At 73.1% G+C, this 52,514-nt stretch carries 45 protein-coding genes; 23 read left to right on the forward strand and 22 right to left on the reverse strand.

The genetic code is table 11. From position 1 onward, the window contains the following. Window positions 1–15 precede the first annotated feature (15 nt). From AB9M23_RS16805 to AB9M23_RS16815, 3 genes are all read left to right on the forward strand, one after another. Complete coding sequence (locus AB9M23_RS16805) at window positions 16–1,992, forward strand: methylmalonyl-CoA mutase family protein (protein WP_372425770.1); 1,977 nt, start codon at window positions 16–18, stop codon at window positions 1,990–1,992. A gap of 282 nt (window positions 1,993–2,274) precedes the next feature. After that, window positions 2,275–4,476: a methylmalonyl-CoA mutase gene (scpA, locus tag AB9M23_RS16810; RefSeq protein WP_372425723.1), complete on the forward strand. Its 2,202-nt coding sequence runs from the start codon at window positions 2,275–2,277 to the stop codon at window positions 4,474–4,476. 75 nt (window positions 4,477–4,551) lie between these two features. Further along, the gene (locus AB9M23_RS16815; protein ID WP_372425724.1) at window positions 4,552–4,998 is read left to right on the forward strand and encodes a YaiI/YqxD family protein; all 447 of its coding nucleotides are present in this window, start codon (window positions 4,552–4,554) and stop codon (window positions 4,996–4,998) included. Here AB9M23_RS16815 and AB9M23_RS16820 read toward each other — a convergent pair whose 3' ends face one another. The 3 genes from AB9M23_RS16820 to AB9M23_RS16830 all read right to left on the reverse strand — a co-directional run bounded on the left by AB9M23_RS16820 (window position 4,999) and on the right by AB9M23_RS16830 (window position 7,146). Then, window positions 4,999–5,904 (reverse strand): sugar phosphate isomerase/epimerase family protein, encoded by a 906-nt coding sequence (locus AB9M23_RS16820; protein ID WP_372425725.1) that lies wholly within the window; start codon window positions 5,902–5,904, stop codon window positions 4,999–5,001. Between the two features lie 127 nt (window positions 5,905–6,031). Next, window positions 6,032–6,622, reverse strand: a complete 591-nt coding sequence (locus AB9M23_RS16825; RefSeq protein ID WP_372425726.1) for a Uma2 family endonuclease — start codon at window positions 6,620–6,622, stop codon at window positions 6,032–6,034. 62 nt (window positions 6,623–6,684) lie between these two features. Beyond that, complete coding sequence (locus AB9M23_RS16830; protein ID WP_372425727.1) at window positions 6,685–7,146, reverse strand: GatB/YqeY domain-containing protein; 462 nt, start codon at window positions 7,144–7,146, stop codon at window positions 6,685–6,687. Between the two features lie 174 nt (window positions 7,147–7,320). Here AB9M23_RS16830 and carA point away from each other — a divergent pair, with 174 nt between their 5' ends. Continuing rightward, on the forward strand, window positions 7,321–8,517 hold the full coding sequence (gene carA, locus AB9M23_RS16835) for a glutamine-hydrolyzing carbamoyl-phosphate synthase small subunit (RefSeq protein ID WP_372425728.1): 1,197 nt from the start codon (window positions 7,321–7,323) through the stop codon (window positions 8,515–8,517). A gap of 89 nt (window positions 8,518–8,606) precedes the next feature. Further along, window positions 8,607–8,957, forward strand: a complete 351-nt coding sequence (locus AB9M23_RS16840) for a c-type cytochrome (RefSeq protein WP_372425729.1) — start codon at window positions 8,607–8,609, stop codon at window positions 8,955–8,957. A 337-nt stretch (window positions 8,958–9,294) separates the two neighbouring features. Here AB9M23_RS16840 and AB9M23_RS16845 read toward each other — a convergent pair whose 3' ends face one another. The 4 genes from AB9M23_RS16845 to fliG all read right to left on the reverse strand — a co-directional run bounded on the left by AB9M23_RS16845 (window position 9,295) and on the right by fliG (window position 13,638). Beyond that, window positions 9,295–10,290: a patatin-like phospholipase family protein gene (locus AB9M23_RS16845; protein WP_372425730.1), complete on the reverse strand. Its 996-nt coding sequence runs from the start codon at window positions 10,288–10,290 to the stop codon at window positions 9,295–9,297. Next, window positions 10,287–11,195, reverse strand: coding sequence for an alpha/beta fold hydrolase (locus tag AB9M23_RS16850; protein WP_372425731.1), 909 nt, complete (start codon window positions 11,193–11,195; stop codon window positions 10,287–10,289). The genes AB9M23_RS16845 and AB9M23_RS16850 overlap by 4 nt, the downstream gene beginning before the upstream one ends. A gap of 37 nt (window positions 11,196–11,232) precedes the next feature. Continuing rightward, window positions 11,233–12,489 carry a phosphoribosylamine--glycine ligase gene (gene purD / locus AB9M23_RS16855; RefSeq protein WP_372425732.1) on the reverse strand — a complete coding sequence of 419 codons (1,257 nt, stop codon included), beginning with the start codon at window positions 12,487–12,489 and terminating at the stop codon, window positions 11,233–11,235. A 96-nt stretch (window positions 12,490–12,585) separates the two neighbouring features. Then, window positions 12,586–13,638, reverse strand: coding sequence for a flagellar motor switch protein FliG (gene fliG, locus AB9M23_RS16860; protein WP_372425733.1), 1,053 nt, complete (start codon window positions 13,636–13,638; stop codon window positions 12,586–12,588). Window positions 13,639–13,918: 280 nt separating this feature from the next. On the opposite strand from fliG, the gene AB9M23_RS16865 reads away from it, so the two are divergent. Beyond that, window positions 13,919–15,268, forward strand: coding sequence for a flagellar hook protein FlgE (locus AB9M23_RS16865; RefSeq protein WP_372425734.1), 1,350 nt, complete (start codon window positions 13,919–13,921; stop codon window positions 15,266–15,268). A 47-nt stretch (window positions 15,269–15,315) separates the two neighbouring features. Here the strand turns inward: AB9M23_RS16865 and AB9M23_RS16870 are convergent, their stop codons facing one another. Next, complete coding sequence (locus tag AB9M23_RS16870; RefSeq protein WP_372425735.1) at window positions 15,316–16,293, reverse strand: glycerophosphodiester phosphodiesterase; 978 nt, start codon at window positions 16,291–16,293, stop codon at window positions 15,316–15,318. A 200-nt stretch (window positions 16,294–16,493) separates the two neighbouring features. Here AB9M23_RS16870 and AB9M23_RS16875 point away from each other — a divergent pair, with 200 nt between their 5' ends. The 3 genes from AB9M23_RS16875 (at window position 16,494) to AB9M23_RS16885 (ending at window position 20,282) form a co-directional block, all read left to right on the forward strand. After that, on the forward strand, window positions 16,494–18,413 hold the full coding sequence (locus AB9M23_RS16875; RefSeq protein ID WP_372425736.1) for a propionyl-CoA synthetase: 1,920 nt from the start codon (window positions 16,494–16,496) through the stop codon (window positions 18,411–18,413). Window positions 18,414–18,498: 85 nt separating this feature from the next. After that, window positions 18,499–18,822: a hypothetical protein gene (locus AB9M23_RS16880; RefSeq protein WP_372425737.1), complete on the forward strand. Its 324-nt coding sequence runs from the start codon at window positions 18,499–18,501 to the stop codon at window positions 18,820–18,822. Between the two features lie 5 nt (window positions 18,823–18,827). Further along, window positions 18,828–20,282 carry a methyl-accepting chemotaxis protein gene (locus AB9M23_RS16885; protein ID WP_372425738.1) on the forward strand — a complete coding sequence of 485 codons (1,455 nt, stop codon included), beginning with the start codon at window positions 18,828–18,830 and terminating at the stop codon, window positions 20,280–20,282. 15 nt (window positions 20,283–20,297) lie between these two features. Here the strand turns inward: AB9M23_RS16885 and AB9M23_RS16890 are convergent, their stop codons facing one another. From AB9M23_RS16890 to AB9M23_RS16910, 5 genes are all read right to left on the reverse strand, one after another. Further along, complete coding sequence (locus AB9M23_RS16890; protein WP_372425739.1) at window positions 20,298–21,962, reverse strand: copper resistance CopC/CopD family protein; 1,665 nt, start codon at window positions 21,960–21,962, stop codon at window positions 20,298–20,300. Beyond that, entirely contained in the window at window positions 21,959–22,483 is a 525-nt protein-coding gene (locus AB9M23_RS16895; RefSeq protein WP_372425741.1) for a YcnI family copper-binding membrane protein, read from the reverse strand. Before AB9M23_RS16895 ends, AB9M23_RS16890 begins: the two co-directional genes overlap by 4 nt. 527 nt (window positions 22,484–23,010) lie before the next feature. Next, entirely contained in the window at window positions 23,011–24,639 is a 1,629-nt protein-coding gene (pyrG, locus tag AB9M23_RS16900; protein ID WP_372425742.1) for a CTP synthase, read from the reverse strand. A gap of 115 nt (window positions 24,640–24,754) precedes the next feature. Continuing rightward, window positions 24,755–25,147 (reverse strand): preprotein translocase subunit SecG, encoded by a 393-nt coding sequence (gene secG / locus AB9M23_RS16905; protein ID WP_372425743.1) that lies wholly within the window; start codon window positions 25,145–25,147, stop codon window positions 24,755–24,757. 182 nt (window positions 25,148–25,329) lie between these two features. Further along, a complete protein-coding gene (locus AB9M23_RS16910; protein ID WP_372425744.1) occupies window positions 25,330–25,935 on the reverse strand; it encodes a peroxidase-related enzyme in 606 nt (201 codons plus the stop codon). A gap of 127 nt (window positions 25,936–26,062) precedes the next feature. Between AB9M23_RS16910 and AB9M23_RS16915 the strand changes: the two genes are divergently transcribed. Both AB9M23_RS16915 and AB9M23_RS16920 read left to right on the forward strand, forming a co-directional pair. Then, window positions 26,063–30,916: an NAD-glutamate dehydrogenase gene (locus AB9M23_RS16915; RefSeq protein ID WP_372425745.1), complete on the forward strand. Its 4,854-nt coding sequence runs from the start codon at window positions 26,063–26,065 to the stop codon at window positions 30,914–30,916. Window positions 30,917–30,971: 55 nt separating this feature from the next. Beyond that, window positions 30,972–31,487 carry a hypothetical protein gene (locus AB9M23_RS16920; RefSeq protein WP_372425746.1) on the forward strand — a complete coding sequence of 172 codons (516 nt, stop codon included), beginning with the start codon at window positions 30,972–30,974 and terminating at the stop codon, window positions 31,485–31,487. Here AB9M23_RS16920 and AB9M23_RS16925 read toward each other — a convergent pair whose 3' ends face one another. Further along, window positions 31,488–32,120 (reverse strand): MarC family protein, encoded by a 633-nt coding sequence (locus AB9M23_RS16925; protein ID WP_372425747.1) that lies wholly within the window; start codon window positions 32,118–32,120, stop codon window positions 31,488–31,490. It lies immediately after the preceding gene. Between the two features lie 145 nt (window positions 32,121–32,265). On the opposite strand from AB9M23_RS16925, the gene AB9M23_RS16930 reads away from it, so the two are divergent. Beyond that, entirely contained in the window at window positions 32,266–33,132 is an 867-nt protein-coding gene (locus tag AB9M23_RS16930) for a hypothetical protein (RefSeq protein WP_372425749.1), read from the forward strand. Here AB9M23_RS16930 and AB9M23_RS16935 read toward each other — a convergent pair. The 3 genes from AB9M23_RS16935 to AB9M23_RS16945 all read right to left on the reverse strand — a co-directional run bounded on the left by AB9M23_RS16935 (window position 33,072) and on the right by AB9M23_RS16945 (window position 36,634). Continuing rightward, entirely contained in the window at window positions 33,072–34,526 is a 1,455-nt protein-coding gene (locus AB9M23_RS16935) for a HAMP domain-containing sensor histidine kinase (RefSeq protein ID WP_372425750.1), read from the reverse strand. The two genes, AB9M23_RS16930 and AB9M23_RS16935, sit on opposite strands and share 61 nt — an antisense overlap. Then, the gene (locus AB9M23_RS16940) at window positions 34,523–35,209 is read right to left on the reverse strand and encodes a winged helix-turn-helix domain-containing protein (RefSeq protein WP_372425751.1); all 687 of its coding nucleotides are present in this window, start codon (window positions 35,207–35,209) and stop codon (window positions 34,523–34,525) included. Before AB9M23_RS16940 ends, AB9M23_RS16935 begins: the two co-directional genes overlap by 4 nt. A 210-nt stretch (window positions 35,210–35,419) precedes the next feature. Next, complete coding sequence (locus tag AB9M23_RS16945) at window positions 35,420–36,634, reverse strand: trypsin-like peptidase domain-containing protein (protein ID WP_372425752.1); 1,215 nt, start codon at window positions 36,632–36,634, stop codon at window positions 35,420–35,422. A gap of 200 nt (window positions 36,635–36,834) precedes the next feature. Here AB9M23_RS16945 and AB9M23_RS16950 point away from each other — a divergent pair, with 200 nt between their 5' ends. The 5 genes from AB9M23_RS16950 to AB9M23_RS16970 all read left to right on the forward strand — a co-directional run bounded on the left by AB9M23_RS16950 (window position 36,835) and on the right by AB9M23_RS16970 (window position 41,728). After that, window positions 36,835–37,302 carry an RT0821/Lpp0805 family surface protein gene (locus AB9M23_RS16950; protein WP_372425753.1) on the forward strand — a complete coding sequence of 156 codons (468 nt, stop codon included), beginning with the start codon at window positions 36,835–36,837 and terminating at the stop codon, window positions 37,300–37,302. 142 nt (window positions 37,303–37,444) lie between these two features. Further along, a complete protein-coding gene (ccmI, locus tag AB9M23_RS16955) occupies window positions 37,445–38,608 on the forward strand; it encodes a c-type cytochrome biogenesis protein CcmI (protein ID WP_372425754.1) in 1,164 nt (387 codons plus the stop codon). Window positions 38,609–38,642: 34 nt separating this feature from the next. Then, window positions 38,643–39,134: a cytochrome c maturation protein CcmE gene (gene ccmE, locus AB9M23_RS16960; protein WP_372425755.1), complete on the forward strand. Its 492-nt coding sequence runs from the start codon at window positions 38,643–38,645 to the stop codon at window positions 39,132–39,134. Between the two features lie 54 nt (window positions 39,135–39,188). Further along, window positions 39,189–41,234, forward strand: coding sequence for a heme lyase CcmF/NrfE family subunit (locus tag AB9M23_RS16965; RefSeq protein ID WP_372425756.1), 2,046 nt, complete (start codon window positions 39,189–39,191; stop codon window positions 41,232–41,234). 5 nt (window positions 41,235–41,239) lie between these two features. Then, window positions 41,240–41,728 (forward strand): cytochrome c-type biogenesis protein, encoded by a 489-nt coding sequence (locus AB9M23_RS16970; RefSeq protein ID WP_372425757.1) that lies wholly within the window; start codon window positions 41,240–41,242, stop codon window positions 41,726–41,728. 7 nt (window positions 41,729–41,735) lie between these two features. Here the strand turns inward: AB9M23_RS16970 and AB9M23_RS16975 are convergent, their stop codons facing one another. Genes AB9M23_RS16975 through AB9M23_RS16990 form a run of 4 tightly spaced genes read right to left on the reverse strand, consistent with a single transcriptional unit; the run spans window position 41,736 to window position 45,109 of the window. Continuing rightward, window positions 41,736–43,112: an ATP-binding protein gene (locus AB9M23_RS16975; protein ID WP_372425758.1), complete on the reverse strand. Its 1,377-nt coding sequence runs from the start codon at window positions 43,110–43,112 to the stop codon at window positions 41,736–41,738. Window positions 43,113–43,126: 14 nt separating this feature from the next. Further along, a complete protein-coding gene (locus AB9M23_RS16980) occupies window positions 43,127–43,789 on the reverse strand; it encodes a response regulator transcription factor (protein ID WP_029030132.1) in 663 nt (220 codons plus the stop codon). 12 nt (window positions 43,790–43,801) lie between these two features. After that, complete coding sequence (locus AB9M23_RS16985) at window positions 43,802–44,113, reverse strand: PepSY domain-containing protein (RefSeq protein ID WP_372425759.1); 312 nt, start codon at window positions 44,111–44,113, stop codon at window positions 43,802–43,804. Between the two features lie 51 nt (window positions 44,114–44,164). Next, window positions 44,165–45,109 carry a glycine--tRNA ligase subunit alpha gene (locus AB9M23_RS16990; protein ID WP_372425760.1) on the reverse strand — a complete coding sequence of 315 codons (945 nt, stop codon included), beginning with the start codon at window positions 45,107–45,109 and terminating at the stop codon, window positions 44,165–44,167. A gap of 240 nt (window positions 45,110–45,349) precedes the next feature. Between AB9M23_RS16990 and AB9M23_RS16995 the strand changes: the two genes are divergently transcribed. From AB9M23_RS16995 to AB9M23_RS17005, 3 genes are read left to right on the forward strand one after another with little or no spacing between them, the layout of a single operon-like run. Continuing rightward, window positions 45,350–46,591, forward strand: a complete 1,242-nt coding sequence (locus tag AB9M23_RS16995) for a glutamate-5-semialdehyde dehydrogenase (protein ID WP_372425771.1) — start codon at window positions 45,350–45,352, stop codon at window positions 46,589–46,591. Further along, window positions 46,588–47,214 (forward strand): nicotinate-nucleotide adenylyltransferase, encoded by a 627-nt coding sequence (locus tag AB9M23_RS17000; RefSeq protein ID WP_372425761.1) that lies wholly within the window; start codon window positions 46,588–46,590, stop codon window positions 47,212–47,214. Before AB9M23_RS16995 ends, AB9M23_RS17000 begins: the two co-directional genes overlap by 4 nt. 25 nt (window positions 47,215–47,239) lie before the next feature. Beyond that, entirely contained in the window at window positions 47,240–47,854 is a 615-nt protein-coding gene (locus tag AB9M23_RS17005) for a LysE family translocator (protein ID WP_372425762.1), read from the forward strand. On the opposite strand, the gene AB9M23_RS17010 is transcribed toward AB9M23_RS17005, so the two are convergent. Beyond that, a complete protein-coding gene (locus tag AB9M23_RS17010) occupies window positions 47,851–48,327 on the reverse strand; it encodes a nucleoside deaminase (RefSeq protein ID WP_372425763.1) in 477 nt (158 codons plus the stop codon). The two genes, AB9M23_RS17005 and AB9M23_RS17010, sit on opposite strands and share 4 nt — an antisense overlap. Window positions 48,328–48,369: 42 nt before the next feature. On the opposite strand from AB9M23_RS17010, the gene AB9M23_RS17015 reads away from it, so the two are divergent. The 3 genes from AB9M23_RS17015 to AB9M23_RS17025 all read left to right on the forward strand — a co-directional run. Further along, window positions 48,370–50,379, forward strand: a complete 2,010-nt coding sequence (locus AB9M23_RS17015; RefSeq protein ID WP_372425764.1) for a pseudouridine synthase — start codon at window positions 48,370–48,372, stop codon at window positions 50,377–50,379. Between the two features lie 4 nt (window positions 50,380–50,383). Continuing rightward, window positions 50,384–50,944 (forward strand): 16S rRNA (guanine(966)-N(2))-methyltransferase RsmD, encoded by a 561-nt coding sequence (gene rsmD / locus AB9M23_RS17020; protein WP_372425765.1) that lies wholly within the window; start codon window positions 50,384–50,386, stop codon window positions 50,942–50,944. Between the two features lie 265 nt (window positions 50,945–51,209). Beyond that, window positions 51,210–52,514, forward strand: a 1,305-nt coding sequence (locus AB9M23_RS17025) for a DEAD/DEAH box helicase (protein ID WP_372425766.1), incomplete at its 3' end; no start/stop codon positions are given.

Raw genomic sequence — 52,514 nt, forward strand, 5'->3', positions numbered from 1 at the left:
GGAGCGAACGCCATGATCGACGACGACGCCCTCTCGGCCGATTTCCCGACGCCCTCGCGCGCGGACTGGCTCGCGCTGGTCGAGGGCGTGCTGAAGGGCGCCGACTTCGAGAAGCGGCTCGTCTCGCGCACCTGGGACGGGCTCGCGATCCAGCCGCTCTACGAGAAAGCGGACGTCGCCGCCCGCCCCGGCCGCGACGCCCACGGCCCCTGGCGCGTCGCCCAGCGCGTCGACGACCCGCGCCGCGAGACCGCGAACGCGCAAGCGCTGGAGGATCTCGAGGGCGGCGCCGACGCGCTGACGCTGGTCTTCCCGCAGGCGCCGGCCGCCCGCGGCTTCGGCCTCGCCGCGCAGACCGTCGACGACCTCGACGCCACGCTCGCCGGCGTCATGCTCGACCTCGTTCACGTCCGGCTCGACGCCGGCGGCGCCGGGCGGCAGGCGGCGGCGATGCTGATCGCGCTCGCCGAGCGCCGCGGCCACCCGCTCGCGGACCTCTCGATCGATCTCGCGCTCGACCCGATCGGCGCCGCCGCCGCGGCGGGCCGGATGTCGGCGCCGTGGGCGATCGTGGCGGAGCGCTCGGCGCAGACGCTCGCCGATCTCTCCGCGCGCGGGTTCACGGGTCGTACCTTCCTCGCCGACGCGCGCCCGGTCCACGAGGCGGGCGCGAGCGAGGCGCAGGAGCTCGCCTTCGTGCTCGCGTCCGGCATCGCCTATCTGCGCGCGCTCGAGGCCGGCGGGCACGGGCTCGACGCCGCGCGCGACGCGCTCTCCTTCCTGCTCGTCGCCGACGCCGACGAGTTCCTCGGCATCGCCAAGGTGCGGGCGCTGCGCGCGCTCTGGGCGCGGATCGAGAAGGCCTCGGGCCTGACGCCCAAGCCCATCCGTCTCCACGCCGAGACCGCGTGGCGCATGACCACGCGGCGCGACCCGTGGGTGAACCTCCTGCGCGCCACGGTCGCGACCTTCTCGGCGGGCGTGGGCGGGGCGGATTCCCTCGTCGTGACGCCGTTCACGGCGGCGCTGGGGCTGCCCGACGCCTTCGCCCGGCGCGTGGCGCGCAACACGCAGCTCGTGCTCCTGCACGAATCGAACCTCTGGCGCGTCGCCGACCCGGCCGCCGGCTCGGGCGCGCTCGAGGGGCTCACGGATGCGCTCTGCGAGAAGGCCTGGGCACTGTTCCAGGAGATCGAGGGCGAGGGCGGGATCGTGGAGAGCCTGCACGCGGGGGCCGTGCAGGACCGCATCCGCGAGACGCGCGCGGCGCGCGACGCCGCCATCGCCAGGCGCAGGGACGCCATCACCGGCGTCTCCGAGTTCCCCTTCCTCGACGAGAAGCCGGTCGCGGTGGCGATGGTTGCCGACGAGGCGCCGCACGCGCCGCCGCCCTCCGCCACCGATGCCGAGGCGAAGCCCGTCGCGGCCTTCGCCGACCTCGTCGCCGCGGCCGCGGAGGGCGCGAGCCTCGCGCGCCTCATGGCCGCGCCGGCCGGCGTCGAGCCCGTCACGCTCGGCCCCCTCCCCCGCCGCCGCGACGCCGAACCCTGGGAGCGCCTGCGCGACCGCTCGGACGCGCTCTTCGCCGCGCACGGCAAGCGCCCGGCCGTGTTCCTGGCCAATATCGGCCCCCTCGCCGCCTTCAACGCCCGCGCCGGCTTCGCGGCGAACGCCTTCGAGGCGGGCGGCATCGCGGCCCTGTCGAACGACGGCTTCCCCGATCATGGCGCCATGGCGGAGGCCTTCGCCGGGTCCGGCGCCGCCATCGCCTGCCTGTGCTCGTCGGACGCGCTCTACGAGGAACAGGCCGCCGACGCCGCCCGCGCGATGAAGGCCGCGGGCTGCAGGCACCTTTACCTCGCCGGCCGCCCCGGCACGCGCGAGGCCCCCTGGCGCGAAGCGGGCATCGACGCCTTCGTCTTCATGGGCGTCGACCTGCTCGGCCTGCTCGAGGGCGCGCTGTCGCACGCCGAGGAGGCCACCCGTGCTTGATCGGATCGGCGAGCACCCACATGATCCATCGAGCCGAGCGAGCGCGCTCTCGCTGTCATCCCGGGCCGCGAAGCGGACCCGGGACCCAGAACACGAGAGGCCAGGGTCAGGACGCGCGAGAGCGCGTCCGTCCACCGGGAGCCGATGCAGGCGTTGGGTGGTCGCGCGCGCTTTCGCGCACGCTATGGCAGGCACCCGTGGTTCTGGGTCCCGGACCGCCTTCGGCGTCCGGGATGACAGGGATGGGGAGCCGCCGAGCAGCCGCCGCGTGGAGGTGAGACGATGAGCACGGAAACTCCGAGCACGACATCCGAGAGCACCCTGCCCGATTTCACGAGCGTCCCCTTCGCCCGCGCCGCGCGCGGCGAGGCCGCCGCCGGCGCCGAAGCCGGCGCGCCGTGGGAGACGCCGGAAGGCATCCCGGTGAAGGGCGCCTATGGCCCGCAGGACCGCGCGGGCCTCGCCTTCGTCGACGGGATGCCCGGCATCGCGCCCTATCTGCGCGGGCCCTACCCGACGATGTACGTGAACCAGCCCTGGACGGTGCGCCAATACGCGGGCTTCTCCACGGCGGAGGATTCGAACGCCTTCTACCGCCGCAACCTCGCCGCCGGGCAGAAGGGCCTCTCGGTCGCCTTCGACCTCGCCACCCACCGCGGCTACGACAGCGACCATCCGCGGGTGGCGGGCGACGTCGGCATGGCGGGCGTCGCGATCGACTCGATCTACGACATGCGCACGCTGTTCTCCGGCATCCCGCTCGACCAGATGAGCGTGTCGATGACGATGAACGGCGCGGTGCTGCCGGTGATGGCGCTCTACATCGTCGCCGCGGAGGAGCAGGGCGTGTCCGCCGACAAGCTCGCCGGCACGATCCAGAACGACATCCTCAAGGAGTTCATGGTCCGCAACACCTACATCTACCCGCCGCTCGCGAGCATGCGGATCATCTCGGACATCTTCGCCTACACCTCGAAGACCATGCCGAAGTTCAACTCCATTTCGATCTCCGGCTACCACATGCAGGAGGCCGGGGCGACACAGGACCTCGAGCTCGCCTACACGCTGGCCGACGGCGTCGAGTACATCCGCGCCGGGCTGGCGGCGGGGCTGACCATCGACCAGTTCGCCCCGCGCCTGTCGTTCTTCTGGGCGATCGGCATGAACTTCTTCATGGAGGTGGCGAAGCTGCGCGCCGCGCGCCTGATCTGGGCGAAGCTGGTCCGGCAGTTCGAGCCCAAGAGCCCGAAGTCGCTCGCGCTGCGTACGCATTCGCAGACGTCGGGCTGGTCGCTCACCGCGCAGGACGTGTTCAACAACGTGACGCGCACCTGCATCGAGGCCATGGCGGCGACGCAGGGGCACACCCAGTCGCTGCACACCAACGCGCTCGACGAGGCGCTGGCGCTGCCCACCGACTTCTCCGCGCGGATCGCCCGCAACACCCAGCTCTTCCTCCAGCAGGAGAGCGGTACGACGCGCGTCATCGACCCCTGGGGCGGCTCGCATTTCGTCGAGCGGCTCACCGCCGAGCTGGCGAAGAAAGCCATGGCGCACATCGAGGAGGTCGAGGCGCTCGGAGGCATGGCCAAGGCCATCGAGGCGGGCGTGCCCAAGCTCAAGATCGAGGAGGCGGCGGCGCGCACCCAGGCGCGGATCGACAGCGGCAATCAGGCCGTCATCGGCGTCAACATGTTCAAGCCGCTCGACGAGCGGCCGGTCGACGTGCTCAAGGTCGACAACGCCAACGTCCGTCAGCTCCAGCTCGACAAGCTGAAGCGGCTTCGCGCGGAGCGCGACCAGGGCGCGGTCGAGGCGGCCTGCGCGGCGCTGACCAAGGCGGCCGAGACCGGGGAGGGCAATCTCCTCGCGCTCGCCGTCGAGGCCGGGCGCGCGAAGGCGACGGTGGGCGAGATCTCGGCGGCGCTCGAGACGGTGTGGGGGCGTCACCGCGCCGAGATCCGCTCGATCTCGGGCGTGTACAAGCGGGAGGTGGGCGCCATGTCGCCGGCGGTGGAGCGCGTGCGCGAGCTGGTCGAGGCCTTCGAGGAGGAGGACGGGCGGCGCCCGCGCATCCTCGTCGCCAAGATGGGCCAGGACGGCCACGACCGCGGCCAGAAGGTGATCGCCTCCGCCTTCGCCGATCTGGGCTTCGACGTCGACATCGGCCCGCTCTTCGCCACGCCCGAGGAGGCGGCGCGGCAGGCGATCGAGAACGACGTCCACATCGTCGGCGTGTCCTCGCTGGCTGCGGGGCACCTCACGCTCGTCCCCGAGCTGAGGAAGGCGCTGGAGAGCTACGACCGCGGCGACGTGATGATCGTGGTCGGCGGCGTGATCCCGCCCGACGACGTGCCCACGCTGCTCGAGATGGGAGCCTCCGCCGTCTTCCCGCCGGGCACGGTGATCGCGGACGCGGCCGAGAAGCTGCTGCACGAGCTCGCCCGGCGCCTGGGCTACGAGCCGCGACAGGCCGCCGAGTAGCGGAGCGCGCACGGGGCACGCCCCCGGCGCCCCTCCGGCTCGCAGCGACCACCGCCCGCTCCCGCGAAGGCAGCCATGACGATCCTCTACATCGACGCCGACGCCTGCCCCGTGAAGGACGAGGCCTACGCGGTGGCCGCGCGCTTCGGCGTGGCGGTGAAGGTGGTCTCGAACGCCTTCCTGCGCGTGCCGCCCGATGCCGCCATCGAGCGGGTGATCGTGCCGGGCGGGCTCGACGTCGCCGACGACTGGATCGCCGAGCGGGTCGCGCCGGGGGACGTCGTCGTCACCGCCGACGTGCCGCTGGCGGATCGCTGCGTGAAGGCCGGCGCCGTCGCGCTCGCGCCGACGGGCAAGGTCTTCGACGCGCAGTCGATCGGCATGGCGCGCGCCGTGCGCGACCTGATGAGCGACCTGCGCGAGGCGGGCGCCGTCACCGGCGGGCCCAAGCCCTTCTCGCCCAGGGACCGTTCCGCCTTCCGCGCGGCGCTCGACCGGGAGCTGCGGCGCGCGACGCGCTGATCACCCATCGCGCGGCGCCTCGCGAGCGAGCTTCGCCAGGCGGCGCGCGTCGGCGAGCGTCTGCGCCGCCTCGGCAACGAAGCGCTCGGGCAGCTCGACCACGAACGTGCAGCCCTCGGGGAAGCGCGCGGCGCGCATCAGCCGCTCGAGCGGCAGGTCGCCCCAGCCGAGCGGCAGGTGCAGGTCGCCGAGCCCGAAGTGCATCTTCTCGGCCTGGGTGTAGGCCCAGAACGTCTCCTCGGGCACGCCGAAAGAATCGTGCAGGTGCACGTGCGCGGCGACATCGGAGAGCGCCACCGCCTCCGCGAGGCCGTCGCCGCCCCGCGCGCCGGCGTGGAGGAAGCCGTGGCTGACGTCGAGGGTGGCGCGCACGTGCGGGTCGCCGACGGCGGCGATCTCGCGGGCGAGGCGCGCGGGGGAGGCCGTGTGCACGCCCGCGCCGAAGGGGAAGATGTTCTCCACGCAGATCACGAGATCGCGCGCCGCCGCCTCGACGCCGGCGCGGGAGAGCCACTCGCGCTGGCGGGCGTAGCGGCCCTCGAGGTCGGACACGTCTCCCGCGCAGAAGCCGGAATGCATGACCACCCGCCGCGCCCGGAGCCGCGCCGCGACGTCGAGGCTCGCGCGCAGGACGTCGAAATGCAGCGGCAGGTGCTCCGCGTCGTTGAGGAAGTTGAGCCCGATCGCGGCGTGGACGCTGTAGCCCGGCGCGCGCCCGGCGCAGGCCTCGACGAGGCGCGCGAGCGGCCCAGGCAGGATGCGCGCCCGCGCCATCACGTCGAGGGAGAGGAGCGGGATCTCCACGAGGTCGACGCCCAGCCGCTCCAGCCGGTCGAACTCCTGCCCCAGCGTCGCCCCATCCGGGCGCGCCACGTGCGCCGACATGCCCACAATGATGTCCGTCATCGATCGCCTCCTCGCGCCGCCGCCCGCCCGCGCGGCGCGCAGAGACCACGCGGCGATGACGGCCTGATGAAGGCACGAGGCGGCGTTGCGGGCGCGGAAGGACGACCTCGAACGCTCCGCCGTCGCGTCACCCCTCCCCGACCACGCGCAGGCGCCGCGTCGGCTCCAGCGTGTCGTAGACGTCGGCGAGCCCCAGCTCCGCTCCGATCTCGGGGAGCGGGACGCGGGCGTCGAGGTCGTCGTACCGTTCCACGGTCCAGTCATCCGGCTCGACGCGACGCCAGAGCTTCGCCGCGACGGCATCCGGCTCGACGAGGAGAATGAGGCGGATCGACGCGATGCGCCGGTACTCGTCGAGCTTGTCCGTGAGATCGACGACGAGCGTCCCGGGCGAGGCGACCTCCACGACGAGGACGGGACGGATCGCCTCTCGCGCGCCGGAATCGGGCGGGCCGCAATCGACGACCACGTCCGGAAAGCGCACGTTGATCGGGCCGGTGCGAACGGCAGTATCGCTCGCCGTGGTGCGGCAGCCACCGCGCTTCGCCGCGGGCACGAGCGCCACCAGGATGTTGCTGGCGACCACGTCGTGGCTCTGCTTGGCACCGGCCATCATGCGCACCGGCACGCCGTCGGCGAGCTCCCAGCGCTCGCTGCGGCCGGCGATCCAGGCGAGGAACGCGTCGGCGGACATCGGTCCCGGCTCGGCGACGGCCATCGGGCGCTCCTCCAGAGATCACGGCACGCGTGCACGATAGCACAGCCACGCCCGCGTCGTCCTCACCCCTTCGGCAGCATCTCCTTCACGAGCGCGCTCGCCTTCGCGAAGTCCATGCGGCCGGCATACTCGCCGCGGAGCTTGCCGATCACCTTGCCCATGTCCTTCATCGAGGTCGCACCGGTCTCGGCGATGGCGGCCGCGATCGCCGCGCGGGTCTCCGCCTCGTCGAGCTGGCGGGGGAGGAAGTCCTGGATGATCTCCGCCTCCTCGCGCTCCTGGGCGGCGAGTTCCTCGCGCCCGTTCTCGGCGTAGACCTGCGCGCTCTCCTGGCGCTGCTTGATCATCTTCTGGAGGAGCGCGAGGATCTCCTCCTCCGTCGCCTCGCCGCGGTTCGCGCCGCGGGCCTCGATGTCCTTGTCCTTCACCGCCGCCTGGATCATGCGCACGGTGCCGAGCTTGCGCTTGTCGCCGGCCTTCATGGCGTCCTTGAGGTCCTGGGTGAAGCGCGCGCGCAAGCTCATCGTCGTTCTCCTGGGTGGCCCGTCGCCGGGATGCGATCGGGGTCGCGATTGACGGGGCGGGGCACCGTGCTTAAGTCGAGGCCTCAGTGACACGTCACCGGAAGCGTGCCGGATGCCGCGGGGCCGCCCGGTCGACCCCCGATCTCGGCCCCGTATCTACGAGAGAACCCGCCGATGCCGCAAGACACGTCTCCCCCGCAGGGCTGGGAAGAGCCGAAGGCGACCGCCGTGCTCGTGCTCGAGGACGGGACCGTGCTCGAGGGCCACGGCATCGGCGCCGTCGGCGAGGCCGCCGGCGAGGTGTGCTTCAACACGGCGATGACCGGCTACCAGGAGATCCTGACGGACCCCTCCTACGCCGGGCAGATCATCACCTTCACCTTCCCCCACATCGGCAACGTCGGCGTCAACGACGAGGACACCGAGACGATCAACGCCGCCGCCTCCTCGGGCGTGCGCGGCGTCGTCATGGCCGCGCCGATCACCGATCCGTCGAGCTGGCGCGCGACCCGCGACCTCGACGCCTGGCTGAAGGCGCGCGGCATCGCCGGCATCACCGGCGTCGACACCCGCGCGCTCACCGCGCTGATCCGCGATCGGGGCATGCCCAACGCCATCATCGCGCACGACCCGGCGGGCGCCTTCGACCTCGACGCCCTGAAGGCGCGCGCAGGCGCCCTGCCCTCCATGGCGGGGCTCGACCTCGTGCCGCTCGTCGCCGCCACGCAGCGCTACGAGTGGGACGAGACGACCTGGGAGCTCGGCCGCGGCTACGGTCGGCGCGGGGAGGCGCTCCACCATGTCGTCGCGATCGACTACGGCGTGAAGCGCAACATCCTGCGCCTCCTCGCGGACGCCGGCTGCCGGGTCACCGTCGTGCCCTCGACGGCGACCGCCGAGGACATCCTGGCCCTCGCGCCGGACGGCGTCTTCCTCTCGAACGGCCCCGGCGACCCGGCGGCGACGGGGGAATACGCCGTGCCGACGATCCGCGCGATCCTGGAGAAGAAGATCCCCACCTTCGGCATCTGCCTCGGCCACCAGATGCTCGGGCTCGCCGTCGGCGCCAAGACCAGGAAGATGATGCAGGGCCATCACGGGGCGAATCACCCGGTGAAGGACAGGACCACCGGCAAGGTCGAGATCGTGTCGATGAACCACGGCTTCGCGGTCGACACGGACACGCTGCCGGCGGGCGTCGAGGAGACGCACGTCTCGCTCTTCGACGGCTCGAACTGCGGCATCGCGCTCACCGACGCCCCGGCGTTCTCGGTCCAATACCACCCGGAAGCCTCGCCCGGCCCGCACGACAGCCACTACCTCTTCGACCGGTTCGTGTCCCTGATGCGCGCGCAGGCGCCGGCCGCCTGAATTCCGCCGCGTTAACCATCTGTTTACCATGACGGATCACCGTTGCGCCGACGCCCCCGGCAGGGGGCTCGGCCACGAGGAGATGTGTCATGCGTGCGGGCCCCCTGATCAGAGCGATGCTCGTCGTCCTCGTGGGCGGCACCATGGTGGTCGGCTTCGCGCGCGCGCAGGGCGACGCGGGCGACATCGCGCGCGGCGAGCGCATCCTCGCGCAGAACTGCGCCACCTGCCACGCCATCGCCCCGACCGGCGAGAGCCCGCACCCGTCGGCCCCGCCCTTCCGCACCCTGTCGGAGAACTATCCCGTCGAGGCGCTGGAGGAGGCGCTGGGCGAGGGCATCCTCGTCGTCCACGACGGCGTCGTGCAGATGCCGCAATTCGTGTTCTCGCCCGAGGACGTCGGCGACATCATCGCCTACCTCAGTTCGGTCCAGCCCTAGGCGATCCGCCCGTCACCTGCGGCTCTCGACGAGCTGCGACAGGAGAGGTGGGCGGAGGACGCCGGCGACAACTGTCCTTCCCTGTAGGGGAAGGTGGATCGACGCCGAAGGCGACGAGACGGATGGGGCGCGCGGCACGCGCGTTCGGCGAAGCCGAGTTGCGACGGCGGCAGCGGAGACCGAGGCTTCCGCTTCGCGGAACGCGTCGCTTTCGCGCCGCGCCCCATCCGTCACCGGCTACGCCTGCGACACCTTCCCCTACAGGGAAGGAGAGTGCCCGCACCAATCCTGGAGAGTGCCCGGCAGTCGAGACGAAGTGCCGGAGATGCGGGCATCGTCAGCCGGAGGGCTGCGGGGCGCCCGTCGGCGGGGGCCCGAGCGTCGCGGGGTCGCTCTCGCTGCGCCCGACGAGGGCGAGCTGGCGCTCGATCTCGCGCTTGAGCGCGTCCTTGATCGGGTCTACCGCCTCGAACAGCGCCGGCGCCTCGAAGAACTCCAGCACGCGGAAGGCGTGCACCGGCGGGCGCAGCATGATCTGCGGGCAGGCGAGCTTGAGCTTCGCCTGGACGATCGCCTCCTGCATGATCTCGACGGCGCCGAAGGAGACGTCGATCCCGCTGACGAGCCGGGAGGGGTCGAGCGCCGGGCCGGCGGCGACGTCGACGGCGACGATCACGTCCGCCTTGCCGATGAGGTTGTCGAAGGGCAGCGGGTTCACCGCCCCGCCGTCGATGAGGGTCCGCCCCTCGAAGGCGACCGGCTTGAACAGGCCGGGGATCGCCATCGACCCCGCCACAGCGGGCACCAACCGCCCGCTCGCGTAGGTCACCTCCGAGCGGGCGAAGAAGTCGCAGGCCACCGCCTGGAAGGGGATCTCCAGATCCTCGATCCGCGCGGGCACGCCGCCGGGCCAGAAGGCGTCGAGGATCTTCTCGCCGTCGAGCAGCAGCGGGTTGCCGAGGCCGTTGAAGACGTCGACGAGCCTCCCGACCCGCGCCTCCATCAGCCGCGCCATCACCCGCGCCCGGTCCTCCATCGCGTCGAGCGCGTGCTGGCGCAGCGCGCGCGCCGGGATGCCGGCGCAGTACGCGGCGCCGACGACGGCGCCCATCGAGCAGCCGACCACCGCGGCGGGGCGGATGCCGAGCTCGTCGAACGCCTCGAGCACGACGATGTGCGCGAGCCCGCGCGCGCCGCCGGATCCCAGCGCGAGCCCGACCGTCGGGCCGCCGTTACGCGGCACGAGCCGCCCGACCCGCTCGCGCGGCGTGAATGCGGCGCGGCGGCGGGCGGCCTGGGCGCGCGTCGGTCGAAGGTCGCCGTGACGGCTCACGCGGGCGTCTCCAGGAGGCCGCGGATCACCCCGAGCGTGCCGGCGGGGTCCTCCTCGGCGACGAAGTGCCCGGCCTCGACCTGCCGGCCCGTCGCGCCGGGCGCGAAGCTCGCGCGCCAGACGTCGAGCGGCGTCGGCCCGCCCTCGTCGCGGCCGGTGAGGAAGAACGTGCCCCAGGCGAGCGCCACGGGGCAGGCGATGGTGCGCCCGGCCGCCTGGTCCGCCTCGTCCGCCGCACGGTCGAGCGTCGCGCCGGCGCGGTAGTCCTCGCACATGGCGTGGATGCGCGAGGGCTCGTTCGCGCCCTTGCGATAGGCGTCCAGCGCGCGGGGGTCGAAGGGAGCGAGGGATCCCTCGCGAGTCCAGCCGGCCATCAGCTTGTCGAAGAACGCCGCGGGGTTCCTGCCGATCGCCTCTTCCGGCTCGGGTGCGGGGCGGGCGAGGAACTCCCAATGGGCCGCGGGGAAGCGCCCGGCGTCGATCTCGCGCCAGACGTGGACCGTCGGCAGGATGTCGAGCATGCCCAGATGCGACAGCCGCCCGGGTTGGTCGAGCGCCAGCCGGTAGCCGACCCGCGCGCCGCGGTCGTGGCCGACGAGGGCGAAGCGCGCGAAGCCGAAGTCGGACATGATCCGCACGGCGTCGCGCCCCATCGCGGCCTTGGAATAGGTCACGTGGCGCGCGTCGCCCGCGGGCGCGCTCGACCAGCCGTAGCCGCGCAGGTCCATCAGGACGACCGTGTGCGTGCGCGCCAGCTCCGGCGCCACGCGGTGCCACATGACGTGCGTCTGCGGGAAGCCGTGGAGCAGCAGCACCGGCGGCCCCTCCCCGCCCTTGCGCACGAAGGCGCGGCCGACCTCGGTGTCGAGCCAGTGCGAGGTGAAGCCTGGGAACAGGTCCGACATGCGCGCGCCTCCGGGCTTGCGTCCTTGGTGTCGTACCCTAACGCGCGAGCGCCCGCCAACCGATATCCCGCCGGCAGAATCCCTGCGGCCAGTCGATGGCGTCGACGCCCGCGTAGGCCCGCGCGCGCGCCTCGGCGACGTCGGCACCGAGGCCGACGACGGAGAGCACCCGCCCGCCGCTCGCCAGCACGCGATCCCCGTCCCGCCGCGTCCCGGCATGGAAGACCCGCACGCCCGGCAGCGCCGCGGCGGCGTCGAGCCCGCGGATCTCGCTGCCCGTCTCGACCGCGCCGGGATAGCCGCGCGCGGCGAGCGTGACCACGAGCGCCGCCTCGTCCCGCCAGCCGAGCGAGACCTCGGACAGGCGCCCCTCGCAGGCGGCGAGCATGGCGGCGAGGAGATCGCCCTCGAGCCGCGGCATCAGCGCCTGCGCCTCCGGATCGCCGAAGCGCACGTTGTACTCGACGAGCTTCGGGCCGTCGGTCCCGATCATCAGGCCGGCGTAGAGCACGCCGACGAAGGGCGTGCCGCGGGCGCGCAGGGCGGCGAGCGTCGGCTCGACGATCTCGGCCATGGCGCGGGCCTGGAGCTCGGGCGTCAGCACCGGCGCGGGGGAATAGGCGCCCATGCCCCCGGTGTTGGGACCGACGTCGCCGTCGAAGGCGCGCTTGTGGTCCTGCGCGGAGGCGAGCGGCAGGGCGGTCGTGCCGTCGCACAGGGCGAACAGGCTCACCTCCTCGCCCTCGAGGAAGTCCTCGATCACGAGCGCGTCGCCCGGCCCCGCGAGCATGGCGCGCACCGCCTCCTCGGCCTGGGCGGTGGTCTCGGCGACGACGACGCCCTTGCCGGCGGCGAGGCCGTCGTACTTCACGACGATCGGCGCGCCGCGCTCGCGCACCCGGGCGAGCGCCGCCTCGGCGGCGTCGAATCGGGCCCAGGCCGCCGTGGGCGCGCCGGTCTCGTCGCAGATCGCCTTGGTGAAGGCCTTCGAGCCCTCCAGCCGGGCGGCCTCCCGCGTCGGCCCGAACGCCGTGATCTCGGCGGCGGCGAGGTCGTCGACGAGCCCGGCGACGAGCGGCGCCTCGTTGCCCACGACGACGAGGCCGATGGCCGCGGCGCGGCAGAAGGCGATCACGGCGGCGTGGTCTGCGACGTCGAGCCCGACGTTCGTCGCCACCTCCGCCGTTCCCGCGTTGCCGGGCGCGCAGAAGAGCGTATCGCAGAGCGGGCTCTGCACGAGCTTCCAGGCGAGCGCGTGCTCGCGCCCGCCCGATCCGATGAGGAGGACGTTCATGGCGCCTCGTCTAGCGCAGGGCGCGGCGGGCGTCCATGCTCCGCTCCCGCCGCGGGACGATCGGCGGCGAAGCCGGCGCGCCCGAGAGGCCGCGCCTCAGTAGATCAGCTCTTCCTCGGCCCGGTTCTTGGAGATCATGATGTCGCCCTTGTCGGCGAGTTCCTTGGCGAGGTTGACCATCGCGAGCTGGGCCTCGTCGACGTCCTTGATGCGGATCGGCCCGAGCGACTCCATCTCCTCGTTGAGGTTCTTGGCGGCGCGGCTCGACATGTTGCCCATGAAGAAGGTCCGCACCGGCTCCGGCGAGCCCTTGAGCGCCTTGCACAGGATCTGCTTGTCGACCTGGCGGATCAGCGTCTGGGCGGAGGCGGGATCGAGCTTCGTCAGGTCCTCGAAGGTGAACATCAGTTGGCGGATGCGCTTTGCCGCCTCGCGGTTGAGGTCGTCGAGCGCCGAGAGGAAGCGCGTCTCGGTCTGGCGGTCGAAGGCGTTGAACACCTCCGCCATGGCCTCGTGGGCGTCGCGCTTGGCCGTCTGCGCGACGGCGCCGACGAATTCGAGGCGCAGCGTCTCCTCGATGTGGTGGAGCGCCTCCTTCTGCACGGTCTCGAGCTTGAGCATGCGGTTGACGACGTCGAGCGCGAAGTCGTCGGGCAGCATGGTGAGCACCCGCGCGGCGTGGTCGGGCCGCACGCGCGAGAGAATCACGGCGACCGTCTGCGGATATTCCGAGCGCAGGTAGTTGGCCAGGATCTCCGCGTCGATCTGCGAGAGACGCGTCCAGATGCGCTTGCCCGAGGTGTTGTAGATCTCGGCCATGATGATGGCCACCTGGTCGGGCGGGAAGACCTTCATCAGGAGCTGCTCGGTGCGCTCCACCGAGCCCGAGACGCTCGAGTTCGACAGCCGCTGGATGAAGTCGACGATCAGTCGCTCCACCGTCGAGGCGTCGACCGTGCCGAGCTGCACCATGGCGTGGGAGACCGTGCGCACCTCCTCCTCGTCGAGCATCGCCCAGATCGGCTTGCCGTGCTGCTCGCCCAGCAGCAGCAGGAAGAGCGCGGCGCGCTGGGGTCCCGGCAGGCTGTCGAACTCGTCGCTGGCGGCGAGCGCGGCGGTCGCGGCGGCGGTGATGGCGGAGGCGGCCATGGCGAGATGGTCCCGAAGCTCTCGTCGTCTCGTGCGGGATTCGCGATCGCGCACCCGTGCCGCCAGCACACACGCGCGAGCGTTAACGGAGAGTTAAGCCGCGGGCCGAACCGGGCAGATCCTGCCGGGCGGGGGCGCGTCCCTTGCCGGGGGCGGGCTTCGGCCGATGTGCGAAAACCCTTGCGGCGCAACGAATCTTCCCGTGGCACGCCGCTTGCGCCGCCGCGGCGAGTGGCGCTGCGTTCCGGCGTCGACGGGAAGCGAAGAGGGTAGATCGGTCATGGGCAGCTTCGGATCCTTGCTGACCGCGGTGGCGGGCCTCAGGTCCCAGTCCTTCAGCATGCAGAACATCTCGGGCAACATCGCGAACTCCTCGACGCCCGGCTTCAAGCGGGTGGACACGAGTTTCGTGGATCTCGTCCCCGAGCAGCCGATCACGCGGCAGGTCTCGGGCTCCGTGAACGCGTTCTCGCGCGCGACGAACACGCTCACGGGCTCGTACCTGCCGACGAACATCGACACCAACGTCGCGCTCAACGGCCAGGGCTTCTTCGTCGTGGGCCAGCCGCCGGTGACGACGACGACGGTCGTGCGCCAGAGCCCGGAGCTCTACACGCGCCGCGGCGACTTCGAGCTCGACCGGCAGGGCTACATGGTCAACGGCGCAGGCTACGCGCTGCGCGGCACGATGCTAGATCGTACGACCGGCGCACCGCTGCCCAACCAGCAGGGCGGATTCATCCAGATCACCCAGGAGCTGCTCGGGCGGCTCGACCCGAACCCGACGTCGACGGTGAACTACCAGGCCTCGCTGCCGACGAACCCGGGCACGGTCACCGCCCAGGGTGGCGGCACGACCGAGATGGTTCCCGCCGCCGGGCCCGCGGCGATCACGGAGGCGCAGGAGACCGACTTCCTGAACTCGACGCTCCCCGGGGGCAGCGTCACGGTCTTCAACGCGGTGGGCGCGATCGGGAGCATGAACCTGCGCTGGGGGCGCCTGACCAACGATCCCGCGACCGGCAGCACCTGGGCGCTCTACTACGAATCCCGCTCCGGCGCGCCCACGGACACCTGGCGGCGCCTCGACACCGACGCCGTGTCCTTCAACAACGCCGGCGCGATGACCGGCCCGGCGGACGGCACGCTCTCGTCGGGCGGCGACGTCACGATCAACAACGTCGTGTTCCAGCCCGTCGACATCAACATCCAGGGCGGCATGACGGTGAACGACACCGGCGGATCGGTGATCCCGAGCTTCATCGAGCAGAACGGCTTCGGCGTGGGCCGCTACGAGAGCGTGGCGATCTCCGAGGAGGGCGTCGTCTCGATCGCCTACAGCAACGGCCAGGTGCGCCCGGTGGCGGAGCTGTCGCTCGTCGGCTTCTTCGCGCCCAACGCCCTGCGCCGCGTGGACGGTGGCGCCTTCGAGGCCACCCGCGAATCCGGCGATCCCTCCGTCGCCTTCGCCCGCGGCACAGTGCTCGCGGGCGGCGTCGAGAGCTCCAACGTCGACATCTCCGAGGAATTCGCCAAGATGATCGTCACCCAGCAGGCCTACACGGCCAACACGCGGGTGATCTCGGCCTCGCAGGAGATGATCCGAGACGTGCTCAACGTCGTCCGGTGACGACCGGCGCGGGCGGCGCCCGCGCCACGGACCCGCCGCCGCGTCCGTCAGCGCGTCGGCAGGCGCACCTGCGGCGCCACCACGTCGCCGCGCTCGACGAGGAGCGCGCGCAGGCGGTTGGGGTAGTCGGTGATGATGCCGTCGACACCCATCTCGACGAGGCGGCGCATGGCGGCGATCTCGTTGACCGTCCAGGGGATCACCGCGAGGCCGAGACCCTTCGCCTCCGCCAGGCGCTTGGCATCGAGGTCCTCGTGATGCGGCGACCAGACCGCGCAGCCGGCGTCCGCCGCGAGCCGCGGCGCGGAGCCCTCCACGTCGTCCGCGTCGCGCCCGCCGAGCCAGGGCGAGGCCCCCGGCCGCCCGGCTTCAACCGTATCGAAGGGCTCCTGCGCCGTGAGGCAGACCCGCGCGATCTCGGGGGCGACCGCGGCCAGGGCGTCGAGCGTGCGCCAGTCGAAGCTCTGCACGCTCACCCGATCGGCGAGGCCATGGGCGCGCACGACCTCCGCGAGGAGCGCGGCGAACGCCTCCGGCGTCGGCGACAGGTCGGCGCGGTCCGGGCGGATCTTCGTCTCGAGATTGTAGCGCACGTGGCCTGCGCCGAGCGCCTCGACCCGCGCGAACACCTCCTCCAGCGTCGGGATGCGCGCGCCGTCGCGGGTGATCTGGTCGGCGAAGCGGCGCGCGTAGTCGGAGCCCGGGCGGAGGCGGCCGACGTCGTAGCGCTTCACCGCCTCGAGCGTCATCTGCCGCACGGGCAGCGCCTCGCCGACCCAGCTCCCGTCCGGCCCGCGGGCGATGTCCGGGGAGAGCGCGAGGTCGTGATTGACCACGAGGACGTCGTCGGCGGTGACGACGAGGTCGAGCTCCAGCGTGTCGACGCCGATGGCGAGCGCCTGGTCGACGGCCGCGAGCGTGTTCTCCGGCGCGAGTCCGCGCGCGCCGCGGTGGCCCTGCAGGTCGAAGGCGTGGGCCGGCGCGGCGGCGAGGAACGCCGCCGCCAGGATCGAAAGGAGCCGCATCGTCCACCTCGCGCGTCGGATCGGCCCATCCTACGGCCAAAGCGCCCGCGAATGAAGCGCGTCCGGCGCGGATCCGCCCGCGTCGGATGCATCCGCGCTCTCCCCGATGGCCGAAAGTCCGGCTTGCCGCGATCTTGTGAGCCGTGCATGCGCGACGCATCGTACGGCCCAACGACGAAACGCCACGGGAGGACGAAGCCATGACGACGCCTGGTGCGAGCCGCTACCACGAGGTCTACGCGGCCTGGAAGGCCGACCCGCGGGCCTTCTGGGGCGAGGCGGCGAAGGCGATCGACTGGTTCACGCCACCGGAGATGGTTCTCGACGAGAAGGCCGGCGTCTACGGCCGCTGGTTCGAGGGGGGCGTCGGCAACGTCTGCCACAACGCGCTCGACCGCCACGTCGCCGAACGCGGCGACCAGAAGGCGATGATCTGGGACAGCGCCATGACCGGCGAGAGCGCGGCGTGGACCTATGCCGAGATGCGCGACGAGGTCGCCGCGCTCGCGGGCGTGCTGCGCGAGATGGGCGTGGAGAAGGGCGACCGGGTCGTCGTCTACATGCCGATGATCCCGCAGGCGGTGTTCGCCATGCTCGCCTGCGCCCGCATCGGCGCGATCCACTCCGTCGTGTTCGGCGGCTTCGCGGCGAACGAGCTCGCGACCCGCATCGAGGACGCGACGCCCAAGGCGATCCTCTCCGCATCCTGCGGTCTCGAGCCCGGCCGCACCGTCGCCTACAAGCCCCTGCTCGACAAGGCGATCGAGCTGTCGATCCACAAGCCCGACGCCTGCCTGGTCTTCCAGCGACCGCAGGCGCAGGCGACGCTCGTCGCGGGGCGCGACCGGGACTGGGCGCAGGCCGTCGCGGACGCGAAGGCGCACGGGCGCCTCGCCGACTGCGTGCCGGTGGCGGCGACCGATCCGCTCTACGTGCTCTACACGTCGGGTACCACGGGCAAGCCCAAGGGCGTCGTGCGCGACACGGGCGGCTACATGGTGGCGCTCGCCTGGTCGATGCATGCGCTCTACGGCGTGGAGCCCGGCGAGGTCTACTGGTGCGCCTCCGACGTCGGCTGGGTGGTGGGCCACTCCTACATCGTCTACGGCCCCCTGATCGCCGGGTGCACCACGATCCTCTACGAGGGCAAGCCCGTGGGCACGCCCGACGCGGGCGCGTTCTGGCGCGTGATCGCGGAGCACGGCGTCACCACGCTGTTCACCGCGCCGACCGCCCTGCGCGCCATCAAGAAGGAGGACCCGCGCGCCGAGCACCTCGCGCGCTGGGACCTGTCCCGCTTCCGTGCCCTCTTCCTCGCCGGCGAGCGCGCCGACCCCGCCACCGTGCAATGGGCGGAGGAGACGCTGAAGGTTCCCGTGATCGACCATTGGTGGCAGACGGAGACCGGCTGGGCCATCGCCGGCAACCCCGTCGGCCTCGGTGCGCTGCCGGTCAAGCACGGCTCGCCGACGGTGCCGATGCCCGGCTACGACGTGCGCATCGTCGACGAGGGCGGGCGCGACGTGCCGCCGAACACGATGGGCTCGATCGTCATCGCCCTGCCCCTGCCCCCCGGCTGCCTGCCCACCCTCTGGCACGCCGACGACCGGTTCCGCGAGAGCTACCTCGAGGCCTTCCCCGGGACCTACAGCACGTCCGACGCGGGCTTCGTCGACGAGGACGGCTACCTCTTCATCATGGGCCGCACGGACGACATCATCAACGTCGCCGGCCACCGCCTCTCCACGGGCGGCATGGAGGAGGTCCTCGCCTCGCATCCCGCGGTCGCGGAATGCGCCGTCGTGGGCGTCAAGGACGCGCTAAAGGGCGAGGTGCCCTGCGGTTTCGTGGTGCTCAAGGCGGGCGTCGAGGCGTCGCCCCTCGCGATCGAGAAGGAGCTCGTGGGCCTCGTGCGCGAGCGCATCGGCCCGGTCGCGGCGTTCAAGCTCGCGATCACGGTCGGCCGGCTGCCGAAGACGCGCTCGGGCAAGATCCTGCGCGGCACCATGAAGAAGATCGCCGACGGGGACGACTGGGCGATGCCGGCGACCATCGACGATCCGTCGATCCTCGATGAAATATCGTCGGAGTTGTCGCGACGCGGTTTCGGCCGCACGTGAGCACGGCATCGCCTTAACCCGCGTTTAAATCCCGAGGCGCAGAGTTTTGCCGACAAGCGACACGTACGTCGCTGCGGAATCTGCGATGACCCGCCTGCTCCTCGCGCTCTTCGCGATCGCCTCCCTCGCGCTCCCGCTCGCCGCGGGTGCGCCGGCGGACGTGCGCGCGGGCACGGCGATCGTCTTCCCGCCCTGGACGAGCCAGGCCGACGCCTTCGCCCGCATCGGGGCGAGCGGCGGGGCGCTGGTGAGCGCGGGCTCGGTCCCCTTCGTCGCCATCGCCGTCGCCGACGAGCCCGCGGCCTTCGCGCGCGCGGTGCGGACGGCCGGCGCCCTCTTCCTCCTCGATCCCGGTGCGCTCGGCGGCTGCCTCGTACCGCGATCGGACGCTCCTTCATCCAGGACATGACACAGATGGTCGACGTCTCCACGCTCCGCATCACCACGGCGAAGGCGCTCTCGGCGCTCCTCGCCGCGCACGTCGCCGTCGCCGCCGGCATCGCGCTCGCGCTCGGCGGCTCGATCGTCGCCGGCATCGGCATCGCCGCGCTCCTCGCGGCGCCCGGGATCGCCCTGACGCTGGCCCGTCCCGACAGCCTGGAGACGCGGTTCGCCATCGCCATCGGCCTCATCGCGCAGGTCTCGCTGTTCGTCTGGCAGCTGTCGGGCCACCCGTGGCAGATCGACGTGCACATGTACTACTTCGCGGCGCTCGCGATGCTGGCGGGCTTCTGCGACTGGCGGACGATCCTGCTCGGCGCCGCGGTCACGGCGCTCCACCACCTGTCCTTCAACTTCCTCATTCCGCTCGCGGTCTTCCCGGAGGGCGCGAGCTTCCTGCGCGTCGTCCTGCACGCTGTCATCGTCGTGCTGGAGACCGCGGTGCTCACCTGGGTGGTGCTCACCCTCGAGACGATGATCGCCGCCTCGCGCGAGGGGCTGCTGGCGGCGGAGGCCGCCGCGGCGAAGGAGCGCGAGCTCGCCGAGGTGCGCGCCGCCGAGGGCCGCAAGGTGGCGGAGCGCGCCGCCACCGTGGACACGCTCGCCGCCGAGTTCGAGAGCGGCATCCGCTCGGCGCTCGCGAGCCTCGACGGCGCCTTCGAGACCATGCGCGGGCAGGCCGACGGTCTCACCGGGATCGCCAGCCGCACCCGCGGCTCGGTGTCGGACGCGATGGGTCGGTCGGAGGCCACCGCGGCCAACATCCAGCACGTCGCGGCCTCCGGCGAGCAGCTGGCGGCCTCGATCGGCGAGATCGGCCGCTCGGCCCAGTCCTCCTCCGAGATCGCGGCGCGTGCCGTCGCCGGCGCGCGGGCGACCGACGCCCACGTCCAGGATCTCTCCGCCGCCGCGCGCTCGATCGGCGAGGTCGTCGACCTGATCCGCACCATCGCCGAGCAGACGAACCTGCTCGCGCTCAACGCCACGATCGAGGCCGCGCGGGCGGGCGAAGCCGGAAAGGGCTTCGCCGTCGTCGCCGCGGAGGTGAAGACGCTCGCCAACCAGACCGCCAAGGCCACCGAGGAGATCGCCGCCAAGGTCGCCGAGATGCAGGCGGCCACCGACGGGTCGGTGACCTCGATCCGCGACATCGCCGCGACGATCGACGAGATGAACCAGCTCGCGGCGGCGATCGCCTCCGCTGTGAGCCAGCAGAGCGCGGCGACCTCCGAGATCTCCCGCAACGTTCAGGAAGCCGCCAACGGGGCGCGCGCCGTGAACGGCGCCGTGGACGTCGTCGGTGGGCTGGCGGACGAGACCGGCGCCGCCTCCCAGGCGATCATCGCCGCCTCCAAGGCCCTCGCCGGCGAGGCCGCGGAGATCCGCGCGCGGGTGGAAGGCTTCGTCTCGAAGGTCCGCGCCGCCTGAGCGGTCGCGCGAACGTCACTCCAGCACGAGCGTGCCGCCGAGCACCTCGCGGTCGAAGTCGGTGACGAGCACCTCGACGCGCAGGTCCCAGGACCCCGCGACGGGGAGCGCGAGCGCCTCGACCACGAACGCCTCCCCCGCGCGCACGGCGCGCGCCTCGACCCGCTCGATGCCGATGTCGGGCCGCGCCAGGGCGACGGTCACCTCCAGCGGCACGAGCGGCGCGAAATCCGCGTCGGCGAGGGCGAGCTCGAAGCGGTTCGCGCCGGCGCGCCCCGGGATCACCGAGACCTGCGCCATGGCGAGGCGCCCGTGCAGGTGCAGCTCGATGCGCGCATCGGCCACCGGGGCCTGCGCCATCGCCCGCGGCGGCGGCGTGGCGCGAAGCGACGAGACGAGCGCGAGAGCCGCGACGCCGAGCACGACCTCCGCGCGCAGCGACGCCCGCAGGCGACCATGCGCCCGGGGACGGCCGTGGGCGAGCGCCGGCGCGAGTCGCGTGCGATTGACGAAGGCGAGTGCGAGCATGCCGGCCACGAGCGCCACCTTGGCCGCGAGCAGCGGCACATAGGCGCCCGCCCCGAGCGCCTCCGGCGCGGGAGCGACCTGGAGGACGGTCAGCATCGCGCCCGTCGCGACCAGCACGAGAGCGGGAACGAGCGCGACCGTCGAGAAGCGCGCCAGCGCAGCCGCCGCCTCGGCGCGGCGATCGACGAGGATCGCCAGCAGCACCGGAAGCGCGCCGACCCACAGGAGCCCGAGCAGAGCATGCAGGGCGACGGCCGCCGCCGCCAGCGCCCGCGGCGGCGCGGTCGCCGCATGGCCGAAGAGCGCGTAGGACGCCCCCGCGAGCGCGAGCGCCCCGACGGCCGGATAGGCGGCGAGCCGCGATGCGCCGAGCGCGAGCGCCGCGAGGAGCCCCGCTGCGATCGCGGCGAGCGCGCTGCGCCCGAAGGCGCTCGTCACGCCCGCCTCCCAGGCGGCGGCGAGGTCCCGGCCGGACACGAGCGCCGGTGGAGCCGCGGCGACGAGGTCGGCACCGTGGAGCAGCGTCGCGACGAGCGCCGCCGGAAGCGTGGCGAGCGCGGCGGCGCGGGCGACGCGCAGCGCCGCCCGCGGCACCCGGCCGCGCTCGACGAGGACGGCATAGCCCGCGCCGCCGACCCCGAGCGCGAGGGCGAGCGTGAGCAGGAAGCGGCCGAGAGCCGCCGCGCCGGCGGTCGCGCCGGCGGTCGCCTCGGGCGCCTGTGCTGCGCTCGGCGCGCCGATGGAGAAGACGTGCGTCCCGCCGACGGGGTGGCCGTCGGCCGAGACGACACGCCAGGCGACGAGGTGCGTTCCCGCGGCGAGGTCGCCGGGAGGCTCGATCACGAGCACGGCTCCCTCGACGCGCGACGCCGCCTCCCGGCTCGCACCGTCGGGCGTTATCCAGCGCACCGAGAGCGGCGCGACCGGCTCGTTGAAGACGAGCCGCACGGCCTCGGGCGCCGCCTCGAGCACGGCGTCGCGCGCGGGCTCCGCCGCCTGGAGCCGCGCGTGCGCGCGCGCCTCGCCGACCAGCCCGGAGACGAGTCCGACGAGCAGCGCGAGCAGGAGCGCTAGGCGGAGCGCGGCGATACGCGGCGCCGCGGGCGGGCGGAGCCCCCCGCCCGCGGTGGACGGGGGGCGGTGGCGCGTCATTCGACGATGCGCAGGGCCGGCGCCGGATAGCGCAGGTCGCCGGCGCCCCGGCCCTCGGCGGGGATCTCGATCCAGCGCTCGGCCCCGTTGTCGCACTCCTGCACGGTCGGGAAGTGGATGGTCGTCCCCGCGGGGAACGCGTCCGTCAGACGGCCGCGGAAGACGAACTCGTCATAGTGCGCGTCGAGGAGCTCGCCGCGCCAGATCAGCTCGACGACGCCCTCAGTCACCTCGGTGCCGTGGGACGTGTAGGGGCGCGCGAGCGGTCCGGTGACGATCTCGAGCTCCCAGCCGGCCTTCGGCATCGGCTTCACCGAGATCATGCCCTCGGGGATGCGCACGCGCAGCACGCGCGTCGCCTCGCCGTCGCAGCCGTGCGGGACGCGCAGGACGGCCTTGTAGGTCGAGCCGGCACGGGCTTCCCGCACCTCGAGGGTGGCGTGTGCGGAGGCGACGGAAGGCGCGAGGAGGCAAGCGAGCGCGAGGGCGCCGCCCGCGAGGACGGGGTGGATGGTCTTCATGTCGAAAGTCTCTCGATCGGTTGGACGTGGGTCTCGTCAGGCGACCGAGATACGGGGCGGAGCGCGGCTTCGGTGCGCGCGGCGCGGAGACATCGCGCGGGCGCGTCGGCGCCGCGGAACGACCGGCCGCGGCGCGCGCCGGGCATGGACGACGAGCGACGGCAGCGTCGCGGGGAGCGCCGCCGCCTTGGCCAGGAGGCAGAACGGGCACGGGACCCACCCCGCATCCGCGCCCGACGGGCCGCCGTCGGCGGCGGCGAGAGCGTGCTCCGCGATGCCGTGACAGAGGGTCGCGAGCGCCTCCGGAAGCACGTCCGCGTACGCCGCATGGTGCGCGGAATGCCCGCCGCCCACGCCCGTCGGCACGTGCGCGAAGCCGGACGACGCCAACGCCAGCGCGACGAGCGCGACGAGCGATCGTCGCAGCCGAGCGAGGACGTGGCGTGTGAGCGGGGGCGCCATGCGACGTGTCATACGCGACCACCCGGCGCGCCGTCAAGCCGCCGATGGGCTCCGCACCGAGGAGATCAAACCAGCCGAGATTGCACCAACGCCGCCTCGATGAAGCTGCGGAAGAGCGGGTGGGGCTCGAAGGGGCGGGACTTCAGCTCCGGGTGGAACTGGACGCCCACGAACCAGGGGTGGTCGGCGCGCTCCACGATCTCCGGCAGGAGCCCGTCCGGCGAGACGCCGCAGACCATGAGCCCCGCCTCCTCCAGCCGCTCGCGATAGGCCATGTTGACCTCGTAGCGGTGGCGGTGGCGCTCCTCGATCTCGGTCGCGCCGTAGATCTCCGAGACGCGGCAGCCGGCGCTGAGCGTCGCCGCGTAGGCGCCGAGCCGCATCGTCCCGCCCAGGTCGCCGGCCGCGGCGCGGCGCTCGAGCTCGTTGCCGCGCATCCACTCGGTCATCAGGCCGACGACGGGCTCGTCGGTCCGGCCGAACTCGGTCGAGCCGGCCCGGTCGATCCCCGCGAGCGAGCGCGCGGTCTCGATGCAGGCCATTTGCATGCCGAAGCAGATGCCGAAATAGGGGATCTTGCGCTCGCGCGCGAAGCGCACCGCCTGGATCTTGCCCTCGGAGCCCCGCTGGCCGAAGCCGCCGGGAACGAGGATGCCGTTGACGTTCTCCAGGTAGGGCGCCGGATCGGACTGCTCGAAGATCTCGCTCTCGATCCACTCGAGGTTGACCTTCACCCGATTAGCGATGCCGCCGTGGTTGAGCGCCTCGATCAGGGACTTGTAGGCGTCCTTGAGCCCCGTGTACTTGCCGACGATGGCGATCGTCACCTCGCCCTCGGGGTTCTTCACCCGCTCGACGATGTCCTCCCAGGTGGCGAGGTCCGGCTCGGGCGCGTCGTCGATTCCGAAGGCGGCGAGCACCTCGGTATCGAGCCCCTCCGCGTGATAGGAGAGCGGCACCTCGTAGATCGACGGCACGTCGCGCGCCTCGATCACCGCCGTCTCGCGCACGTTGCAGAAGAGCGCGAGCTTGCGCCGCTCCTCGCGCGGAATCGGCCGGTCGCAGCGGCAGAGCAGGATGTCCGGCTGGATGCCGATGGAGCGCAGTTCGGCGACGGAGTGCTGCGTCGGCTTCGTCTTGAGCTCGCCGGCGGAGGGGATGAAGGGCAGGAGTGTCAGGTGGATGTAGATGGCGTGGCCGCGCGGCAGCTCGTTGCCGAGCTGGCGGATCGCCTCGAAGAAGGGCAGGCCCTCGATGTCGCCGACCGTGCCGCCGATTTCCACGAGGACGAAGTCGTAGCCCTCGTTGCCGGTGAGCACGAAGTCCTTGATGGCGTTCGTCACGTGCGGGATCACCTGGATCGTCGCGCCGAGATAGTCCCCGCGCCGCTCCTTGGCGATGATGTCCTGGTAGATGCGACCCGTGGTGATGTTGTCCTGCTTCGTCGCGGGCACGCCGGTGAAGCGCTCGTAGTGGCCGAGGTCGAGGTCCGTCTCGGCGCCGTCGTCGGTGACGAAGACCTCGCCGTGCTGGTAGGGGCTCATCGTCCCCGGGTCGACGTTGAGGTAGGGGTCGAGCTTGCGCAGGCGGACCCTGTAGCCGCGCGCCTGCAGCACCGCCCCGAGGGCCGCCGAGGCGAGCCCCTTGCCGAGCGATGACACCACGCCGCCGGTGATGAAAACGTACCGCGTCATGGACCTTCACCTTCATGACGGCGCCCTCGATTCGCAAGCGGCGAATCGAGTCCGGCCGTGATCATCCACATGCGAGCGGGTCGCGGCCGCGATGGGGCGCGACCGCGGCGGCGCGTCAGCGCGACTGCGGGACCTCGGGCCCCGCCGGGGCGCCGCCCTGCATCCGGTCGAGCTGCTCGAGCACGCCGGGACCGGGCAGCGGCGCGCCGGGGGCGGACGGCTGGTCGGTCGGCACGCCGAAGGGCAGCGTGTCGATCACCGAGGTCGGGGCGCGGTCGATGCCCGCGAGGACCGCGAGCCCGAGGCTGGTGGCGAAGAACAGCCCGGCGAGCACGGCGGTCGTGCGGGTGAGCACGCTCGCCTGGCCGCGGCCGGTCATGAAGCCGCCGCCGCCCCCCGACGAGCCGCCGCCCATGCCGAGGCCACCGCCCTCGGAGCGCTGCAGCAGCACGACGCCGACGAGCGCCAGCACGATGATGAGGTGGACGATGATCAGAACGGTTTGCATTGAAACAGCCTCGAGCGGCCCCGCGCCCGGCGGGCCGCTCGTCACGTCTTGCGATGAGCGCCGCGTCTAGCACGGTCGCGGCGGCCGTTCCACTGCGAAAAGCCGCCGCCCGCGCATGCCCTCCATGTGGGTGCCGGCGGCGGGAGGCGCAAGGACGCCCTCCGCGGGCCATGACGACGCCCTCAGCGGGCCATGACGTGGTATTCCGCGTTGGGGCGCATGTCGGTCGCCGAGGCGAGGCGGTTCGACATGGCGAAGAAGGACGCCACCGCCGCCACGTCCCAGACGTCGACGTCGGTGAACCCTTCGTCGCGCAGCGCCTGCCGGTCGACCTCCGCGATTGAGGACGAGGCGAGGGCGACCTTCTCGGCGAAGGCGAGCATGGCGACGTGGCGGGGCGCGAGCCGGGCCGCGCGCCAGTTCACGCCGAGCGTGTCCCCGAGCACCGGGTCGCCGGAGAGCTGGCGCACGGCCGCGCCGTGGGCGGTGACACAGTAGAAGCAACGGTTCGCCGCCGAGACCACGACCGCGATCATCTCGCGCTCGAGCTTGGTGAGGCCCGACGGCGCCAGCATCAGCCCGTTGTAGAAGGCGGCGAAGGCCGAGAGCTTGGCGTCGTCGTGGGCGTAGGCGGCGAGCACGTTGGGTACGAAGCCGATCTTCTCCGCGCACTTGTCGAGGTAGCCGCGCATCTCCGGCGAGAGCGCGCCCGCCGGCAGATCCAGCGCCGTGGGCCCCGCCTCCGGCTCCCTGAGAGGCTGCTTCGATCCCGGTTTCGGCTCGCTCATGACACTCTCCCGGCGCTGGCGCGTTGATGCGCGGCGAATTGTTGCAGCGGGAGGCGGGCTATGCCAAGCCTTGCCGCGACGTCGTGCGCCGTCCGCCGGGGCGGCGCGCGACCCGAGGAGAGGCGTCATGGACCGGATCGAGGACGGGGACGGGGGCGGCACGATCGCGGCGGCGATGGCCGCGCTCGAGGAGGAGCGCAGCCGCCGGGCGCCCCCGCGGGTGGTCGACGACCTCTTCGGCTGCACGCCCCGCGAGGACCTCGACCGCTACGCTCCCGCCGAGCTCGCCGAGCTCGCCAACGCGGCCTACGACCACTTGCGCGCGCCGCGCGCCTTCGCACCCGGCGCCGCGCGCCACGACCTCCTCGTCGTCGATCGCGAACTCGCCGGCGACGGCGCCGCCCCGGGACGCGAGCTGACGCTCGTCGAGGTCGTCAACGACGACATGCCGTTCCTGCTCGATTCGACGCTCGCCGAGATCGTCGACCAGGGCCACGAGCCGCGCCTCGTGGCCCACCCGATCCTGACCGTCCGCCGCGACGAGTCGGGGCGCCTGACCGAGCTGATCGGCCCCGCCCGCGGGGCGACGCCGCCGGGCGCGATCCGCGAGAGCCTGATCCACATCCACCTCGACCGGCTCGACGAGGAGGCCCGCGAGCGCCTGCGCGCGGGGCTCGAGCGCGTCCACGCCGACGTCGCCGTGGCGGTGACGGACTGGGGGGCGATGCGCGAGCGCCTCGCCGACGCGATCCGTCGCTACCGCGAGACGCCCCCTCCCCTGCCCCCCCAGGAGACCGAGGAGGCGCTCGCCTTCCTCGACTGGATCGCCGCGGACAACTTCACTCTCATCGGCATGCGCGAGTACGGCTTCCCCGACGGAGACGTCGCTGCGGCGGCGATCGAGGGATCGGGCCTCGGGATCCTGCGCGATCCCGACGTCAAGGTGCTGCGGCGCGGGCGCGAACTCGTCGCCATGACGCCGGAGATCCGCGCCTTCCTGGAGAAGCCGTCGGCGCTGATCACGACGAAGGCGAACGTGAAGTCGCGCGTCCACCGCCGCGCGCACCTCGACTACGTGGGCATCAAGCTGTTCTCCGACGCGGGGGAGGTCGCCGGCGAGCTGCGCGTCGTGGGCCTGTTCACGGCCAGCGCCTATACGGAATCGACCGACGACGTGCCGGTGCTGCGCCTCAAGCGCGAGAAAGTGCTCGCGCGCGCCGAGTTCGACCCGCAGAGCCACGCCGGGCGCGCGCTGATCAACGTGCTCGAGAACTACCCGCGCGACGAGCTCTTCCAGATCGGCGAGGAGACGCTCTACGAGTTCGCGCTCGAGATCATGAACCTGTCGGACCGCCCGCGCGTGCGCGTGCTGGCGCGGCCCGACGAGTTCGACCGCTTCGTCTCGCTGCTCGTGTTCATCCCCAAGGATCGCTACGACACGCAGGTGCGCCGCAAGGTCGGCGAGTTCCTCGCCGGCGTCTACCAGGGCCGCGTCTCGGCCGCCTACCCCGCCTATCCGGAGGGGCCGCTCGCGCGCACGCACTACATCATCGGCCGCGAGGAGGGCGCGACGCCCGACGTCTCCCGCGCGCAGCTGGAGGACGGCGTCGGCGCCATCGTGCGGACCTGGGGCGACGCCCTGCGCGACGTCCTGCGCGAGGAGATCGGCGGCCCGCGGGCGCGCATGCTCGGCGCGCGCTACGCCGACGCCTTCAGCGCGGCCTACCGCGAGGCCTTCTCCGCCCGCGAGGCGATCCGCGACATCCTCGTCGTCGAGCGCATCTCGGCCGACCGCCCGCGGGCCGTCGACCTCTACCGCCGCGAAGGCGACCCGAACACACGGGTGAACCTCAAGGTCTTCTCCCGCGGCGCAGGCCTGCCGCTCTCGGAACGCGTGCCGCTGCTGGAGAATCTCGGCTTCCACGTGATCAACGAGCGGACCTATCGCGTCGTCCCCGCCGGCGCGGCGGACGGCGATCGCGTCTGGCTGCACGACATGACGCTGACCCGCGCCGCCGGCGGGCCGATCACGATCGAGCGGATCGAGAAGACGATCGAGGCGGCGCTGCTCGCGCTGTTCCGCGGCTTCGCCGAATCGGACGGCTTCAACAAGCTCGTGCTGGAGGCGGAACTCGGCTGGCGCGACGTCGCCATGATCCGGGCTCTGGCGCGCTACCTGCGCCAGGTCCGCATCGCCTACGGGCAGGACTACCTGGCGACCACGCTGGCCCGCCATCCGGCGATCGCGGCCGCGATCGTCGACTACTTCTACGCCCGCTTCGACCCGCGCGTCTCCGACCGACGCCCGCGGGAGGAGGCGGAGGCCGAGGTGCGCGCGCGCATCGAGGAGATGCTCGCGGAGGTCCAGAGCCTCGACGACGACCGGATCCTGCGCCGCCTCGTCAACCTCGTCGAGGCCATGCTGCGCACGAACTACTTCCAGATCGAGCCCAACGGCCAGCCGCGGCGCACCATCGCCTTCAAGATCGAATGCGCGAAGGTCGAGGCGATGCCGCTGCCGCGGCCGCTCTACGAGGTGTTCGTCTACTCGCCCCGCGTCGAAGGCGTACACCTGCGCTTCGGCAAGGTGGCGCGCGGGGGCCTGCGCTGGTCGGACAGACCGCAGGACTTCCGCACCGAGGTGCTCGGCCTGGTCAAGGCGCAGCAGGTCAAGAACGCCGTCATCGTGCCGGTGGGCGCGAAGGGCGGCTTCGTGCCCAAGCGGCTGCCGCCCATGGCCGACGACCGGCAGGCCTGGTTCGAGGAGGGGCGGGCGAGCTACGAGGTGTTCATCGACACGCTCCTCGAGCTCACCGACAACATCGTCGGCGACGACGTCCGCCCGCCGCCCGACACGGTTCGCCACGACGGTGACGACCCCTATCTCGTGGTGGCCGCCGACAAGGGCACCGCCACCTTCTCCGACACCGCGAACGCCCTCTCGCTCGCGCGGGGCCACTGGCTCGGCGACGCCTTCGCCTCGGGGGGCTCCAACGGCTACGACCACAAGGGCATGGGCATCACGGCGCGGGGCGCCTGGGAGGCGGTGAAGCGCCACTTCCGCGAGATGGACGTCGACGTCCAGAGCGAGCCCGTGACGGTGGCGGGTGTCGGCGACATGTCGGGCGACGTGTTCGGCAACGGCATGCTGCTGTCGCGCGCCATCAAGCTCGTCGCCGCCTTCGACCACCGGGACGTCTTCATCGACCCCGACCCCGATCCGGAGGCCTCCTTCGCCGAGCGCGAGCGGCTGTTCGCCATGGGCCGCTCGTCGTGGGCGGACTACGACGCGCGCCTGATCTCGCCCGGCGGCGGCGTGTTCTCGCGCAGCCTCAAGGCGATCCCGCTCACGGACGCCATGCGCGCGCTCCTCGGTCTCGACCAGAAGACGGCGACGCCCTTCGAGCTGATGCGCGCGATCCTGAGGATGCGCGTCGACCTGCTCTGGTTCGGCGGCATCGGTACCTACATCCGCGCCACGGGCGAGAGCGACGATCAGGTGGGCGACCGCGCCAACGACGCGATCCGCGTCGGCGGCGCCGAGCTGCGCGCGCGGGTGATCGGCGAGGGCGCGAACCTCGGCGTCACCCAGCTCGGCCGCATCGAGGCCGCACGTCGGGGCGTGCGCCTCAACACCGACGCGATCGACAACTCGGCGGGCGTGAACACGTCGGACGTCGAGGTCAACATCAAGATCGCGCTCGACACGCCGCTGCGCGACGGCCGCCTGACGCCGGACGCGCGAAATGCGCTGCTCGCGGAGATGACGGAGGACGTCGCGGGCCTCGTCCTGCGCAACAACTACCTCCAGACGCTCTCGCTCTCGCTGGCCGAGCGGCGCGGGGCGGGCGACGTCGGCTTCGTGCGCCGCCTGATGCAGGGCCTCGAGCACGAGGGCCGGCTCGATCGCACCGTCGAGCAGCTGCCAGACGACGCGGCGCTGACCGCCCGCGCCGAGGCCGGCGAGGGCCTGACGCGGCCCGAACTCGCGGTGCTCCTCGCCTACGCCAAGCTCCAGCTCTACGACCAGCTGCTCGCGAGCAACGTGCCGGACGACCCCTATCTCGGCCGCGAGCTCGACCGCTACTTCCCCGCCGCGCTCCAGGAGCGCTTCGCCGACGCGATCCAGTCGCACAGGCTGCGCCGCGAGATCATCTCCACGCAGCTCTCGAACGCCATCGTCAACCGCGGCGGCCCGACCGTGATCGCCCGCCTCGCGGACGCGACGGGCGCGGACGCGCCGACCATCGCCGCCGCCTACGCCGCCGCGCGCGACGCCTTCGGCCTCGTCGCCCTCAACGCCGGCGTCGACGCGCTCGACACCGAGATCGCCGGCGCGCTCCAGCTCTCGCTCTACGCGGAGCTCGAGGAGCTGGCGATGAACCGCATCGGCTGGTTCATCCGCAACGTCGACCTCGATCTCGAGCCGCTCGACGCCATCATCGGGCGCTTCCGCGAGGGCGTCGTCGCGGTCGAGGACGCGCTGGAGGACTGCCTGCCCGACGCGGCGCAGGCGCTGTGGCTGGAGCGCACCGGCGCGCTGACCGCCCAGGCGGTGCCCGAGGCGCTCGCGCGCCGGCTCGCGGCGCTGCCGATCCTGGTCGCGGCGCCCGACATCGTGCTCATCGCCGGCGACGCCGGCCGCTCCATCCGCGACGTGGCGGCGACCTACTTTGCGCTCGACGAGACCTTCCGGCTCGGCGCGCTGGCCGCGCAGGGGCGCGCGGTGTCGATCTCCGACTACTACGACCGCCTGGCCCTGGAGCGCGCGCTCTCGGGCGTCGCGGACGCGCATCGGCGGCTCACGGCGGAGATCGCCCGCGAGCAGGGATCGGGCCGCGATGCGGTCGAGGCGTGGTGCGCCAGCCGCCCGGACGTGACGCGCATCCGCGGGGCGGTGGACGGCATCGTCTCCTCGGGGCTGACGCTGTCGAAGCTCACGGTGGCGGCGAGCCTGCTCGGGGACCTGACCCGCGGCTGAGGCGGCGCGCGCCGGCGTTCACCCCGGCTTAACCGATGCGTGCGCAGCCTGTGCCATGCGCACGCATCGGCCCCTCACGAGCCTCCTCGCGGCGGCGCTCCTGGCGCCGGGCCTCCTCGCGTGCGCCCTCCTCTCCGCCGGCCCGGCCGAGGCCCGGCTCGAGAGCCTGCCCGACCTGATCCAGACGAAGGCGCTCCAGATGGTCGACGCCTGCCGGCGCGCGGGCGGCAACCCGGGCGACCCGATGATGGCGATCGAGCGCATCGACCTCACCGGCAACGGCCGTCCGGACGCCATCCTCGACGAGAACCGGTTCGACTGCCACGGTCGCCAGTCGATGCACTGCCCGCAGGTCGGCTGCGAGACCTTCGTCTTCGTCAATCGCCGCTGGCTCGGCTGGAAGCAGATCCTCAGCGTGGTGGGCTCCTACTGCATCGAGTACGGCCAGCGCCCGCCGCGCTTCGTCACGATCCAGCGCAACCATTCCTTCGACGGCGGCTCGGAGATCCTGAACGTGCGCTACCGCTTCAACCGGGGCGTCTACTTCCAGGACGGGCGTGGACGCTGCTGATCAGCCGGCGACGAGGCTCCCGATCCCGTCCACCGCGAACTGCACCGCCAGCGCGGCGAGGATCACGCCGAGGAGGCGCGTGAGGACGATGTTGCCGGTGACGCCGAGCAGCTTCGCCACGCGCTCGGCGACGAGGAAGGCGAGGAAGCAGGTGGCCACCCCCACCGCGATGACGCCCACGAGCGCCGCCTGCATCTCGGGCTCGCCCGCCGCGCGACCCGCGAGCAGGATCACCGCGGTGATCGCGCCCGGCCCCGCCATCAGCGGGATCGCCAGCGGAAAGGCGGCCACGTTGCGCACGTGGTCGAGGGTGATCGCCGACTGCGCTGTCTCGCGCTTGCGCTCCGAGCGCCCGCCGAAGATCATCTCGAAGGCGATGTAGAACAGGAGGATCCCGCCCGCGATCCGGAAGGCGGGGAGCCCGACGCCGAGCGCCTGCAGCAGCAATTCCCCGCCGAAGCCGAAGAACAGCAGGATCGCGAAGGCGATCAGGCATGCGCGCACGGAGACCCCGCGGCGCTGCTCCTTCGTCATCCCGCTCGTCACCGACAGGAAGATCGGTGCGAGGCCCGGCGGGTCGAGCGTGACGAGCAGCGTGACGAACGCGGCCCAGAGGAAGTCGGCGTCGAGCATCGTCCGGTCCCGGGGATGGAGACTGAGCGGGAAGAGTGCGGTTTCCTCCCGCTTAGCCGAAATGGCCGGGGGCGTCGACCACGGCCGCTCGCCGTGCCACACTCCGGCCGCCTCGGCCTCGACGCGCCCCCCGGAGCCCTGCCCCATGCCCTTCGTCGTCCGCGACAGCCTCTCGCTCCCCGGCTCCCCCGAGCGCCCCAACGAGGACGCCTGCGGGGCGGCGGGGGATTTCGCCTGGGCGATCGACGGGGCGATCCTGCCCGGCACCGAGCCGATCATGGACGCGCCCTCCGACGCGGCCTGGCTCGTCGCCTTCGCGAGCGAGCGCTTCGCCACGCTGGCGCCACAGGCGAAGGACGCGGCGCGGCTGGTGCTCTCCGTCGTGGAGGAGGCGCGCGCGCTCTTCCTCGGGCGCGTCGAGGCGAGCGGCCGCGCCGAGCGGATGGAGCGCCACACGTGGCCCGCCGCCGCGCTGACGCTCGCGCACGCGCGGCCGGGCGCCGTCGAGACGCTCACCCTCGCCGACACCATCGCCTATGTCCGCGACGCCGCGGGCTCGGTCTACACGCTGGGCGAGGCGCCGGGCCTGCGCCGAGCCGAGAGCGCGCACGCCGAGCGGCTCCTGCGCGAGACGGGCCTCGACATCGAAGCGATGCGCGAGAGTCCCGCCTACCTCGCCGACGCCGAGCGCCGCAAGCGCGCCCAGGTCGCCGCCGCGCCGGCGATCTTCGGCCTGCATCCCGACGCGGTGGCGCAGGCCGAGCGTGGCTCGGTCGCGCTCGACGGCACGGCGCAGGTGCTGCTCGCCACCGACGGCTTCTCCGCGCTCGTCGAACTCTACGGCGCGATGGACGTCGCGGGGCTGATGGAGCGGGCCTGTTCCGACGGCCTCGCGACGCTCGGCGGGCAGCTGCGCACGATCGAGACGGAGATCGACCCCACGGGGCGCCTCTACCCGCGCTTCAAGCGCTCGGACGATGCCACCGCCATCCTCGTCGAGGCGTCCTTCTGAGCCGCGCCGGCGGCGGGCAGGACCAACACCGCGCGCAGGCCCGGCCCGGCGTCCTCGAGCCGCAGCACGCCCCCGTGCAGCCGCGCCACGGCCGCGACGAGCGAGAGGCCGAGGCCGAAGCCGGGGCGCGTGCGGGCCGTCTCCAGCCGCACGAAGCGCTCGAGCACCCGCGCGCGCTCGGCCTCCGGGATGCCTGGGCCGCGGTCGCGCACGGCGATCAGCACGGCGTCGCCCTCGCGCCGGGCCATGAGAGTCACGGAGGCGCCGGGGGCCGCGTCGCCGGCGTACTTGAGCGCGTTGTCGAGGAGGTTCGCCAGCGCCTGGCCGAGGAGCTCGCGGGACCCCTCGAGCGGGAGCGCGTCGGCGATGTCGGTCTCGAGCGCCACGCCCGCCTCCTCGGCGACCGCCTCGTAGAGTTCGCCGACGCCCCGCGCGATCTCGGCGGCATCGATCGGCGCGCGCATCTCCCGCGCGTTGCCGGCCTCGAGCCGCGCGATCATCAGGAGCGCGTCGAAGACGCGGATTAGGTCGTCGCTCTCCTCGATCGTGCGCTCCAGCGCCGCACGCAGGGCCTCGGGGCCGTCGGCGATCCGCAGCGCCTCGTCCGCGCGGGCGCGCAGGCGCGCGAGCGGGGATTTCAGGTCGTGCGCGATGTTGTCGGAGACCTGCCGCATCCCCTCCATCAGCTCGCCGATGCGCTCGAGCATGGCGTTGAGGCTCTCCGCCAGCCGGTCGAGCTCGTCGCCCGAGCCCGAGACGCCGAGGCGTCCGGAGAGGTCGCCCGCCATGATCGTCTTCGTCGTCGCCGTCATCGCCTCGATGCGGCCGAGCACGCGCTTCGAGACGAGCCAGCCGCCGACGAAGCCGAGCACCACGAGCACGAGGACGGACCAGCCGAACGCGCCCCAGATCGCCTCGACGATGCGGTCGCGCTCGCCCATGTCGCGCCCCACCAGCAGGCGGAAGCCGCCGGGCAGGACGAAGACCCGCACCAGCGCGCGGTGCACGGCGACCTCGCCTTCGTCCTCGGCGACCAGCCGGGCGTAGTCGATCGTGCGCTGGCCGGGGCTGTCGAGCGTGCCCGGCGAGACCGAGACGACGTTGCCGGTGATGCGCTGGCCCTGCGGGGTCGTGAACAGGTAGACGGAGGCGCCCGGCGCCTGCGCCCGGCGCTCCACCGCGCCCGCGAGCCGGCGCAGCCCGCCGCGGCGCCAGACCTGCTCGAGGTCGGCGATCTCGGCCTCGATGGTCTCGACCATGCCGCGCGTCGTGATCCGCTCGGCGCTCCAGGCGACGTAGCCGAGCGCGAGCACGATCGAGAGCGCGAAGACGCCGAGGTAGAACAGCGACAGACGGAAGGCCGTCGTCGACAGGAGCTTGCCGAGCCCGCTCACTCGCCGGCTCCGCGCAGGCGGTAGCCCGCGCCGCGCACGGTCTGGATCAGCGCGGTCTCGAAGCCCTTGTCGATCTTGGCGCGCAGCCGCGAGACGTGGACGTCGATGACGTTGGTCTGCGGATCGAAATGGTAGTCCCAGACGTGCTCGAGCAGCATCGTGCGGGTGACGACCCGCCCCGCGTTGCGCATCAGGTACTCGAGCAGGCGGAACTCGCGGGGCTGCAGCTCGATCTCACGGCCGGCGCGGGTCACCCGCCGCGACAGCCGGTCGAGCTCGAGGTCGGCGACCGCGTAGCTCGTCGGCTCCGCCGAGGCGGGGGCCGCGCCGCGGCGCGCCAGCACCTCGACGCGTGCGAGCAGCTCGGAGAAGGCGTAGGGCTTGGGCAGGTAGTCGTCGCCCCCGGCCCGCAGGCCCTTGACCCGGTCGTCCACCTGCCCGAGCGCGGAGAGGATCAGCACCGGCGTCGCCACGCCCTGCTCGCGCAGGGAGCGGATGAGTGAGAGCCCGTCGAGCTTGGGCAGCATGCGGTCGACGACGAGGATGTCGTAGTCCCCGCTCTCGGCGAGCGCGTACCCGTCGAGGCCGGTCTCGGCGTGGTCGACGGCGTGCCCCGCCTCGCGCAGGCCCTTGGCGAGGTAGGCTGCGGCCTCGCGGTCGTCTTCGACGATGAGGATCTTCATGGTCCCAACGAGATAAGGAACCCCTCTCCCGGATGGGAGAGGGGCAGGGGTGAGGGAACACGGCCTGCGGTGAGTGAGGGCGGCGCGCGGGCCCCCCGCTCCGCTCGCGGCGGCCCGACGTTGGTGCGCGCGATGCGAAGGAGGCATCGCCTCGAACGGCGCACCCTCACCCCCGGCCCCTCTCCCGTCCGGGAGAGGGGAGAGGGCAGGTCACGTCCCCAGCCGGCCGATGCGCACGTCGAGGTCGGACTCGCGGCCCTTGCGGAAGATCGTGATCGCCACCCGCGTGCCGGGTGCGATCCCGGCGATGCGGCGGGTGAGGTCGCGGTGGTCGCCGATGGCCTCACCGTCCACCGCGAGGATCACGTCGCCCGAGCGCAGCCCCGCGTCGGCGGCCGGCGTGTTCGGCTGCGGCTGGGCGATCAGCGCGCCGCGCACGCGCGCGAGCCCGATCGCCTCGGCGATCTCCGGCGTCACCGCCTGGACCTGCACGCCGAGGAAGCCGCGGGTGACGACGCCGTCCGCGCGCAGCTGGGTCGTCACGCTCTGCGCCACGTGCGCCGGGATGGCGAAGGCGATGCCGACGTTGCCGCCCGACGGCGAGAAGATCGCGGTGTTCACCCCCACGACCTGGCCGGCGAGGTTGAAGGTCGGGCCGCCGGAATTGCCGCGGTTGATCGGCGCGTCGATCTGCATGAACTCGTCGTAGGGGCCCGCGCCGATGTCGCGCGCCTCCGCCGAGACGATGCCCGCCGTCACCGTGCCGCCCAGGCCGAAGGGGTTGCCGATCGCCACGACCCAGTCGCCGATGCGCGAGCGGTCGGGGGCGAATTCGACGTAGGGGAAGACCTCCCCGTCGCCATCCACCTTCACCAGGGCGAGGTCGGTGCGCGGGTCGGTGCCGACCACGCGCGCATCGAAGGTGCGCCCGTCGTCCATCAGCACCTCGACCTCGATCGCGTCCTCGACGACGTGGTTGTTGGTGACGAGGAAGCCGTCCGCGGACACGAAGAAGCCCGAGCCCTGCGACGCCGCGAAGCGCTCCGGCGGCGGGCCGCCCCGGCGCTGGCGCGGGTCGCCCTCTCCGAAGCGGCGGAAGAACTCGTAGAGCGGATCGCCCGGTGCCAGATCCGGCAGCTGCCGGCCGCCGAAGCCCTCGGGGCCGCGCACCGCGACCGCCTGCGCGCGCACCCGCACCGACACGACGGCGGGGCGCACGCGCTCGACCACGTCGGCGAAGGAGGGCATGACGAGGGGCCGCTCGAGGGTGAGCGGATCCGCCTGCGCCGGGGGCGGGGGCAGCATGCCGCCGCCGACGGCTCCCGCGCCCGCGACGGCGGCGAGGGCGGCGGCGGCGAGGAGGCCGGCCCGCAGGCGGGCGCGGCGGGTTTCGTTCGTCCGGATCACGCGCATGGTGACGGGCATCCCTTCGGAGGTCTCGCTCTTCCACTGGGCAAGATGGCGCGGCCGAGCTTTCGTGGCCATCACGCGCTCATGACATTTTCGTAAGGGAGCGCGCCCCGATGGGACACGATTCCGCAGACATTCACCGCTCGTTCATCTTGTTGCCGCTTTATCGGGCTCTGCAGTTCGGGATCAACGAACCCAACGAGTCGAGCCCCTCCATGAAGACCTCCAGAATCGCGCTCGCGGGCGCTTTCGCCGCGACCCTCACACTCGGCGCCTGCGCCGGCGCCGGCCCGAACCAGCAGGTCGGCGGCTTCTCCGGCGCGCTGATCGGCGGCATCGTCGGCTCGCAGATCGGCGGCGGCCCCGGCGAGCGCATCGCGGCCGGCCTCGCCGGCGCCGCGATCGGCGGCCTGATCGGCGGCCAGATCGGCGCCAACCTCGACGCCGCCGACCAGCAGCGTCTCTTCAACGCCCAGCGCCAGGCCTTCGCGGCGCCCCCCGGCCAGCCGGTGCGCTGGCAGGGCGATCAGGCCTACGGCGAGGTGATCGCCTTCGAGCCGGTGCAGCGCAGCGGCCGGTACTGCCGCGAGTACCAGAACACGGTCTACATCGGCGGGCGCCCGCAGCAGGCCTACGGCACGGCGTGCCGCCAGCCGGACGGCTCGTGGGAGATCGTCGGCTGACGCCGATCACCCGTCGAAGCACCGCGATGCCTGGGAAAGGGGCTCTCGCAGCCCCTTTTTCGTGCGTATTTGCCCGTGCGTGACACCGTGTCGCCGAACGCTAGCATCGTGCCGCCACGGTCCACGCTGTACATTCCGGCCCATGACGATCTGGATCCTCTTCGCGTTGATGACGGGCGCCGCCGTGCTGGCGGTGCTCGTGCCCCTGTCGCGCCGCAAGGCGGCCGAGACGGCGGACGCCGCCGAGAGCGAGCGGCTGTTCTACGAGGACCAGATCACCGAGATCGAGCGCGACCACGGGCGCGGCCTGATCACGGCCGAGGAGATGCGCTCGGCGAAGGCCGAGGCGGCTCGCCGGCTGATCCGCGCGACGGCGCAGGCCGCCGCGCCGCAGGAGACCGTGGACGAGCCGGCGCTGCGCCGGCGCCGTGCGGCCTCGGCCGTGGCGCTCTCCTCCGTGCCGCTCCTCGCGCTCGCGGTCTACGGCGCCTACGGCTCGCCGCACCTGCCGGCCCAGCCGCTCTCCGCGCGGCTCGAGCAGACGATCGACCCCCGCAACCTCGACATCGCCGAGGCGGTGGCGCGAATCGAGACGCACCTCGCGCAGGACCCGGACGACGGGCGCGGCTGGGACGTGCTCGGGCCGGTCTACATGCGCGAGGGCCGCTTCGACGACGCCGCGCGGGCCTGGGCGAACGCGCTGCGGCTCCTCGGCCCCGACCCGGCACGCCTCGCCAACCTCGGCGAGGCCCTCGTCAACGCCGAGGGCGGCGTCGTGAAGGTGCGCGCCCGCGAGGCCTTCGAGCAGGCGCTCGCCCTCGACGAGAACCAGCCCAAGGCGCGCTTCTACCTCGCGCAGGCGGCGGAGCAGGAGGGCGACCTCGCCGGCGCCCGCGCCGCCTACGAGGAGATCGTGCGCCGCTCGCCCCCCGGCGCGCCCTGGCTCGACGTCGTCGGCGAGCGCCTCGTCGCGGTGGGCGGCGCGCCGATGGAGCGGCGCGCGCCCTTCGCCGCCGCTCCCGGCTCGGAGGCCGGCGCCGCGCTCGCTGCGCTGCCCGAGGCGGATCGCCTTGCGGCGATCGGCGGCATGGTGGAAGGCCTCGCGGCACGCTTGAAGGAGGACGGCGGAAGCCCGGACGAGTGGGTGCGGCTGCTGCGCTCCTACGCCGTGATGGGCGATCGGGATCGCGCGCAGGTGGCGCTCGCAGAGGCGCGCGAGGCGCTTGCCGGTGATCCGGCCGCCGTCGCCACGCTCGACGCGGCGGCCGCGGAGATGGGCCTCGGCGCGGCCGGGCCGAGGCGGTAGCGCGCTCGTGCGGGTAGCGGGAGTGGGGAACGGTATGACGAGGAAGCAACGCCGCCTGACGATGATCGCCGCCGCCGGCGCGACGCTGGCGATCGCGCTCGGCCTCGTCCTGTGGGCGATGAGCGACACGATCGTGTTCTTCCGCGCCCCCTCGCAGGTGGTGAGCGAAGGCGTCGAGCCCGGCGTGCGCTTCCGGCTCGGCGGCCTCGTCGAGGCCGGCTCGGTCGAGCGCCACGGCGACCAGGTCACCACCTTCGCGGTGGGGGACGGCGGGGGAACGGTCACGGTGCGCTACCGCGGCCTCCTGCCCGACCTCTTCCGCGAGGGCCAGGGTGTCGTCACCGAGGGGCGTCTCGACGCCACGGGGCTCTTCGTCGCGGACACGGTTCTCGCGCGCCACGACGAGAACTACATGCCTCGCGAGGTCGCGGACGCGCTCAAGGCGAACGGCCTCTGGCAGCACGAGGGACCCGCCGTCCGCCCGGCGGCCGCCCGCGACCTGCCGAGCACCACCCCCACGCAGTGACGGCCCCCGGGCCGTCGCTCGCCACGATCGCGAGATGATGAGGAACGCGCCGCGATGCTGATCGAAGCCGGACATTTCGCGCTCGCCCTGGCGCTCGGCCTCTCCGTGGTCCAGTTCCTGGTGCCGCTGTGGGGCGCGCGGGCGAACGACGCGACGCTGATGAGCGTCGGCCCGCCCGCCGCGATCGGCGTCTTCGCGCTCGTGCTGTTCTCGTTCGGCGTGCTGACGTTCGCGTACGCGACGTCGGACTTCTCGATCGTCAACGTGGTCGCGAACTCGCACTCGCAGAAGCCGTTCATCTACAAGCTCACCGGCGTTTGGGGGAACCACGAGGGCTCGATGCTCCTGTGGATCGTCATCCTCGCGCTGTTCGGCGCGCTCGTGGCGGTGGCCAGGAACGCCGTGCCGCCGAAGCTGCGGGCGAACACGATCGCCATGCAGGGGCTCGTCACCATCGCCTTCCTGCTCTTCCTGCTGATCACCTCGAACCCGTTCGAGCGCCTGTCGCCGGCGCCGTTCGAGGGGCAGGACCTCAACCCCTTCCTTCAGGACCCCGGCCTCGCGATCCACCCGCCGCTGCTATACATCGGCTATGTCGGCTTTTCGATCACCTTCGCCTTCGCCATGGCGGCGCTGATCGAGGGCAAGATCGACGCGGTGTGGGCGCGCGCGGTGCGGCCCTGGACGCTCACCGCCTGGGGCTTCCTGACGCTGGGCATCGCCATGGGCTCGTACTGGGCCTACTACGAGCTCGGCTGGGGCGGCTGGTGGTTCTGGGACCCCGTCGAGAACGCCTCGCTGATGCCCTGGCTCGTCGGGACGGCGCTGATCCACTCGACCATCGTCATGGAGAAGCGCGACGCGCTCAAGGTCTGGACGATCCTGCTCGCGATCCTGACCTTCTCGCTGTCGCTGCTCGGCACCTTCCTGGTGCGCTCGGGGGTGCTGACGTCCGTGCACGCCTTCGCCGTCGATCCCGATCGCGGGCTGTTCATCCTGGGCATCCTGATCTTCTTCATCGGCGGCTCGCTGGCGCTCTTCGCCTGGCGCGCGCCGATGCTCAAGCAGGGGGGCATCTTCGCGCCGGTCTCGCGCGAGGGCGCGCTCGTCCTCAACAACCTCTTCCTCACCACCGCCTGCGCGACGGTGTTCATCGGCACGCTCTACCCCCTGGCGCTCGAGTCGCTCACCGGGGCCAAGATCTCGGTCGGCGCGCCCTTCTTCAACGCGACGTTCCTGCCGATCGTCGTGCCGCTCCTCCTGCTGCTCCCCTTCGGCCAGGTGATCGCCTGGAAGCGCGGCGACGTGGCGGGGATCACGAGCCGTCTCTACGTCGCCGCCGGCCTCGCCATCCTGGCGACGATCGCGGTCTACGCGGTGACGTTCGGCGGGCCGGTGCTCGCGCCGCTCGGGATCGGACTCGGAGTCTTCCTCGTGCTCGGCGCCTTCAACGAGGTGGCGACCCGCGCCCGGCAGGGCGGCTCGGGCGGGCTCGCCCACGCCGCGAAGCGCGCGCTCGGCCTGCCTCGCTCGACCTGGGGCACCGTGCTCGCCCATGCGGGCGTCGGCATAACCGTGATCGGCGTCGCGGCCACGGCGTGGTCGGTGGAGCGGATCGTTTCGATGACCCCCGGAGACGTGCAGCCGATCGCCGGGTACGAGGCGCGGTTGGAGGGCGTCTTCCCGCGCACGCTCCACAACTACAACGAGGACGTGGCCCGCTTCACGCTGCTCCACGACGGCCGCGAGGTCGGCCGGCTCGAGACCATGAAGCGCATCTATCCCGCCCGCGGCATGGCGACCACCGAGGCGGGTCTGCGCACCTTCGGCTTCAGCCAGGTCTACATCTCCTTCGGCGAGATCCAGCCGGACGGCTCGCTCGGCGTGCGGCTCTACTACAAGCCGTGGATCCTGCTGATCTGGATCGGATCGGTGATCATGGCGCTCGGCGCCGCGCTCGCCCTGACCGACCGGCGCTACCGCGTCGGCGCGCCGGTGCGCGCCAAGGGCGGACCGCGCGAGAGCGGGCCGCGCGAGCGCGGATCGCCGACGAGGCGTCCCGCCGCCGGCGGCGCCACCTCCGCCGTCCCCGCGGAGTGAGGCCGATGCGCGCCCTCTCAGCGACTTTCGCGAGCCTCGCCTTCGCCGCGATGCTGGCGCTCGCAGCCCCGGCCATGGCGCTCGGCCCGGACGAGATCCTCGACGATCCCGCGCTCGAGGAGCGTGCCCGCGAGGTCTCGAAGGGCCTGCGCTGCCTCGTCTGCCAGAACCAGTCGATCGACGATTCGGACGCCCCGCTCGCGCGCGACCTGCGCACGCTCGTGCGCGAGCGCATCGAGGCCGGCGATTCGAACGACCAGGTGGTGGAGTTCGTCGTCGACCGCTACGGCGACTTCGTGCTCCTGCGCCCGCCGGTGAACGCCTACACGATCATGCTGTGGGTGGCCCCGACGCTGGTCTTGATCGCCGGCGCGACCGGCCTCGCGCTCGCCCTGCGCCGCCGCCGCATCGCGGCGAACGCGCCGACCGCCGCCGCCCTCTCGGCGGAGGAGGAGGCGGCGCTGGAGAAGATCCTGGAGCGGGAGAGGGGCTAGCCCCGCCCTATCCGACATCCCCCGGCAGATCCAGCGTCGCCTTCAGCCCACCCATCGCACTCTCGCCGAGCGTCAGCGAGCCCCGGTACAGCGCCGCGAGGTCCGCGACGATCGACAGGCCGAGCCCCGAGCCCGGCACGGTCTCGTCGAGCCGCTTGCCGCGCTCGACCATCTCCGCGCGGCGATCCGCCGGCACGCCCGGCCCGTCGTCCTCGACGATCAGCAGGAGCCGCGGGCGCTCCGCGTCGCCGGACGCCTCCGCGCGCAGCACGACGCGGCTCGCCGCCCACTTCGCCGCGTTGTCGAGGAGGTTGCCGAGCATCTCCTCGAGATCCTGCTTCTCGCCGCGGAAGCGCGCCTCCTCGGGCGCCTCGAGCGCGAGATCGAGGCGCTTGGCCGCGTGGATCTTGGCGAAGGCGCGCATCAGCGAGGCCGCGACCGGCGCGACCGGCGTCACGGTGCCGAGCGTGCCGACCTGCGCGGCGGCGCGGGCGCGATCGAGGTAGTAGCCGATCTGCCGGCGCATGGTCTCCGCCTCGGCTTCGACCACCTCGGCGAGCGCCCCGCCGCCGGCGCGGGCCTCGTTGACGAGGACCGAGAGCGGCGTCTTCAGGGCGTGGGCGAGGTTGCCGACCTGTGTGCGGGCGCGCTCCAGGATGTCGCGGTTCGAGCCGATCAAGAGGTTGATCTCGCCGGCGAGCGGGGCGATGTCGTGCGGGTAGTCGCCCGACACCGTCTCGGCGTCGCCGCGGCGGATCGCGACGACGGCGGCGCGCAGGCGCGCGAGCGGCCGCAGTCCGAAGCGGATCTGCAGCAGCGTCGAGAGCCCCAGCAGCAGCCCGAGCGCGGCGAAGGTCGCGGCGAGCGCGAGCGCGAAGCGCCGCACGTCGCCGGTGATCTCGTCGGCGGGCGCGGCGACGAGCACGGTGAAGCGTGCGCCCTCCCCCGCCGCCAGCGTGCGCTCGACGGCGCGCAGCGACCGCCCGTCCGGCCCGACGACGTAGCCCGTGCGCACCGTGCCGAGCGCGGCCTGCGGCCCGTCGAGCCACGGCAGCATCGCCCCCACCAGCGAGCGCGAGGTGTCGAGATCGCGCAGGGACGCGCCGGGCACGCCCACCTGCCAGTAGAAGCCGGAGAAGGGCAGCTCGAACAGCGGATCCCCGGCGACGAGCGCCTCGCGCCCGGTCGCCACCTGCGAGCCCAGCGTCGTGGCGTGGACGAGGAGCCGGCTGTCGAAGCCGCGCTCGGTGGCGTCGCGGTAGAGCGCCACCAGCACGATGCCGGCGCCCACCAGGATGACCCCGCTCCAGAACAGGGCCGAGACCGCGAGACGGACGGCGATCGAGCGCTTGGCGAGCGGGCGTTCGGGAAGGCGCAGGCGCATGACGATCCCGCGCCTCAGGCGCCCTCCTCGACCACGTAGCCGAGCCCGCGCATGGTCTTGATCACGTCGACGCCGAGCTTCTTGCGCAGGCGCCCGACGAAGACCTCGATCGTGTTGGAATCGCGGTCGAAGTCCTGGTCGTAGAGGTGCTCCGTCAGCTCCGCGCGCGAGACGATCCGGCCCTTGTGGTGGATCATGTAGGCGAGGAGCCGGTACTCGTGGCTCGTGAGCTTGACGGGCATGTCGTCGACGAGCACGCGGCCGGCGCGGGTGTCGAGCGTCACGCGCCCGCAGACGATCTCGGAGGTGGCGTGCCCGGCGGCGCGGCGCACCAGCGCGCGCACGCGCGCCAGCAGTTCCTCGACGTGGAAGGGTTTCGTCACGTAGTCGTCCGCCCCCGCGTCGAAGGCCTGGACCTTCTCGCTCCAGCGGTCGCGGGCGGTGAGGATGAGCACCGGCATGACCTTGCCCTCCCGCCGCCAGGCGGAGAGCACGGAGACGCCGTCGGTCTTGGGCAGGCCGAGGTCGAGGATGACGCAGTCGTAGGGCTCGGTCTCGCCGAGGAACTGGCCCTCCTCGCCGTCGAAGGCCTTGTCGACGACGTAGCCCGCGTCGGTCAGCGCGGCGACGATCTGGCGGTTGAGGGAGGCATCGTCCTCCACGACGAGCACGCGCATGAGCCGACCTCCTCAGTTCACCGAGACGACGCCGCCGGAGCCGGCGTCCACGATCACGGTCACGAAGCGCCCATCGCCGCCCAGCGCCGCGATGCGGTAGACGAGTCCGCCGCCGCCGGGGCAAAGATCGACCTGCGTGACCTGCGCACCGGGCACCGCGCCCTCCGCCGCCCGCACCGCCGACACCGCCGGCACCACCCGCCCCGCCGCCACCGCTTCGCGGGTCTCGCCGGGCGACAGGCAGGCCTGCGCCGAGGCCGGCGCGGGAGCCGCCGCGAGGCCGAGGAGGAGGGCGATCAGGGGAAGGGCGAGACGGTTGCGCATGACGGCATCATAACTAGCCGGCCCGCGCTGAACAGGCCGTGAATGCGGCGTTCAGGCCGCCGCCGCGCCACCCTCCCCAGCCCCGCCCGCCTCCGTCCTCAGCCACGCCGCGCCGCAGGCCTTCGCCAGCTCGCGGACGCGCAGGATGTAGCTCTGGCGCTCCGTCACCGAGATCACGCCGCGCGCGTCGAGCAGGTTGAAGACGTGGGACGCCTTGATGCACTGGTCGTAGGCCGGCAGCACCATGAGGTGACGCTCGCCGTCCTCGCCGGCCTCGAGGTACTTGCGGCAGGCGGCCTCGGCGTCCTTGAAGTGGCGAAACAGCATCTCGACGTCGGCGTGCTCGAAGTTGTGGCGCGAGTATTCCTTCTCCGCCTGGAGGAAGACGTCCCCGTAGGTGACCTTCCCGGCGCCCTCGCGGCCGTTGAAGTTGAGGTCGTAGACGTTCTCGACGCCCTGGACGTACATGGCGAGGCGCTCGAGCCCGTAGGTCAACTCGCCCGACACCGGCGCGCACTCGATGCCGCAGGCCTGCTGGAAGTAGGTGAACTGGCTCACCTCCATGCCGTCGCACCAGCATTCCCAGCCGAGCCCCCAGGCGCCGAGCGTCGGGCTCTCCCAGTCGTCCTCGACGAAGCGCACGTCGTGGAGCATCGGGTCGAGCCCGATGGCGGCGAGCGAGCCGAGGTAGAGGTCCTGGATGTCCGGCGGGCTCGGCTTCAGGATGACCTGGAACTGGTAATAGTGCTGGAGCCGGTTTGGGTTCTCGCCGTAGCGCCCGTCCTTCGGGCGCCGGGAGGGCTGCACGTAGGCGGCGCGCCAGGGCTTCGGCCCCAGCGAGCGCAGCGTCGTCGCCGGATGGAAGGTCCCCGCCCCCACCTCGAGGTCGTAGGGCTGGAGCACGACGCAGCCCTGCTCGGCCCAGAAGCGCTGCAGCGTCAGGATCAGGCCCTGGAACGAGCGTCTCGGGTCCATGTGGGGGGCGATCTCGGTCATGACGGCCTCTCGAGCGGCGTTTCGCGAGTGGGATGGAGAGGGCGGGCGGGGAAGTCAAGCGGCCCGCGTGACCTGCCGCCCCTCCCCGTGCTAAGACCGCGCTCCCCGTGTCGCCACAGCCTTCGCGAGCGAGAGCCCATGTCCGCGTCGACCGCATCCGAGACCGCCGCCGAGACGAGCAGAACCGCCAGGCCCGCGCCGCTGCGCGCCGTGCCGGCGTCCTCGCCGCTCGAGGGGATCATGCGCCAGATCGGCCGCGCGGCGCGCGCCGCCGCGCGCACGCTCGCGGTGACGCCGCCCTCGGCCAAGGACGCGGCGCTCGCCGCGGCGGCCGCTGCGATCCGTGCCGACGAGGCCGCGATCCTCGCCGAGAACGCCGCGGACGTGGACGCCGCCCGCGCCGCCGGCCAGCCGGCGTCCTATCTCGACCGCCTGGCGCTGACGCCCGAGCGCGTCGAGGCCATCGCCGCCGCCGTCGAGGCGATCGCGGCGCTGCCCGACCCCGTGGGCCGGTTGCTCGCGACCTTCGAGCGGCCGAACGGGCTCGTCATCGAGCGCGTGGCGACGCCGCTCGGCGTGATCGGCGTGATCTTCGAGGCGCGCCCCAACGTCACCGCGGACGCCGGCGCGCTGTGCCTCAAGGCGGGCAACGCCGCGATCCTGCGTGCGGGCTCGGACTCGATCCGCGGCGCCGGCGCCATCGCCGCCGCCATGCGCCGCGGGCTGAAGCAGGCCGGCCTGCCGGAGGACGCGATCCAGCTCGTGCCGACGAAGGACCGCGCGGCGGTCGGCATGATGCTCGCCGGGCTCGACGGCACCATCGACGTCCTCGTGCCGCGCGGCGGCAAGAGCCTCGTCGCGCGGGTGCAGGCGGATGCCCGCGTGCCGGTCTTCGCGCATCTGGAGGGCATCTGCCACGTCTACGTCCACGCGGCGGCGGACCTCGAGATGGCCATTGCGATCGTGAGGAACGCCAAGCTGCGGCGCACGGGCATCTGCGGCGCCGCCGAGACGCTGCTCGTCGACCGCGCCTGCGCGGCCACGCATCTCGCGCCCCTCGTGACCATGCTGCTCGACGCCGGCTGCGCCGTGCGCGGCGACGACGCGACGCGCGCGGTCGACCCCCGGGTCGAGCCGGCGAGCGAGCAGGACTGGCGCACGGAATATCTCGACGCGATCATCTCCGTGCGCGTCGTCGACGGCCTCGAGGAGGCGATGGACCACATCGCGACCTGCGGCTCGGGCCACACGGAGTCGATCCTGACGCAGGACGCGGCGGCCGCCGAGCGCTTCCTGGCCGAAGTCGATTCGGCGATCGTGATGCACAACGCCTCCACCCAGTTCGCCGACGGCGGCGAGTTCGGCTTCGGCGCGGAGATCGGCATCGCCACCGGGCGGATGCACGCGCGCGGGCCGGTGGGCGTCGAGCAGCTGACCTCCTTCAAGTACCGCGTGCGCGGCACGGGCCAGACGCGGCCGTGATCCGCCTTCCGCCGGCGGCGCCCGGCATGCGCATCGGGCTGTTCGGCGGGTCCTTCAACCCGCCGCATGCGGGCCATCTGCACGTCGGCCGCATGGCCATCCGCCGCCTGCGCCTCGATCGGCTCTGGTGGCTCGTGACGCCGGGCAACCCGCTGAAGGAGCGCGCCGGGCTCCCCTCGCTGCCCGCGCGCATGGACGCGGCGCGCCGCCTCGCCCGCGACCCGCGCATCGTCGTCACCGGCTTCGAGGCCGAGCTGCCGGCGCCCTACACGATCGAGACGATCCGCTTCCTGCAGCGCCGCCTGCCGGGCGTGCGCTTCGTCTGGATCATGGGGGCGGACGGGCTCGCGAGCTTCCACCGCTGGCAGGCATGGGACGAGATCGCCGCGCGCGTGCCGATCGCGGTCGTCGACCGACCGGGCCTGACGCTCGCCGCGCCCTTCTCTCCCGCCGCGCGGGTGCTCTCCCATGCGCGAAGGCCGGAGGGCGAGGCGGCGGCGCTGGCGCACGCCGCACCGCCGGCCTGGACCTTCCTGCACGGGCGCCGCTCGACGCTCTCGTCGACGGCGCTGCGGCGGGCGGCATCGCGCGGCGATGGCGCAGGCGCGCGCAACGGCGTATGAAGGGCCACCTCTCCGGAGCCGCCCCATGGACCTCGCCGCCCTTCTCGCCTTCGCCGCGATCCTCTTCGTCGCCGCCGCCTCGCCGGGGCCCGGCATCGCCGCCATCGTCGCGCGGGTGCTCGGGCGCGGGACCGACGGCGCCGTGGCCTTCACGGTGGGGGTCGCCATCGGCGACGTGGTCTGGCTCACCTGCGCGATCTTCGGCCTCGCCGCGCTGGCGCAGAGCTTCCACGGCGTGTTCGTCGCGGTGAAGCTCGCGGGCGCCGCCTACCTCCTGTGGCTCGCCTGGAAGATGTGGACCGCGCCGGTCGTGGCGCGCGAGATCGCGGCGCAGGCGCCGAAGGAGGGCGTCGCCAAGCCGTTCCTCGCCGGGCTCGCGCTCACGCTCGGCAACCCGAAGACGATGGTGTTCTACCTCGCCCTCCTGCCGACCGTGCTCGACGTCGCCTCGGTGACGGCGCTCGGCTACGCCGAGCTCGTCGGCGTGACGCTCACGGTGCTCGGCGTCGTCTTCGCCGGCTACATCGTGCTCGCCGCCCGCGCCCGCCGGCTGTTCACCAGCCCGCGGGCGATGCGGGTGCTCAACCGGGTGACGGGAACGGTGATGGCGGGGGCGGCGGTGACGGTGGCGACGCGCTAGCGCCTCTCCCTGAAGAACCCCCGCAGCAGCTCCCCGGCCGCCACCTCCCCGATCCCGGAATAGACCTCCGGCGCGTGGTGGCAGGTCGGCTGCGCGTAGAAACGCCCGCCGTGCTCGACCCCGCCGCCCTTTGGGTCGGCGGCGCCGTAGTACAGCCGGCGGATGCGGGCGAAGGAGATGGCGGCGGCGCACATGGCGCAGGGCTCGAGCGTGACGTAGAGGTCGCATCCCGGGAGCCGCTCGTCGCCCACGGCCGCGCAGGCGGCGCGGATGGCGACGATCTCGGCGTGGGCGGTGGGGTCGCTCGTCGCGCGGGTGCGGTTCGATCCAGACGCGAGGACGCGGCCGCCCTTCACCACGACGGCGCCGATCGGCACCTCGCCGCGGGCGGCGGCGGCGCGCGCCTCCGCGAGCGCCCGCTCCATGAAGCCGGCCTTCGCAACGCCGGAATCCGATCCGCTCCTCGCCGTCATGATGCCCTCGCGTCGCCGCACACGAAGTGCTATCAGGCGCGCATGGCGAACACCACAGACGACACCAGGAAGCCCCGGTCCGACCGCGGGCGCAGCAGCGAACGCGGCAGGTCCGAGCGCAGCGGGACCGGGCCTCGCCCCGGCGCGCGCGGCGACGCGAAGGCGGGCGAGCCGGCGGGCGCCGGTGCGCGCCGCGAGGGCGGGCCGGGCGGCAAGCCCGGTGGCAAGCCGTTCGCGGGCAAGAGCTTCGCGGGCAAGGGCGGCGCGGGCAAGGGCGGCGCGGGCAAGAGCTTCGCCGGCAAGAGCTTCGCCGGCGAGGGTGCCGGTGCGGAGCCGCGCCGTCGGCAGGACGGCGAGGGCACCCGCGGGCCGGACGCGCGCGCCGCCCGTGGACCGGCGGCGCCCGACCATCGCGCCCGCGGCGAGCGTCCGGCGCGACCGCCGCGCGAGGGGGCCGAGCGCCCGGCGCGTTTCGCCCGCGACGGCGAGGCCCGCCCGCCCCGCGCCGCACGACCCGACGGCGGCGCACCGCGCAAGCCGGCCTTCGGCAAGTCGACGAGCACGGGCGAGCCTTCCGGATTCGGCGGCAAACCGGGCTTCGGGAAGAAGCCGGCCTCCGCCAAGCCGGCCTTCGCGAAGCCAGGCTTCGCCAAGCCCGCCTTCGCCAAGAAGCCCGCCTCCCGCGCCACGCCCTCCCGGCTCGCGCCCGCCGCCGCGCGCGACGACGAGCGGATCGCCAAGGCCATCGCCCGCGCCGGCGTGGCCTCGCGCCGGGACGCGGAGGAGATGATCGCGGCGGGCCGCGTCACGCTGGACGGCGTGCTCCTGACCTCGCCCGCGGTGAACGTGAAGCCCGGCGCCGACATCCGCATCGACGGCGAGCCGCTCCCCGCGCGCGAGCGCACGCGGCTGTGGCTGTACCACAAGCCCCGCGGCCTCGTGACGACGGCCAAGGACCCGGAGGGGCGCCCCACCGTCTTCCAGGGCCTGCCGGAGGACATGCCGCGCGTCGTCACGATCGGGCGGCTCGACATCAACACCGAGGGGCTGCTGCTGCTGACCAACGACGGCGGGCTCGCCCGCGTCGTCGCCCATCCGGAGACCGGCTGGCTGCGCCGCTACCGCGTGCGCGCCTACGGGCAGGTGACGCAGGACCGCCTCGACGCGCTGCGCGAGGGCGTCGTCGTCGACGGCATGGAGTACGGGCCGATCGAGGCCAAGATCGACCGGGCGCAGGGCGACAACGTCTGGATCACGATGGGCCTGCGCGAGGGCAAGAACCGCGAGGTCAAGCGGGTGCTGGAGGAGCTGGGGCTGCAGGTCAACCGCCTGATCCGCCTGTCCTTCGGCCCGTTCCAGCTCGGCGACCTGAAGGAGGGCGCCGTCGAGGAGGTGCGCACCAAGGTGCTCAAGGAGCAACTCGGCGCGGGCCTGGCGCAGGCGGCGGGCGTCGACTTCGAGAGCCCGGTGCGCGAGCCCGTCGAGGAGCGCGCGCCGGAGCGGTCGCCGCGCGGCGCGCGCCCGGCCTCGCGTATGCAGCAGGAGCGGGACCGAGCCCGCTACGCCGAGCCCGGCCCCGCGCGGGCGCGCAAGCCGGCGGGCGAGCGGCCGGATCGCGATGCGAGACCCGGTCGCGACGGCAAGCCCGATCGCGACGCGCGGCCCGCGCGTGGCGGCAAGGCCGGCTTCGGGAGCAAGCCCGGGTTCGGAGGCAAGCCCGGGTTCGGCGAGCGCTCCGAGGGTGGCGGACGTCCCGGCCGCGGTGCGCCCGAGAGGCCCGCGGCCGAGAAGCGTCCCTCCTGGGACAAGCCGCGCTCGAGCGTCTGGCGCGCAGAGGAGAGCGCGGGCGAGGACAAGCGTCCCAAGCCGCGCCGCGGCGGCGAGACCGCCAAGGCGGAGCGCGCGGCGGGCGGCGAACGGGTGCGCGAGCGCGTCGGCAAGATCGCCGGCAAGGCCGGGCGCGTCCTCGTCGAGCGCGTGAAGGGCTCGGGCGGGGACGGTTCGGGGACCGGTCGCGGCGGCCGAAAGCCCGGCGGCGAGAAGAAGGGCTGACCGGATGCGGATCGTCGGCGGCCGGTTCAAGGGCCGCGCGGTCGCCGGCCCGCGCTCGGACGCCATCCGCCCGACCTCGGACCGGCTGCGCGAGAGCCTGTTCAACGTGCTCGCCCACGCCTACGACGACCCCGTCCCCGGCGCGCGGGTGATGGACCTCTTCGCCGGCACCGGCGCGCTCGGGATCGAGGCGCTCTCCCGCGGCGCCGCCTTCGCGCTCTTCGTCGACGATGGCGCGCAGGCGCGCGGGCTGATCCGCGAGAACGTCGAGGCGCTCGGCCTCGGCGGCGTCACCCGCCTGTTCCGCCGCGACGCGACGAAGCTCGGCGCCGCCGACAGGTTCGAGCCCTTCGACCTCGTCTTCTGCGACCCGCCCTACGGCCGCGACCTCGCCCCCGCCGCCCTCGCCTGCGCCGCCGCCGGCGGCTGGCTCGCGCCGGGCGCCCTGTGCGTAGTGGAGGAGGCGGCGGGCGCCGCGCTCGTTTGCCCGGAGGGGTTCGAGGAGGCGGAGCGGCGGGTGTATGGGGAGACTCAGGTGCTGTTCGCCCGTTTTTCGCCGACCTGAACAATCGCGTTGACTTTCGGCGCAATGCGCCCCATCTCTGCACTGCAGCATCGGCGCTCCCTCATCGAGCGCCCTGGCCCGGCTGCGTGAGGCCGCCCCGTTCCACGGGGGCGGGACCGACCCGGGCCTTCGGATGCCGCCTCCCCCGTTCGCCCCATCACGCGGGTCGTTCCCGATGACACGAGCCTCGCTCGGGTTTCGGCGCGCGCCCTCAAGGATTCGCGTGCGCTCCCGTGGCGGCTCCCCGCACGTGAAAGCAACACACTTGACCACATTCTCCGACCTCGGCCTCTCCGCCCCGATCCTCGAGGCGCTCGCCCGCGAGGGATACGAGCGCCCGACGCCGATCCAGGGCCAGGCCATCCCGCCGGTCCTCGCCGGCCGCGACCTGCTCGGCATCGCGCAGACCGGCACCGGCAAGACCGCGGCCTTCGCGCTGCCGATGATCCAGCGGCTCGCCGCCGACAAGCGGCCCGCGCCCCGCAAGGGCTGCCGCGCGCTGATCCTCTCCCCCACCCGCGAGCTGGCGAGCCAGATCGAGGAGAGCTTCCGCGCCTACGGCCGCGGCTCGAAGCTCACCTCCACCGTCGTGTTCGGCGGCGTGCCGGTGCCGCGCCAGGAGCGCGTCGTTGCGAACGGCGTCGACATCCTCGTCGCCACGCCCGGGCGCCTGCTGGACCTGATCGACCGGCGCTCGCTGTCCCTGTCGAACGTCGAGATCCTCGTCCTCGACGAGGCCGACCAGATGCTCGATCTCGGATTCATCCACGCCCTGCGCCGCATCGTGACGCTGCTGCCGAAGAAGCGTCAGACGCTGTTCTTCTCCGCCACCATGCCGACGACCATCGCCTCGCTCGCCGACGGCTACCTCTCCGACCCGGTGAAGGTCTCGGTGGCGCCCGTCGCCACCACGGCCGAGCGCGTCGAGCAGCGCGTCACCTTCGTCTCGCAGCCGAAGAAGCAGCCGCTGCTCGAGCACGTCCTGCGCGCGCCGGAGATCGAGCGCGTGCTCGTCTTCACCCGCACCAAGCACGGGGCGGACAAGGTGGTGCGCGGGCTCGAGAAGGCCGGCATCCCGGCCTTCGCGATCCACGGCAACAAGAGCCAGGGCCAGCGCGAGCGCGCGCTCGGCGCCTTCAAGAACGGCGCGTGCAAGGTGCTGGTGGCGACGGACATCGCCGCGCGCGGCATCGACGTCGAGGCCGTCTCCCACGTCGTCAACTTCGACCTGCCGAACGTGCCCGAGCAGTACGTCCACCGCATCGGCCGCACGGCCCGTGCCGGGGCGTCCGGCATCGCGCTGTCGTTCTGCAACGAGGAGGAGCGCGCCTACCTGCGCGACATCCAGAAGCTCACGCGCCAGACGGTGCCGGTCGAGCCGGTGCCGGCGGGCTTCGACGCCGGCGGCGTCGCGCCCCTCTCCGAGGAGCCGGCGCGTGCGCCGCGCCCGGCGGGCGCGGGTCGCAACGGCAACAACCGCCGCGGTGGTCGCCCCGGCGGCGGCGGTGCGGGTCAGCGTCCCGCGCATGCCGGACATGCGCCGGCCGCCGCGAAGGGCGAGCCCTCCCGC

This window comes from Salinarimonas chemoclinalis (assembly GCF_041514305.1).
Lineage (GTDB): Bacteria > Pseudomonadota > Alphaproteobacteria > Rhizobiales > Beijerinckiaceae > Salinarimonas > Salinarimonas chemoclinalis.

Coding starts and splice junctions, on each gene's coding strand:
- AB9M23_RS16830 (WP_372425727.1), bottom strand. CDS start 7,146: ATGAGCTTGCGCGCGCGCTTCACCCAGGACCTCAAGGACGCCATGAAG.
- AB9M23_RS16915 (WP_372425745.1), top strand. CDS start 26,063: ATGGACCGGATCGAGGACGGGGACGGGGGCGGCACGATCGCGGCGGCG.
- secG (WP_372425743.1), bottom strand. CDS start 25,147: ATGCAAACCGTTCTGATCATCGTCCACCTCATCATCGTGCTGGCGCTC.
- ccmE (WP_372425755.1), top strand. CDS start 38,643: ATGACGAGGAAGCAACGCCGCCTGACGATGATCGCCGCCGCCGGCGCG.
- AB9M23_RS16865 (WP_372425734.1), top strand. CDS start 13,919: ATGGGCAGCTTCGGATCCTTGCTGACCGCGGTGGCGGGCCTCAGGTCC.
- AB9M23_RS16895 (WP_372425741.1), bottom strand. CDS start 22,483: ATGAAGACCATCCACCCCGTCCTCGCGGGCGGCGCCCTCGCGCTCGCT.
- AB9M23_RS16990 (WP_372425760.1), bottom strand. CDS start 45,109: ATGACCGAGATCGCCCCCCACATGGACCCGAGACGCTCGTTCCAGGGC.
- ccmI (WP_372425754.1), top strand. CDS start 37,445: ATGACGATCTGGATCCTCTTCGCGTTGATGACGGGCGCCGCCGTGCTG.
- AB9M23_RS16965 (WP_372425756.1), top strand. CDS start 39,189: ATGCTGATCGAAGCCGGACATTTCGCGCTCGCCCTGGCGCTCGGCCTC.
- rsmD (WP_372425765.1), top strand. CDS start 50,384: ATGCGGATCGTCGGCGGCCGGTTCAAGGGCCGCGCGGTCGCCGGCCCG.
- fliG (WP_372425733.1), bottom strand. CDS start 13,638: ATGGCCGCCTCCGCCATCACCGCCGCCGCGACCGCCGCGCTCGCCGCC.
- AB9M23_RS16850 (WP_372425731.1), bottom strand. CDS start 11,195: ATGTCGGACCTGTTCCCAGGCTTCACCTCGCACTGGCTCGACACCGAG.
- AB9M23_RS17015 (WP_372425764.1), top strand. CDS start 48,370: ATGGCGAACACCACAGACGACACCAGGAAGCCCCGGTCCGACCGCGGG.
- AB9M23_RS16820 (WP_372425725.1), bottom strand. CDS start 5,904: ATGACGGACATCATTGTGGGCATGTCGGCGCACGTGGCGCGCCCGGAT.
- AB9M23_RS16920 (WP_372425746.1), top strand. CDS start 30,972: ATGCGCACGCATCGGCCCCTCACGAGCCTCCTCGCGGCGGCGCTCCTG.
- AB9M23_RS16995 (WP_372425771.1), top strand. CDS start 45,350: ATGCGCCAGATCGGCCGCGCGGCGCGCGCCGCCGCGCGCACGCTCGCG.
- AB9M23_RS16925 (WP_372425747.1), bottom strand. CDS start 32,120: ATGCTCGACGCCGACTTCCTCTGGGCCGCGTTCGTCACGCTGCTCGTC.
- pyrG (WP_372425742.1), bottom strand. CDS start 24,639: ATGACGCGGTACGTTTTCATCACCGGCGGCGTGGTGTCATCGCTCGGC.
- AB9M23_RS16945 (WP_372425752.1), bottom strand. CDS start 36,634: ATGCCCGTCACCATGCGCGTGATCCGGACGAACGAAACCCGCCGCGCC.
- AB9M23_RS16870 (WP_372425735.1), bottom strand. CDS start 16,293: ATGCGGCTCCTTTCGATCCTGGCGGCGGCGTTCCTCGCCGCCGCGCCG.
- AB9M23_RS16985 (WP_372425759.1), bottom strand. CDS start 44,113: ATGCGCAACCGTCTCGCCCTTCCCCTGATCGCCCTCCTCCTCGGCCTC.
- AB9M23_RS17010 (WP_372425763.1), bottom strand. CDS start 48,327: ATGACGGCGAGGAGCGGATCGGATTCCGGCGTTGCGAAGGCCGGCTTC.
- AB9M23_RS16940 (WP_372425751.1), bottom strand. CDS start 35,209: ATGAAGATCCTCATCGTCGAAGACGACCGCGAGGCCGCAGCCTACCTC.
- AB9M23_RS16890 (WP_372425739.1), bottom strand. CDS start 21,962: ATGACGCGCCACCGCCCCCCGTCCACCGCGGGCGGGGGGCTCCGCCCG.
- AB9M23_RS17005 (WP_372425762.1), top strand. CDS start 47,240: ATGGACCTCGCCGCCCTTCTCGCCTTCGCCGCGATCCTCTTCGTCGCC.
- AB9M23_RS16910 (WP_372425744.1), bottom strand. CDS start 25,935: ATGAGCGAGCCGAAACCGGGATCGAAGCAGCCTCTCAGGGAGCCGGAG.
- AB9M23_RS16880 (WP_372425737.1), top strand. CDS start 18,499: ATGACCCGCCTGCTCCTCGCGCTCTTCGCGATCGCCTCCCTCGCGCTC.
- AB9M23_RS16840 (WP_372425729.1), top strand. CDS start 8,607: ATGCGTGCGGGCCCCCTGATCAGAGCGATGCTCGTCGTCCTCGTGGGC.
- AB9M23_RS16980 (WP_029030132.1), bottom strand. CDS start 43,789: ATGCGCGTGCTCGTCGTGGAGGACGATGCCTCCCTCAACCGCCAGATC.
- AB9M23_RS16970 (WP_372425757.1), top strand. CDS start 41,240: ATGCGCGCCCTCTCAGCGACTTTCGCGAGCCTCGCCTTCGCCGCGATG.
- scpA (WP_372425723.1), top strand. CDS start 2,275: ATGAGCACGGAAACTCCGAGCACGACATCCGAGAGCACCCTGCCCGAT.
- AB9M23_RS16825 (WP_372425726.1), bottom strand. CDS start 6,622: ATGGCCGTCGCCGAGCCGGGACCGATGTCCGCCGACGCGTTCCTCGCC.
- AB9M23_RS16875 (WP_372425736.1), top strand. CDS start 16,494: ATGACGACGCCTGGTGCGAGCCGCTACCACGAGGTCTACGCGGCCTGG.
- AB9M23_RS16975 (WP_372425758.1), bottom strand. CDS start 43,112: ATGCGCCTGCGCCTTCCCGAACGCCCGCTCGCCAAGCGCTCGATCGCC.
- carA (WP_372425728.1), top strand. CDS start 7,321: ATGCCGCAAGACACGTCTCCCCCGCAGGGCTGGGAAGAGCCGAAGGCG.
- AB9M23_RS16930 (WP_372425749.1), top strand. CDS start 32,266: ATGCCCTTCGTCGTCCGCGACAGCCTCTCGCTCCCCGGCTCCCCCGAG.
- AB9M23_RS16815 (WP_372425724.1), top strand. CDS start 4,552: ATGACGATCCTCTACATCGACGCCGACGCCTGCCCCGTGAAGGACGAG.
- AB9M23_RS16885 (WP_372425738.1), top strand. CDS start 18,828: ATGGTCGACGTCTCCACGCTCCGCATCACCACGGCGAAGGCGCTCTCG.
- purD (WP_372425732.1), bottom strand. CDS start 12,489: ATGAACGTCCTCCTCATCGGATCGGGCGGGCGCGAGCACGCGCTCGCC.
- AB9M23_RS16950 (WP_372425753.1), top strand. CDS start 36,835: ATGAAGACCTCCAGAATCGCGCTCGCGGGCGCTTTCGCCGCGACCCTC.